Source organism: Streptomyces pratensis, from assembly GCF_037137275.1.
Lineage (GTDB): Bacteria > Actinomycetota > Actinomycetes > Streptomycetales > Streptomycetaceae > Streptomyces > Streptomyces pratensis_B.
This window is the reverse complement of sequence record NZ_JBBBEN010000097.1, coordinates 113,018-154,285: the sequence shown is the minus strand read 5'-3', so window position 1 is coordinate 154,285 and position 41,268 is coordinate 113,018. Positions and strand designations below refer to the sequence as shown.

The following is a 41,268-nucleotide window of genomic DNA, read 5'->3' as shown; positions in this document are numbered from 1 at the left end:
GCGCGGACGGCTGCGCGCCACGGCCCTCCCCAGCATGCGCGGCGACCGCCGCCCTTCCTCGTTCCGGCCTGCGCCGCCAGCATGTTTTCGGACGAGTACGGCCACCGATGGCGCATCCCCACCTGCCCTCGCTCCGCTCGCGCGGCGGCGGTGACGCGTGACACCCGGGCGCGTCGTCGGCAGAGGACCGGCTCCGGCCGACCCGCCGTGCAGGCGCCGGCCCTGACGACCGCCCGGCCACCCAGGCATTCGCCGCCCGCCCGCCACGGCTCCCCCTCCACGGGAGGCGGGAGCTGACCGGACAGCGGCCTCGCGCTCGCCACTCTCGCCCGCCCGGCCTGCCCCACCCCCCTCGCACGCTCCCGCCACCGAGGCCGGAGGGACACGTTCGCGCGCGCCCCACGAGCCCGGGACCGAAGGCCCCTCCCCCGCCCCCGGCCGCACAGAAGTGCCGCCTCACCGCCTGGCCCGGCCGACGGCACGGGCTCCGCCGACCGGGGCCCGGCACCCCGCCCCGTGGCCGGAACCCTGCGCTGACATTGGTGCAGGCCACAGTAGTCGGACAGAGTTCCCAGCTCCCGGCAGTACGTGAGCGTTCACTCACCTCCGAAAGCGGGGTCGATTTCCAGACACCCGACAGAATGTTGAACTTGCAAGTACTGGTGAGGCATCCCTAACCTGAGGCTTCAGTCGGCTCTCGCCCCCGCCTCGACCGAAGGAGCCCTCCCCTCATGCTCATCCGCCTGAACCAAGCCCAGCCCTATGTACTCAGCCTCTTCCGCTTCGTCGTCGGTCTGCTCTTCGCCTTCCACGGTGCCGCCGCGCTCTTCGGCGTGCTCGGCAGTGGTCAGACGGAGGCCGGCGCCTGGCCCGGCTGGTACGCCGCGCTGATCCAGCTCGTCTGCGGCACGCTGGTCGCCCTGGGCCTCGGGTCCCGCACCGCCGCGTTCCTCGCGTCGGGCTCGATGGCCTACGCGTACTTCTCCGTGCACCAGCCCGAGGCTCTCCTGCCGCTCCAGAACGGCGGCGATTCCCCGGTGATGTTCTGCTGGGCGTTCCTGCTGCTGGTCTTCACCGGTCCGGGCGCGCTGGCCCTGGACCGCCTCTTCGGAGCGAGGGGCACGAGCACTCCGGCCGAGGGCGCGGCCCCGCGCACAGAAGCCCCCGCCGTCCCGGTCTGACCTACGGCACGACCGCAGGCTCCCCCGCGCCCGGCTCACGCCCCCGCCGCCCCGCACACCGCCCCGCAGTGCGGGGCGGCCGGGAACGGCAGCGCGGTGGCGCTCCCCTCCCGCTGGGGAGGCGGACGCCACCGCGCGCGAACCATCCGGGCGGCCCCGGGCCGACCGGGGAGCTCTCGGCAGACCCGCGCGCCCGGGTCCGCCGGTCAGAGCCCGTTCGGCCCCTCACATCCGGTCGACCCGTCAGAGCCGCAGGTCTCGTGCACCCGGCACGACCCGGCACGCCCGTGCGCCCTGCTCTCTCCTACCCGTTCACCGGGCCACTCCGTCAGCCCCGCCTCCGGACGCGTCGTCCGTCGGGCCGAACGGCACCGTGAAGCAGGCCGCCCGCTCCCCCGCACCGCCCTGCCGGTCATGGATGACCACGGACCGCGCTCCGCCCTTCCGGAAGTTCCAGCCGTGCCGGGCCTCGGCCCGCCCGTCGCCGTCCGCGTCGGTCCGGAAGTCCAGCCACACCTCGTTGACCGGGTCCGCCGTCGCCGAAGCGCGGTGCTGGTAGTGCGGCCCGGCCGCCGCGGGATCGGCGCCGCAGGGGCGGGTGTGCACGTGCATCCCGTACGCGCGGTCCGGCGGCAGCCCCCGCAGCCGGGCCGCGATCCGGCTGCGGGTCCCGTCCGCGTACTGCGTGACCTCGATCCGGGCCCCCGCCGGCACCAACCCGGTGTCGTACGTCAGAGCCTTGGACGGGAGGAAGGCCCCGGGCGGGGAGAACACCCCGGCGGCCCGCGTCCAGACTCCGCCGACCGGACCGACGACGCCATCCTCGAAGCGCGAGGCCCGGGCCGTCCCCCCGCCCTCGCCCGGGAGCCCCGGGCCCTCCTCGCCGTGGACGCCGTCCGCCGGAAGCGCTGTCGTGTGCACGTCGTGCGCCTGGTCGTGCGGGCCATGGGCGACCCCGACCCCGCCGGCCAGCATCAGCAGCACCACCGCACCGGCCACCGCACCGGGGACGCCCGGCAGCACGCCGCCACGCCCGCACACCGCCGCGCCCCTCTTCTCCTTCTGGTGCGAGGGCCCGCACCCCGTCCGTACCATCCCTGCCGTCATACGCTGCTCCTCGTTCGCGCCGGTCGTTTCTCCCGTCTAACGGGCACGAGGCCGCCAGGTGTACGTGACCTGCACAACATCACCCGCCCTGCGGGCAGGCAGCGGAACCCTCCCGCGTACGCTGTACAGCTGGGCCCAGCCGCCCCTGCCGCTCCCTTGCGACGTCGCGGCGTCGACACGAGCGGGGAGTAGGAGACGGTGCTAGAGAGTCTGGGCGCGCTGACCAGCACTCCATGGATCTACGGGGTGGTCGCGCTCTCGGTGCTCCTGGACGTCTTCCTGCCACTGCTGCCCAGCGGCGTCCTCGTGATCACGGCCGCCACGGCAGCCGCCGCCGGCTCGACCACGGTCAGCGGAACGGGGGCGGGCCCCAGCGGGCAGGTGCCGTCACTGGTCGTGCTGATTCTGTGCGCGGCCAGCGCCTCCGTCCTCGGCGACCTCGTCGCGTACCGGCTCGCCTGGCGCGGAGGCGACCGCCTGGAACGGGCGATCGCCCGCTCGCGTCGCCTCACCGTCGCGCAGGAGCGTCTCGGCTCGGCGCTGAGCCGGGGCGGCGGCGCACTGGTCGTCATCGCCCGGTTCGCTCCGGCGGGCCGGTCCGTGGTCTCCCTCGGGGCGGGCGCCGCGCACCGCAGGGTGCGGGACTTCCTGCCGTGGTCCGCCCTGGCGGGGCTGGCGTGGGCGGGTTACAGCGTGGGGCTGGGCTACTTCGGCGGCCGGTGGCTTGGCTCGACCTGGTTCGGCACGGCCGTGTCGGTACTGGCCTTGTTCGTCGCCGGGGCGCTGGCCGCCTTCCTGGTGAAGCGCCCGGCCTCGGCGCGGTCGGCTGCGACGGCGGACGACGAGACGCAGACGGCACTGTCCGCGACCGCACCGCCGGGCCCCGCGACACGGAGTGCGGCAACACCGACGGCGCTGCCGCGCGCCACGGTCCCGCTGCCCGCGCCGGGCATCGCCCCCACGAGCGCATCGGGCTCCCTCGCCACGCCGACACCGGCCACTCCCTGATCGGGCCCGTGCCCGGGAGCGCCGAACCAGGCCCCGGGCCGTTCACGGGCGTCTCCAGCGGGGGACCCCAGCAACTCAGGCGCAACCCGCCCGGCGGGCAAGCCCCCGGGCTCCGGCCCCGGGCTCACCCCCGGGCCGCGCCGCGTATCTCCAGGCCGTCCAGCAGCTTCATCGTGGCTGCGGTGATCTCGTCGACGGCCCGGTCGAAGACTTCCCGGTTGTGCGCGGCGGGCACACGGAACCCGGAGACCTTGCGCACGTACTGGAGGGCGGCGGCCCGCATCTCCTCCTCGGTGGCCTCATCGGGGAGGGCGGGCGGTCGGAGCGTCTTGATGCTGCGGCACATGTCTCCAGTGTGGACCGCCCCACTGACAACGGACATCTGACGCCCGACCGGTCAGGGGCCGGACGGTTCAACCGTTCCGGAGCCGGTCGCGCGAGTCGGCCCGGTCGGTGCACAGGGCCCAGATGACGAAGACGTCGATGGCGATGGTGACGATGGCCCACACCGGTGTGTACGGGAGCCACATGAAGTTCGCGATGAGGTTCAGCGAGGCGAGGCCCACGCCCGCGCCCCGGGCCCACGCGGCTCCCTTGAGGATGCCCAGGCCCACGAGGATGAGGACCACCCCGAGAATGAGGTGGACCCAGCCCCACGAGGTCACGCTGAACTTGAAGACGTAGTCGTCGATCACCCTGTACACGTCGTTGGTAGCGATCCCCGCGATGCCCTTCAGCACCCCGAGGACACCGTCCACGAAGAGCAGAAGGCCGGCGAACATCGTTCCTCCGGCCGCCCACGGGCTGCCGGAGGAGCCCCCGGAACGGGGGGCGGCGGGGCGCGAGGCGCCGGGCGTAGGGGCGTCGGGCTGGCTCATGAGAACTCCTCGGCCGGTACGTACTCGGGCGTGCACTGCCCTGACCTGCTTCGATGGCACGAGTCAGGCTGACTTCGACGTTCCTTCGGTTCCCGGGGGAGAGCCACCTGAGCACGCCCGTACGAGTGACGGGTGGTGGAACACCGACTCCGCACGGTCCAGGCCCGATGCGGTCGGGGCCGGGTCGGCTCGATGCGGGCCGGACCGGATCACAGTGCCCTGGTGGGCCAGCTCGGACCGGACCGGGGTCCGCTCAGCTCCCCCCGGTGCCTGGCCGGGCAGAGCTTCCGCTCGGGCGGCCCCGGCCGGCACGGGCCGGGTCGGGGGGTCGGGTCGGGTCGGGTCAGGGCGGGGCGGGGCGGATCAGCCTGCCGCGCGTCCGCGAACCCACCCGGCACACTCGGCAGCCGCCGGCCGAGGCCCACGGAATCATTGCCATGTCAGGAGTCGTCTGCCGACGCGCACGGGGTCATTCCCATGTGTCGAGGTCGCCGCCGCGCCATTCGATCAGGTCCGGCCGGTCCAGCTCGACGATCTCGTCGGGCCCCGGGCCCAGCCCGGCGGCGCGCAGCAGCGCGGCCACCTCGCCCCGGCCGTGCGCCAGGCCCACGATCTGCCCGTGCACAGTGACCCGCCGCCCTCCGGTCGCGGACGGCGGGTAGACGATCACGGGCGGGTGCTCGGACATGTCTCCACGGTGCCCCGCGCACCGTCCGATCGCATCCTGGGAGGCGTGCGCGCTGGCGGCCCCGGAAGGCCGCCGTCCCCGGGCACGCGACAGGGGGGCGGTCGGCGCTACCGCGCCACGACAGAGCCCGGCGGGGCCGGTGGTACGGAACCGCGGCGCATGGGACGACGTCGGTCCTGACATTCACACGATCATGTAATCCGATGGAGGACGACGCGCCCATGACGGCAACGGCGGACCGCTACCTGTACCTGACGCGCCACGGTGAGGCCTCGTCGGACGAGAGCACGCTCACGGAGAACGGGCGGCGGCAGGCAGCCCTCCTCGCGGAGCGGCTGAGCGGAGCTCCGCTCACCGCGATCCATCACGGCCCGCTCGCCCGCGCGAAGGAGACGGCCCAGGTGATCGGCGAGCGGCTGGCCGGTGTCCCCGTGCTGCCGTCCGCGCCGGCCGGCGACTACATCCCCTACATGCCACGGCGCGAGGAGCTGCCGGAGGAATCCGCGGGCCGCCTGCTCGGTCGTCTGGCCGGATTCCCGGCGCCGGAACGCGAGAAGGGCCCGGGGCTGGCCCAGCAGGCTCTCGCGCTGTTCACCGGGCCGGTCGCGGGCGGCGAGCCGCGGCACGAACTGGTCGTCACCCACAACTTCCTCGTCGGCTGGCTGTTCCGGGACGCGCTCGACGCCCCGAAGTGGCGCTGGACGGGGATCAACCATGCCAACGCCGCGCTGACCGTCATCCGCTACGCGCCCGGCCGTCCCCCCGCCGTCCTCCTGTTCAACGACACCGGCCACCTTCCGGCCGGCCTCCGCTGGACCGGTTTCCCGCCCGAGCTCCACGTCTGAGAGCACCGGGTTCCCGGTCGGGGGCGTCGATCCACCGGTGCCGACGGCTTCGGCAGAAGTATCCCCGCGCGGCCGGGCCGTACGCACGGCCCGGCCGGGGCGGGGCGGGGCGGCGCTCAGCCTTCGGGCAGCAGCGGCGCCTCCGCCCCGGCCGGCGCCCGGCGGCTGGGAACGCCCGGCTGCCGCGGGCACGACCGGCTGCCTGCCGCGACCGGGCCGGCCCGCCCGAGACGCCGGACGGGGCGCGGCGGTGGCCAGACCCCGGTTCGGCCCAGGGACGCCCCCAGGAAGTGGAGAGCATCGCGGCGGCCGACGCATCGCCTTCCAGGGCGGCGTACCGCGCTACGCCGCCCGCGGACCGCTCACGACGCGCCCACCGCCTTCAGTGACCGCTCATTACCTCCGGAGTAATCGACCTCTCCACCCGCCCACCGGCAGGATCGAGCCCATCGCCGGAAGTCCGCCGGGTCGCCTGACAACGTACGGAGACACCATGTCTGTCACGTCCCCTGCCCCCAGGGCGGGTTCGACCACCACCGCACCGCCCTCCCCCGCCGAGACCACCCGGGCCGTCGTCCAGGAGTTCCTCGCCGCCCGGGCGGCCGGGGACATCGGGCGGCTCACCGCGGTCTTCGCCGACGAGGTCGACTGGCTGCTGGCCGAGAACCCCGCCGCCCCGTGGATTCGGCCGCGTTCCACCGCTGCCGAATGCGCCGCCCAGTTCGCCGAGTTGATGGAGCACACCGTGCCCGAGGACGCGCACGCCTCCGTCGACGCCTTCCTGGTGGACGGTGCCGACGCCGTCCTGACAGGGCGCCTTTCGGGGACCGTGCGAGCGACGGGAAGATCGTTCTCGGGCCCCTTCGCGCTCCGGCTCACCGTCGAGAACGGCCGCATCACCCGGCACCACCTCTACGAGAACAGTCTGTCGATCGCCGAGGCGGCGAGCGGGCACGTCATCGCCGCGCCGTCGGAGGGGTGATCCGCCGGCAGGCCCGCGGCCTCCGGCACGCGCACAGACAGCCTGGTCCGCCGGGCGGGGCACACGGTAGTGCCGCGTCCTAGCCACCGCCGTGCCGCTCCCCCTCCTGGATGGCCCGGCAGGACCGCGCGTCCGCGCGCCGCTGTCGGGCCACGAAGATCGCCGCCACGATCGCCACCAGGAGGAAGAGCAGGGCGGCCACGCCCGACATCACCGCCAGCACGGCCGCCCCACCGCCCCCGACGTCCTCTTCACGGGCGACGACCTGTGGATCGTCCGCCTGGTGTCGGACAGTCAGCCGGGCGCCGACGGAGTGCCTGCCTCCACCGCTGCCTACCGGCAGATCCGCCACCACGCTCCGCCCACCGGCCTCGAACGCGACCTCGCACTGGCCCGCCATGCAAGCGCCGCTCGTATGCAGCACCGCCTGAGCCCGCTCGCCGTCCTCGAGGGAGCGAAGGTGCTGGGCGGCCGGGAACATCACCAGCGTCGACAGCGCCCCCAGGAGCAGCCCGAGCACCAGCGACATCAGCAGCGCGGCGCGGGGCCCCGGACCGGCCGGGCCGGTGCTCTGCTGAGGCGCGGCCGAGCCCCCTGCTCGCCCCGCGCCTTCCCGGCCCTTCACCGTCCCGCTCCGTTCATGTCTTGGCGCCGTCGCGCGTCATGGCGTTGACCTGGAAACCGACCCGCTGGAGCCACGCCGCGGCGCCGGCCCTGCCCCCGCTGAACTCGTCCGACGTGAGGGCCCGCCCCTGACTCCACCTGTGCGCCACCCCGGCGATCGCCTTGGAGTCGTACTCCCGCCCCTCGTGGACCAGCACATAGGAGCGCGCCTTCCCGAAGCCGTACTTCGCCAGGAAGGCGTCACGCCCCACCTCTTCGTGCTCCGCCAAGGCCTTGAGCACGGACTGTCGTGTGATCGCTCCTCTGCGCATGGAGAGCATCGTAGAGCCGGGCTCTGACAACGCCTGCCGCTCCGAGCGGATCTGAGTACCCGTGCTCATGCGCGGGGCCTGACGCGCCAGGACGCTGGAGGGCATGCGATCAACAGACCGGCACGGGAACCAGGCACGGTGGTCGTCATGAGAACGAAGGACAGACCGTCGACCGGCGAGCAGATCGGGGTCAGCGTGGCCCTGCTCGTACTCGACCTGATGGCCATCGCCTGGTTGGTGCTCATCAACTACGGGATGGCCGGATGGGCCGACAGCTACAACGGCGGCAACCCGCCCACCGCGCCCCAGGAAGCGTTGCGGGGGATGTGGCTCCTGGCCGGCGGCGCAGTCATCACGGGCGGTGGGCTGCTTGCTCGGGGGTGGCGCCTCCCCGGCATCGTGCAACTGGTCGTCCTGGGAAGCGGAGCCCTCGTGCTCGCCTACTTCGCCACCCACGACCAGCACGCCTCCGCAGTGCGCCCGGCCTTCGCGTGATCCGTTCGCACGGGGCCGTCGCGGCTGTGCGGGCCGGGGCCCGGGTGAGCACGCCCGTCAGCGCCGGACGGAGATGTCGAAGGCCCCCAACCATGATCGGTCGGGGGCCTTCGCACTGGTGGGCGCGGACGGTTTCGAACCGCCGACATCTGCTTTGTAAGAGCAGCGCTCTACCCCTGAGCTACGCACCCGTGGATGAGGCCACAGCCTACATGGACCCGGGCTCCTGCTCATAAACCGCGTCAGCGGCGGTGCCGGGCGGCGGCGTGGGGGCCGCACGCCGGGCTGGAAGCTTCGCGCGGCGGTGTGGGACCGGGCCCGGAAGGCCGCACGGGCGGCGTGCGGGGGATAACCCCACCTCCGAGACGGTAGCCGCCCGCATACCGCCGGGGGCCGTGGCTGCATACGGTTTCCTTACACCGGCAGCGACGTCCGGTGACATCGTACGGCCGTAAACCCTGGGGGACCGATCACCGTGGACATCGTGACGAGCGCACCGACCCGAACATGGCGCCGGGCGTCCGGCCGGGCTCTCTCCGTTGCAGGCGGGGCCGCGCTGCTGGCCCTGTCTCTCACCGGGTGCGGAGGTACGGATGCGGAGGGGGCCCCGGTCGAGCGGAAGACGTTCGCGCTGGAGGGCACGACCCTGAACATCGACTCGGAGAACGCCACCGTGGACCTGGTGTCGGCCGACGTAGAGCAGATCGAGGTGGAGCGGCAGGTCGACGGTTGGGTGGTGCTGGGCAGCGGGCCCGACCCGGTCTGGAAGATCGAGGGCGACACCCTGACGCTCCGGGTGAAGTGCGAGGCTCTGATCAACAACTGCGAGGCGCGGCACCGGGTGAAGGTGCCTCGCGGGGTCGGCGTGACGGCGGCGTCGGACAACGGGCGCGTCAGTGCCGCCGGGTTCGACAGTCCGCTGGATCTGTCGTCCGACCACGGAGAGGTCCTCGTCCGGGATGTGAGCGGCGCCCTGAAGCTGTACAGCGACAACGGGGAGGTGCGGGCGGAGCGGGTGTCCTCCCCGTCCGTCGTCGCCCGGTCGGACAACGGGGAGGTCCGACTGGACTTCGCCACCGTTCCCGACCTCGTGGACACGGTGAGCGACAACGGCGGGATCACCATAGATCTGCCGCCGGGCGCGCAGAAGTACGCCGTGAACGCCTCCGCCGACAACGGTGACGTCTCGATAGGGGTGCCGCGCAGCGACACCAGCGCCCATGTGGTGAAAGCGCGGAGCGACAACGGTCAAGTCACCGTCCGAAGCGTGAACTAACCGGCCCGTGTGTTCGTCCTTACCTGGTGGGAGAATGTACCGGGCAGGGCGAATCGGCACGGGAGAGGGATGTGACGGCGACACACGCGCGGCCGGAGGCAGGAGCGGGTGGGCGTTCCGCCGTCCAGAGGGTCCAGGGGCTGGCTGGCCGGCTCGTCCCCGGGGGGCGGCGACCGCCGCGTGACCGCGGTGTCCGTCCCGGCTCCGAGGCCTGTGGAGGGCGTCACCACAGCGGGCCCGCCGTCCGGGATGCCCTGGGGCTGTTGCTGTTGCCGGTGCCGCTCGTGCTGGCCGTGCTGCCCACCGCCTTCTCCGGGGGCGGTACGCGCCGGTGGTTCGGCGGTCGCGGCGAGAATCAGCGGGCCGAGGCGCAGGCCGCGAAGGACGCCGCCGCCGAGGCGTTCTACGAACTGGACAGCGCTCAGCGGGATCTTCGGATCTCGGTCGAGACGATCAGCGCCGTCGACGGCTCCTCACGCGCACGCAAGGCTGTGGAGGACTTCGCCGCGCTGGGGCGGCGCATCGACGAGGTCAGCCACGCCTACATCACCGCCGTCGACACCCATGACCTGGACCGGGACGAGCTGGAGCCCTCTGTCGCCTCCCGCGCCCGCACCGAGCTGACCCGCGCCAAGGACGACCTCGTACGGGTCAAGGGCGAGCTCGACCGGTTCGCGCAGGGACTCGGGCCCCTGCTGGGCAGTGCCGAGACGCAGCTCGCCCGGCTCGCCCCCGCAGTGGAGCGGGCTCGGCAGGCCCTCCTCGGCGCGAGCGAAGCCCTCGACTCCGTCCGGGCCGCGGGGCTGCGGGCCGACGAGCTCGCCGCCCGGCTCGCCGCGCTCGCCCCGGAGCTGACCAAGCTGAACCAGGGAGCGGGCAAGCACGGTGTCCCGGAGACGCTGCACCGGGCGGACGTGGTGCTGCGTGACGCGGAGGCCGTACGCACCGAGGCGGAGCGGCTGCCCGAGCGGGCCGCCGAGATCGACCGGCGGCTGGTGTCGCTGCGGACCCGGGCCCAGGCGCTGACCACCCGCGCGGGTTCGGTGGAGCCGGTGCTCAGCGAGTTGCGGCGACGTTTCTCGGCCGCCTGCTGGCAGGACCTGCAGCCCGTCCCGGAGCAGGCCGCCGCCGGTGTACGACAGGCCGAGGAGAAGCTCGCGGAGGCGGCGAAGGCACGGGAGGAGCAGCTCTGGGCGGACGCCACATCCCGGCTGAGCACGGTCCGGGCCCTGCTGAACGCCGCGGACGAGGCGGTGTCCGCCGCCGGAGACCGGTTGCAGCAGCTGGACGCCGTGGCGAAGGACCCGCAGCAGGAGATCGAGCGGACCCGGTTCGCGGTGCGGGACGCCCAGCGCCTCGCCATGGCCGGCCGGCACACGCCCGACCCCCGGCACGCCCGGCCCCTGGACGACTCCGTGGCCCGGCTGGAGCGCGCCGTAGCCGGTCTGGAGGGGCGCCACCCCGACTACTGGCACTTCCTCACCGAGACCGAGGCCGTGCGGCAGACCGCGGCCCGAGTGGTCTCCGACATTCGTGAGGAGCGCGGTGCCGGAGCGTGAGCCCCCGCCCGCCCCGACCGCCGGGGGCGGGCGGCCGAGTGCGCCGCGGGACCGGTCCCCGACCGGGCCCGCGGACACGTCGGCACTCGGCCAGGCCCGCAGGGCGGGGTCGCAGGCCGGGCGGCCGTAGCCCTGCCCCCGTGATGGCTCTAGCCTGGGGCCATGCCTCGTTATGAATTCCGCTGCCGCACCTGCGGAGACACGTTCGAACTCAGCCGCCCCATGGCCCAGTCCTCGGACCCCGCCTCCTGCCCCGCCGGCCACGACGACACCGTGAAACTCCTGTCCACCGTGGCCGTGGGCGGTGCGGCCGGGTCCGCTCCCGCACCGTCCGGCGGCGGGGGCGGGGGCTGCTGCGGGGGCGGGTGCTGCGGCTGAGCCCGGCCCCGCCCGCCCGCGGCGCGGCGCGCTACTTCTTCCGGGAGAGCGTCAGCCCGTCCGACACCGTCAGCAGCACGCTGTCCATCCGGTCGTCGGCGCTCACGTGGTCGTTGAACTCCTTGATCGCCGCCGCCGGGCCGGTCGCCTCCGGGTCCGTGACCCCGCCGTGGAAGAGCACGTTGTCCGTGGCGATCACGCCGCCCCGCCGCATCCGGGGGACCAGCTCCTCCCAGTAGGCGATGTAGCCGCCCTTGTCCGCGTCCAGGTAGGCGAAGTCGATGTGGGGCTCGTCGGGCATCGCGCGCAGGGTGTCCAGGGCGGGGGCGATGCGCAGGTCGACGCGGTCCGCGACGCCCGCCTTCGCCCAGGCCTCCCGGCCGTACGCCGTCCACTCCTCCGAGATGTCGCAGGCGATGAGAGTGCCGTCGGCGGGCAGCGCCTGGGCCATCGCCAGGGCGCTGAACCCGGTGAACGTGCCGACCTCCACCACGTGCCGGGCGCCGACCAGCCGGACGAGGAAGGCGAGCAGCGGGGCCTGCTCCTCGGCCGACTGCATGCCCGCGTGGTCGGGGAACCGGGCGTATGTGGTGTCCACCAGCTCCCGCTGGACCGGGTCCAGCGGGGGGTTGTGGGCCAGCATGTACGCGTACAGCTCCGCGGTGATGGTGGTGTCGTTGCCCTTGGTCATCCGGGTGGGTGTCCCTCTGTGTCGTGGCACGGCGGCCGTCCGCCGCGCTCTCGGCCAAGCCTCGCTCAGCGTGCGCCGCAGCGCACGGATACCGGGTACGCCGGTCCGCCGCGTCTCAGTGGCGGGACGCCGCCGCCGTCAGGAAGCGGCGCAGGATCTCCTCGCCCGCCGCCGCGCCCCGCTCCGCCAGGGCCTCGACGTGCGGGGCGTGCCAGCCGTCGTCGGCCAGTTCGCCGTGGCCGGGGCGCCATCCCAGGTCGGCGGCGAGCAGCAGGTCGGCGTCGAGGAGGGAGTCCCCGGCGGCGAGCGTGCGGGTGGCGCCGGTGCGGCGGGCGACCTCGTGCATCGCGGCGCTCTTGGTGAGGGGCGCCGGGACGGCGTAGATCTTGCGGCCCTGGAGGGAGACCGTCCAGCCGCGGGGGCGGGCCCACACCGCGAGCTCCTTCACCCACTGTTCGGGCAGCAGGGAGCGTTCGACGACGAGATAGGCGAAGAGGTCCTCGGCGACGCGGTCCTTGAGGAGCCAGGCCGGGTCGGCGGTGGTCGCGAGGTGGGCCCTGATCTCGGCCAGGGGGGCGCACTCGTCGGCGATCCGGGCCTGGACGCGGTCCTGCCAGTCCCGGTCGGAGACGCCGTCGACCAGGATGTGCCCGCCGTTGGCGCAGATCGCGTAGCGCGGAGCGGGGCCGGGGAGGTGGATGCGGTGGTACTGCTCGCGGGTCCGGGTGGTCGTCGGCACGAACACGGTGGCTCCGGCCACCTCGGTGAGGAGGGCCGCGGCCGTCTCGGTCAGGTAGGAGAGGGGCTGGCGCCCGTACACCTCGACGCACAGGAGGCGGGGCGCCTCGGCGTCCGGCATGGGCAGTTGGAGCGCTGCCGCCGAGTAGATGAGGGTGCGGTCCAGGTCGCTCGCCACCAGGGTGACCGGTGTGCCGCCCGTGCCGGAGGCCACGGAGCCGACGGGGGCGTCCTGCGTCGCCGGCGGGGCGGGAGCGGCGGCGGGGGGCCGCGGGTCCGTGGTCACGCGCCCTTCACCGCCTTGCCGTCCGCGCCCGTCGCACCGCGGGTGTACCGCGGGTGGATCAGACCGACGCAGCTGTACGGGAGGGCGTCGACCTCCTCGACCGGTACGCCGCGCTGTTCGGCCAGCAGTCGGATGTGCTCCAGGTCCGCACCCGCTCCCCGCTTCGCGAGGATCTTCCAGGGGACCCGGCGGAGCAGGACCCGGGTGGTCTCGCCGACGCCCGGCTTGACGAGGTTGACGTCGTGGATGCCGTACTCCTCGCTGATCCGCTCGACGGCCGCCCAGCCCTCCCAGGTCGGGGCGCGGTCGGCGGCCAGCAGCTCCTGGGCCTTCGCGTCGACGTCGCCGGCCACCTCGTCGAAGCGCGCGGCGACCGTGTCGAGGAAGTGGACGGAGACGTCGGTGTCCGCCAGTTCGCGGTAGAACTTCGCGCCGTGGAAGTCGTCGGGGCCGACGAGGTCGGCGCGGAGCACCGTACGGGAGACGAGGCCGGACACCGTGGAGTTGAGGCAGGCGGAGGGGATGAGGAAGTCCTCGCGGGTGCCGTACGTCCGTACGCAGCCGCCCGGGTCGGCGAGCACCGCGATCTCCGGGTCGAAGCGGGCGCCCCCCTCGGTCCGGGCGAACGCCTCCAGGGCCGCGGCCAGTTCGCGGGTGATCGCGCCCTTGCCGGTCCAGCCGTCGACGAACACCACGTCGGCCGGGTCGTGGTGGGCGGCCAGCCAGCGCAGGGCGGTGGCGTCGATGCCGCGGCCCCGGACGATGGAGACGGCGTAGTGCGGCAGGTCCAGTCCGTGCCGGTGCCGGGCCCAACGGCGCATCAGCACGCCGACCGGGGTGCCGGCGCGGGCGAGCGAGACGAGGACCGGCCGGGGGCCGCGTTCGGCGAGGACCGTCTCGGTGACGGCGCCCACCGCACGGGCGATGCGGGCGGCGGAGGCGTCCAGGGCGGCCGCGAACAGTGCCTGGTAGGCGGGGCTGGGCTGGTATTCGACGGGCAGCGACTCCGCGTAGTGCGCGCCGCCGCTCTGGATCGCCTCCTCGCGCTCCTCTGTGGGTGCTTCCAGCTCGGTGTCCGAGAGGTCCTGGAGCAGCCAGCCGACGTCTTCCGCGGCGTAACTGGAGAAGTCGGGGCCTCTCAGGGGCTCGGGCGGCACGGCGGGCTCCTGGCGTCGGGGGGCGGTGGGGGTCGGGCCGGGGACGTACGAGGGGACGGTCACGAGGAGTACGTGGCCGGTGTGCTCGGCGAGCCGGGCCAGCAGTCCGTCGGGGGCGTGCAGCTCGGGGGTGTCGGCGGTGGAGTCGACGACGGCGAGGACCGCGTCGAAGCCGGCGCCCGCCACGTTGTAGGCGTACCGGTCGCCGGGGCCGTCGGCCGGGTCGTCGTGGGCGGGGAAGACCAGACGGGTGCGGATCGCGTAGCCGGGGTCGTCGACCGCGAGGACGGGCGAGCGGGTGGTGGTGGAGTAGCGGACCTCTGCGGCCGCGTCCAGCGTGGCCTCCAGCGCGGTGCCCAGGCGCAGCGGGGCGTACATCAGCTCCTCGCAGCCGAGTACGAGGACGCGGCCGCGGGCGTCGTCGCCGAGCGCGGCGGCGATCCGGTCGGCCATGGCCGGGAGCGCCGCTTCCAGTTCCTCCCGGTGGGCGGGGGTGAACCCGTGCCGCCCGCCGTCGGGGACGCCGGCCGGCCAGTCCAGGTCGACGCGGGTGAACCGGGCCGGGGGCCCGGCGGGACGGGGTACGGCAGCGCTGTCGCCATGCGTCGCCTCCCCGGCGCCGGCGCGCGCGTCCGGGTGTGCCGCCTCTGCGGCCCGCTTCTCGGCGCGCACGCCCGCCTGCTCGGCGCGCGGTGCCCGCCGCTCCTCGGCCCGCTCCGTCTCTTCGGCCCGTCCCGTCTCTTCGACCTGTGCCGTCGTCCGTTCCGCTTGGACGGCCTCCTGCTCCGCGACCAGGGCCTGGCCGCGTTCCAGCACGCCGTCCGGCAGAAGGACCGTCCCGGCGCTGCGGGTCACCAGGTCGACGCGCGCGCCGATCTCGGCCGCGAAGGCGGCCAGCCGGTCGCGGTCGCCGGCCGAGCGCATGTCGACCAGGGCGACGATGACGTACCGCTCGCGCGGGTGCAGGCGGTGGAGCGCGCTGATGGTGTTGAGGACCGTGTTGCCGGTGGAGAACTCGTCGTCGACCAGGACGAGCACGGGCCCGCCCCCGTGGTCCGAGCCGCCCCCGCCGACGGGGGCCGCGCCTCCGTCCCCCGCGAGCAGGCCCCGGTCCTCGGGCAGCAGCAGGTGCGAGGTGGCGTGCGAGTGGGACTCCTCGAAGCCGCCCGCCTGCTCGACGCCCGGCACCGGGCGCCGGGTGGAGTGGAGGTAGGGGGCGTCCCGCAGTCCGTCCGCGACGGCGTGGCCGAGGCCGGTGGCCGTCTCCGCGTACCCGAGGACGACCGCGCGGGAGGCCGCCTCGTCGCCGAGGAGGGCCCGCACCCGCTCACCCAGCTCGAAGCCGGCCCCGTAGACGACGGAGGGGCGCTGGGGCACGTGTTTGCCCAGCACGTTCGAGACGAGCAGGTGCGCCCGCCTGGGGTTGCGGCGCAGGGCGAGGCCCAGCAGGTCCCGCAGCTCTGCGTCGCCCTTCAGGGCGATTCCCAGCCGCTCGGCCACCCAGTCGCCCGACCACACCACGTCCACGGTCTCTTCTCTCGTCGCGCGCTCGCTCATCGCCGCGCGCTCAGTTCGCCAGGCCGGCGGCCAGCAGGTCCACGAAGCCGACGTCTTCCTTCGCCACCCCGAAGACCTCGGCCCGCTGGAGCGTGCGCTCCGCCCAGGCCCGGTGGGGCTTCACTTCGTTCATCTTGTTCGTGTAGACGGAGCGCAGCACTCCGCCGCCCTCGCGCTCGGGCCGCAGGATGTCCTGGGCGTCGGTGTACTCCTCGTGGCTGACCACGGACAGCGCGTGGACGGGCGCGACGTGCGAGGGGTGGATGCACGTCTTGCCGAGCAGCCCGTTGGCGCGGTCCAGCTCGATCTCGCGCAGCAGGCCGTCCAGGTCGTGCTCGATGAGGGCGGTGCGCAGCTCCTCCGCCCGGCCCTCCAGGAAGGGGCTGCGGCGCAGCTGGGGCTTGAACATGCGGACCTGCCGGCGGAAGTACTCCCAGACCGGTCCGGTGATCGTGAAGCCGGTGCCGTCCGCCCGGCCCAGCACGTTGACCACGTCGGCGATCACGGAGCCGACGATCTGGACGTCGTACGCCGTCATGTCGGGCGATCGGCGCAGCCCGTAGGCCGAGCAGAAGTCCGTGACACCGAGACGCAGGGCGAGCACCCGGTCCCGGTACTTGTCGACACTGCGGGCGATGCCCTGGAGGATCTCGCGGCGTGTCTCCAGGTGGAGCAGCTCCGGCGATTCGAGGACCGGCATGGCGAAGAGCCGCTGTCCGCAGGCGGCCTCGGCCTCGGTGAGGGCTTCCATGAAGAGTGAGCCACGCTCTTCGGTGAACTTGGGAAGTACGAAACCGGACAACATGCGGACCGAGTCGCCGAGACGGTCCACGAGGTCGGTGATCTGGGCCGGCTCACGGACCCGGATGAAGAGCAGCGGCACGTCGTCGTCCGTCGTGCCCGGCGCGCTCGCCGGGTCGGGGCCGGTGGGCCCCGGCGGCGTCCCGCGGGCGGCGAGGGCGGCGAACTGCCTGATCAGGTTGGCCTCCGCGCCGACCACCTCGGCGTCGTCGATCGAGTCCTCCAGGCACAGCACCATGGAGACGACGCCGCGCCCGGCCTGCTTCAGGACGTCCTCGGCCAGGTTCGGACGGGTGGCCGGGGAGTAGAGGGTGGCTCCGAGGGCCACCGAGAGCACCTGCGCCGAAGACCGTGCGCTGAAGGTGCAGGGCTCCCGCAGGAACAGGCTCTCCCGGGTGGCGGGCGAGATATGCCCGAAGTGACGCATGTTTTTCCCCCGAACTGCCTGACCGGTCGGACAACGTATGGCCGGTAATAGTACGTACGAACGGGTATCAACAGTTCCCGATACACATGAACTTCCGGTTACCCGCCCCTGGCCGGGTTACCTCACGCGGTATCGTCCCGCCTCGCGCGGGCACGGTCGTGACGCCCCCCGCGTTGTCCGCACGGGCCCCCAGCAGGCAGGATGACGGGCATGACGCACACGATGCTGAAGGGCTCGAACGTCCCTGTCGAGGCCGCGGCCGTCCGGGCCGTGCTGCGCTGGACCCCGGGCGCCGGGGTCCCCGACGTGGACGCGTCCGCCCTGCTCCTCGGTGCGTCGGGGCGTGTGCGGTCCGACGAGGACTTCGTCTTCTACAACCAGCCCCGGCATCCCTCGGGTCTGGTGCGGCGGCTGCCGAAGCGCGGCGTCCAGGAGTGGCTGACGGACACGGTCGAGGCGGATCTCGGCGCGCTCGACGCGTCGGTGGACCAGGTGGTCATCGCCGCCTCCTCGGACGGCGCGGCCTTCGAGCAGGTGCCGGACCTGCGGGTGCTGCTGTTCGACGCCGCGTTCGACGAGGGCGAGCCGCTGGCCGTGTTCGACGTGCGGCCGGAGACCGGCGAGGAGACCGCGATCATCTGCGGGGAGCTGTACCGCCGCGGTGAGCGGTGGAAGTTCCGTGCGGTGGGCCAGGGCTACCCCACCGGGCTGATCGGTCTGGCCACCGCCTTCGGGATCTCGGTCGAGGAGCCGGAGGCGGAGGACGAGGACGCCGCGGAGCCGGGCGCCTCGCCCGAGCACCGGGCCCCCACGCCCGCGCAGGACCCGCCCGCGTACGGCGCCCCGGCTCGGCCCTCGCCGATCCCTTCGCCTGCCCCTTCGGCGGCCGTGCCTCCGGTGCCGGAGGCGCCGCCGCAGTACGCGCCCCTCCACGCGGCGGGCCCCGACTCCCAGGCCACGGTCCAGCACCGGCAGCCCTCCTACGGCTATCCGCCGCCCGCCGGGCCACCGCCCGCGCCCGCGGCGGGCCACCAGGGGCCGTACGGCTATCCGCAGCCTGCCGCCGCGCCGCCCTCCTACGGCTATCCCCAGCCCGCGGCGGCTGCCGCCTACGCACCCGACCCGCATTTCGCGCTGCCTCCGCAAGGCCCGCAGTTCATCCGGTCCTGAGGCCCCGGCCGGGCCGTGGCGTCAGAGGCCCGGCCGGACAACGCCGGGGCGGAGGGCGTCGGCCGACTCAGGTCCGGGTCTTGTAGCCGCGGCCCCACTGCATGCCGTAGCCGTACAGCCGGTCCAGCTCCGACTGGAAGCCGTAGACGAACTTCACCTCACGGCGCACGATCAGCTCGCCCTTGATGTTCTCCATGGTGAACACCGCGCACGAGCGGGCCTGCGGGGCCCGCTCGTCCAGTTCGATCTCGACCCGCGGCCCGTTGCCCGGATACAGCGTGACCTTGGCGTGGGTGCGGTCGAAGGCGGGCGTCTGGTCGTAGATGTAGACGAAGAAGAGCATCCGCTTGATCTGGTCGCGCTGGTCGAGGTTGACGTAGACCGTCTCCCCCGAGGGCGCCCCGAACCGGTCGTCGCCGCTCAGCCGGACGTAGGGCGGGCCGTTGAGGTCGCCCAGCAGGCTGCCCAGCGGCTGCACGACTCCCCTGGTGCCGTCTGTCAGCTCGTACATGCAGCCGAGGTCCAGGTCGACGTTGACGACGCCCTGGGTGTGCGCCTGGACCACCTCGGGCTGGAAGAACGTGAGGGGGTGGCGCAGTCGGCCGCTCCGGGAGGGACGGCCCTCGAAGTCCGAGGTGCGCATCCGCCAGGACAGGTTGACCCGGAGGTTGCCCGACAGGGCTCCCTGTTTGCTGAGCGACACCGTGGCGTTGCGTTTGGTCAGCGTGATCGCGCTCGTCATCGCGTCGCCCGAGTCGAACTGCGCCGCGCGCCCCGGCCACAGGCCGTCGAAGAAACCCATTCCAACCCCCACCTGTCTCGCGACCCGCACATCACCGCGGGGCGGCCACCGGGCCGGGTCCGGGAGAGTCCCGGAGAGCCGTCGCCGTGTGGGCCGCCCCGCAGAGAGCGTTCCTCATTCCTTGCCGCGTCACACCCTTGAGGGGACCTCGGCCTTGCTGTCCGGTGCGCCGCCGTCGCCGTTCGCCGCGAGGGTCTTGTTGCGGCGGAGCGAGGACCAGAACGACCAGCCGATCAGGAACACGCCGACGAGACCGGTGATGATCTCGTTGATCTCGTACCGGATGGTGACCAGCAGGATCACGGAGAGGGCGCCGATCGCGTAGTGCGCGCCGTGCTCCAGGTAGACGTAGTCGTCCAGCGTGCCCTGGCGGACCAGGTAGACGGTGAGCGAACGGACGTACATGGCGCCGATGCCGAGACCCAGAGCCATCAGCACGATCTCGTTGGTGATGGCGAACGCGCCGATCACCCCGTCGAAGGAGAACGAGGCGTCGAGGACTTCCAGGTAGAGGAAGAGGAAGAACGCGGCCTTGCCCGCGAGGGCGACCCCGGTGACGGGCCTGCCCTCCTTCTTGGCCGCTTCCTCGGCCTCGTGCTCGCGCTCCTCCTCCTCTTCGAGCTTGCCCTCGAAGAATCCGGAGAGCCCGCCGACGACGAGATAGGTGATCAGACCGGCGATGCCGGAGAGCATGACGGTCGACGCCTTGTCCACGTGCCCGCCACCGTGCTGGTGGGCCTGGGTGGCGAAGGTCATGGCGGTGATCATCAGGATGATCAGCGCGACGCAGACCGACAGCATGTCGACCTTGCCGAGCTTGGCGAGCGGACGCTCGATCCACCGCAGCCACTGGATGTCCCGCTCCTCGAAAACGAAGTCGAGGAAGATCATCAACAGGAACATGCCACCGAAGGCGGCGATCGACGGATGGGCGTCCGTGACCAGTTCCTTGTAGCGGTCGGGGTCGTTGAAGGACAGGTCGATGGCCTCGATGGGCCCGAGCTGGGCGCTCACGGCCACGATCACGACGGGGAACACCAGCCGCATGCCGAAGACGGCGATGAGAATGCCGATGGTGAGGAAGATCTTCTGCCAGAAGGCATTCATCTTCTTCAGGATTCCGGCGTTGATCACCGCGTTGTCGAAGGACAGCGAGATCTCCAGGATCGACAGGATCGCGACGATGCCGAAGGCCTGCCACCCCCCGTAGAGAACCGCCGCGACCAGGCCGAGCGCGGTGACCGCGAACGACCAGCCGAAGGTTTTCAGAACCACTGGCTACCCCATTGTGTTATGTAAGGTCTCCCCCGGTGTGTACGGGGCCCCCGCGCCGTGCGCGGCGCTATGAAACGTTGACGCCGAAGTCTAGAGCGATGCCCCGCAGGCCCGACGCGTACCCCTGGCCCACTGCACGGAACTTCCACTCGCCCTTGTAGCGGTAGAGCTCGCCGAAGATCATCGCGGTCTCCGTGGAGGCGTCCTCGCTGAGGTCGTAGCGGGCCAGCTCCTGGCCGTCGGCCTGGTTGACCACGCGGATGAAGGCGTTGCTGACCTGGCCGAACGCCTGGCCGCGGTTCTCCGCCTCGTGGATCGAGACCGGGAAGATGATCTTGTCGCAGTGTGCGGGCACCTGGTCGAGGCGGACGATGACCGACTCGTCGTCCCCGTCGCCCTCGCCGGTGAGGTTGTCGCCGGTGTGCTCCACCGAGCCGTCGGGGCTCGTGAGGTTGTTGTAGAAGACGAACCACTCGTCACCGAGCACCCGGCCCGACTGGCACAGCAGGGCGCTGGCGTCGAGGTCGAAGGGGGCTCCGGTGGTGGAGCGCGCGTCCCAGCCGAGTCCGACCAGCACCTGGGTGAGGTCGGGTGCGGCCTTGGAGAGGGAGACGTTGCCTCCCTTGGCGAGCGTGACGCCCATGTGTGTCCTCCCCGAGTCGTGTAAAAGCCGCCGGGCGCTTGCGGCGCCCGCGCTCGGGCGTCGAAAGCGCCCGGTTGAGCGCGTCCGGCGCCGCGCGGGACGCGACGCCGGACGTGGTGGTGCGTGAGCGCGGTGCGCTCGGTCCTGCTGCGGGTCAGACGTTGACGCCGAAGTCCTGCGCGATGCCGCGCAGACCCGAGGCGTAACCCTGGCCGATGGCGCGGAACTTCCACTCGGCGCCGTTGCGGTAGAGCTCGCCGAAGACCATGGCGGTCTCCGTCGAGGCGTCCTCGCTCAGGTCGTAGCGGGCCAGCTCGGCGTTGTCGGCCTGGTTGACCACGCGGATGTACGCGTTGCGGACCTGGCCGAAGCTCTGCTGGCGGCTCTCGGCCTCGTAGATCGAGACGGGGAAGACGATCTTGTCGACGTCGGCGGGGACGCCGGCGAGGTTCACCTTGATGACCTCGTCGTCGCCCTCTCCCTCGCCGGTGAGGTTGTCCCCGGTGTGCTCGACGGAGCCGTCGGGGCTCTTCAGGTTGTTGAAGAAGACGAAATTGCCGTCGCTCCCGACCTTGCCCTCGGCGTTCGTCAGCAGCGCGCTGGCGTCGAGGTCGAAGTCACCGCCGGTGGTGGTACGGGCGTCCCATCCCAGACCGACGATGACCGCGGTCAGGTTGGGCGCGGCCTTGGTCAGCGAGACGTTGCCGCCCTTGCTGAGGCTGACTCCCACGAGTCCTCCCATAGTTTCTCAGGGGCCGGCAGACACCAGCGTCCCCGTCGTTCGTTGGCATCGGATCAACGATTCGATCCTAGTGACCGGTTCCCGGTCAAAACAGGCTTTTGGCCGGGCGTCGCCAGGAGGTGGCGGCAATCGGCCCGATCGGCGCCCGGGCGGGGCGCGATCCGGTCTCAGAGTGCTTCGAGCGCCCTGACGTAGTCCTTCAGGTCCCGGGCGTCGGGGAGCCCGTTCACGACGCTCCAGCGGACGACGCCCGCCTTGTCGATGACGAAGGTGCCGCGCACCGCACAGCCCTTGTCCTCGTCGAGGACGCCGTAGGCACGCGAGGCCTCGCCGTGCGGCCAGAAGTCGGAGAGCAGCGGGTACTCCAGCCCCTCCTGCTCGGCGAAGACGCGCAGGGTGTGGATGGAGTCGTTGGAGACGGCGAGCAGCTGGGTGTCGTCGTTCTCGAAGCGGGGCAGCTCGTCGCGGAGCGCGCACAGCTCGCCCGTGCAGACACCGGTGAAGGCGAACGGGTAGAACACGAGCACCACGTTCTTCTCACCGCGGAACCGCGAGAGCCGCACGGTCCGGCCGTGGTTGTCCTTGAGTGCGAAATCCGGGGCCTCTGTGCCGACCTCGACCGTCATGGAACACGCATCCCTTCGCCGCTTGTGCGCACCCCGGACTGGGGCCGCCCGGGTGACACCACCCTACGCAGGGCGCGCCGTCCCGCCGAAGAGGGCCCGTGCGCAGCCGCCCGCGGGCGTGCGGAGGCCCCCGGAGGCGCTGGTGCGTCGCCGGGGGCCCCGGGTGGTGCGAGAGTGGTTCAGCGCTTGGCCTTGGCCCCCTTGGGGGTGACCAGACGGCTGCCCGTCCAGTCCTTGCCCGCGCTGATGCTCTTGGTCTGGGCGAGACCGGCTGTCTGGGCAGCCTCGTTGATGTCGCTCGGTTCGACGTATCCGTCACGGCCGGTCTTCGGCGTCATCAGCCAGACCGTACCGCCGTCCTCGATCAGACCAATGGCATCCACCAGCGCGTCCGTAAGGTCGCCGTCCTCGTCCCGGAACCAGAGCAGGACGACGTCGGCGACGTCGTCGTAGTCCTCGTCGACGAGTTCCTGGCCGGTAGTGGCCTCAATGCCCTCACGGAGCTCCAGCTCGACGTCGTCGTCGTAGCCGATCTCCTGGACCACCTGTCCGGGTTCGAACCCCAGGCGTGATGCCGGGTTGGTCCGCTCCTCCGCGTGGTCCGCGGTCGCGCTCACGGGTTGCCTCCTGATCATGTCTTCGGAAAATGCTGCCCTCGCGCGTACGCGGGGCGTTGGCCGTAGTCCACACGGGCTCGGCGAATCGCGCAAGTACCCAGCGTGTGAGACCGCCTAAACAGTGACGTTCCCTGCCACGTCACCGCAAATCCCGGCATGTCTCTCCGAGGCCCCACCAGGGTCGCCCCTGGATCACCCCGTTCGTTTACGTCCTTCCTCAGCTTATGCCGTTTCGCTCCGGCAATCGGCGTCGAACAGCGTTTGGGAACGCTTGGACGCCTTGGGCGTAAGGTTGCGGTTTGCCCGTACCCAGCCATGCACTGCCCCTACACGTGCCCCGCGGAGGAGTTTCGGAACCCCAGGGGTTACTCCACGGTAGAGATGACGTCTCGGTCCCCGCGGTAGCACGATGGAGACGGCGCACACAGAGTTGTCCCGGGGGTACGTTCCCCATAACAGACCCCGTAGAGCACCACCGAACAGCGAAGGAACAGTGTGGCTTCCGCTTCCGATCGCAACCCGATCATCATTGGCGGCCTTCCGAGTCAGGTCCCGGATTTCGATCCCGAAGAGACCCGGGAATGGCTCGACTCCCTCGACGCCGCCGTCGACGAGCGCGGCCGCGATCGCGCCCGCTACCTGATGCTCCGGCTCATCGAGCGCGCGCGGGAGAAGCGCGTCGCCGTGCCGGAGATGCGCAGCACGGACTATGTGAACACCATCGCCACGAAGGACGAGCCGTTCTTCCCCGGCGACGAGGAGATCGAGCGCAAGGTCCTGAACGCCACCCGCTGGAACGCCGCCGTGATGGTGTCGCGCGCGCAGCGTCCGGGGATCGGCGTCGGCGGTCACATCGCCACCTTCGCGTCCTCCGCCTCGCTGTACGACGTGGGCTTCAACCACTTCTTCCGGGGCAAGGACCAGGGCGACGGCGGCGACCAGATCTTCTTCCAGGGGCACGCCTCCCCGGGGATCTACGCCCGCGCCTTCCTGCTGGACCGGCTGAGCGAGGCGCAGCTCGACGGTTTCCGCCAGGAGAAGTCGAAGGCGCCCGACGGCCTGTCCAGCTACCCGCACCCGCGGCTGATGCCGGACTTCTGGGAGTTCCCGACCGTCTCGATGGGCCTCGGCCCGCTCGGCGCGATCTACCAGGCCCGGATGAACCGCTACATGGAGGCGCGCGGCATCGCCGACACCTCCAAGTCCCACGTCTGGGCCTATCTGGGCGACGGCGAGATGGACGAGCCTGAGTCGCTGGGCCAGCTGTCCATCGCCGCCCGCGAGGGCCTGGACAACCTGACCTTCGTCGTCAACTGCAACCTCCAGCGGCTCGACGGCCCGGTACGCGGCAACGGCAAGATCATCCAGGAGCTGGAGTCGCAGTTCCGCGGGGCCGGCTGGAACGTCATCAAGCTGGTCTGGGACCGCTCCTGGGACCCGCTGCTGGCCCAGGACCGCACGGGCATCCTGGTCAACAAGCTGAACACCACGCCGGACGGCCAGTTCCAGACGTACGCCACCGAGACCGGCGGTTACATCCGCGAGCACTTCTTCGGCGACGACCCGCGACTGCGGGACATGGTCAAGGACATGACGGACCAGCAGATCCTGCACCTGGGTCGCGGCGGCCACGACCACCGCAAGGTCTACGCGGCCTACGCGGCGGCCAAGGCGCACAAGGGCCAGCCGACCGTGATCCTCGCGCAGACGGTCAAGGGCTGGACGCTGGGGCCGAACTTCGAGGGCCGCAACGCGACCCACCAGATGAAGAAGCTCACGGTCGAGGACCTCAAGCGCTTCCGGGACCGGCTGCACATCCCGATCACCGACAAGCAGCTGGACGAGGGCTACCCGCCCTACTACCACCCGGGCCGCGACTCGGAGGAGATCCAGTACATGCACGACCGCCGCCAGGGTCTGGGCGGTTACGTCCCGACCCGGGTGGTGCGGGCGAAGCCGCTGCCTCTGCCCGAGGAGAAGACGTACGCGGCGGCGAAGAAGGGCTCGGGACAGCAGTCGATCGCCACCACCATGGCCTTCGTCCGTATTCTGAAGGACCTCATGCGGGACAAGGAGATCGGCAAGCGGTTCGTGCTGATCGCGCCCGATGAGTACCGCACCTTCGGCATGGACGCCTTCTTCCCGAGTGCGAAGATCTACAATCCGCTCGGCCAGCAGTACGAGGCGGTCGACCGGGAGCTGCTCCTCGCGTACAAGGAGTCCCCGACCGGGCAGATGCTGCACGACGGCATCTCGGAGGCGGGGTGCACGGCCTCGCTGATCGCCGCCGGCTCCGCATACGCGACGCACGGCGAGCCGCTGATCCCGGTGTACGTCTTCTACTCGATGTTCGGGTTCCAGCGCACCGGCGACCAGTTCTGGCAGATGGCCGACCAGCTGGCGCGCGGCTTCGTGCTGGGCGCGACCGCCGGGCGCACGACGCTGACGGGTGAGGGCCTCCAGCACGCGGACGGCCACTCCCAGCTCCTCGCCTCGACGAACCCGGCCTGTGTCGCGTACGACCCGGCCTACGGTTTCGAGATCGCGCACATCGTCAAGGACGGCCTGCGCCGGATGTACGGCGGGGCTCCCGAGGAGAACGAGGACGTCTTCTACTACCTCACCGTCTACAACGAGCCGATCCAGCACCCGGCGGAGCCTGCGGACGTGGACGTCGAGGGCATCCTCAAGGGCGTCCACCGCTTCAGCGCCGGTGAGAAGGGCGAGATCCCGGCCCAGATCATGGCGTCGGGCGTGGCGGTCCCCTGGGCCCTGGAGGCGCAGAAGATCCTCGCGGAGGAGTGGAACGTCAAGGCGGACGTCTGGTCGGCGACCTCCTGGAACGAGCTGCGCCGCGAGGCGGTGGAGGTCGAGCGCCACAACCTCCTGCACCCGGAGGAGGAGCAGCGTGTCCCGTACGTGACGCGGAAGCTCGAAGCGGCCGAGGGCCCGTTCGTCGCGGTCTCGGACTGGATGCGTTCGGTGCCGGACCAGATCGCGCGCTGGGTGCCGGGCGCCTACCAGTCGCTGGGCGCGGACGGCTTCGGCTTCGCGGACACCCGCGGTGCGGCCCGCCGGTTCTTCCACATCGACGCGCAGTCGATCGTGCTGGCGGTCCTCACCGAGCTGGCCAAGGAGGGCAAGGTCGACCGGTCGGCGCTGAAGAAGGCGGTGGACCGCTACGAGCTCCTGGACGTGGCCGCGGCCGACCCGGGCCCGGCGGGCGGCGACGCCTGACAGTCAGCGCGCGGTACGCCGTACGCGGTAGGCAGGCACCACCGGTCGGTCCGGAGGGCGGCGGGGCCACAGAGCCTCGCCGCCCTCCGGCGTGTCCGGAACGCGGACGAGCGTCCGACGGTGCGCGGCCGACGTCCGGGGCCCAGGCGCTGCGACCGGCCGGCGTCCGGGGCCCGAGCCTTCCGGACCGGCCCGCTTCGGGGTCCCGAGCCCTCCGGACCTACCGGCTTCCGGGTCCGGTCGCTCCGGGCCGCCGCTCACTCCGCCCCTCCCCCGGCCCGCTCAGTTCTCCCAGATCTTGAAGGCCCGTACCTGGTACGGCGAGTGCGGCACCCAGGTCCCGCCACCCGGGTAGGTCTCGAACTCGCCGGTCTCCGCGCATTCGGCGGACTGGTAGGTGGTGACGGGGCGGCCCGTGCGGTTGGCGAGGGACTGGGCGGTGCCGCCGCGGGGCAGCGGGACGCAGCTCTCGATGTCGAGAGCGGCCAGTTCGTGGGTCTGCCGGGCGCCGGTGAAGTCGGGTTTCTTCCAGAGGCAGAGGCCGCCTGCCTCGCAGCTGCCCAGCCGGAGTTCCGAGGCGGTCTCGGGCGCGGCTGCCGCCCGGTCGTGGGTCAGGGCCTGGGGAACGAGTGCGGCGACGGCCAGAGCGGCCGCGAGAACGGTCGTACGCATGATGGATCAACCCCCGTGAGTGGTGCTTCTTCTCCCGTCCACCCTGATCCGCCCGGCGCCGCTTGCGGAAGGGGGCCGGGGGCCGCGCCACCCGGATAGGTCACAGCCCCGCCGAAAGGATTCGGCGGGGCTGTGACCTGCACGGCGTTGACGCCTGACGCGCGCCCGGGGGAGGAGCCCTCCCCCACTCGGGGGAGGCGGCGCCAGGTCAGATGTGACCGACCCCGGCGCCCGCCTCCGCGTTGGCTCCGCGCTTGGTGAGCGTGGCTACCAGGGCCGCGACGACGGCGACGCACCCCGCGACGGTGAACGCCAGGCCCATGCCGGACATGAACGTGTCGTGGATGACTCCGCCGATGCGGTCGACGACGTCGGGCGTCATGCCGGGGGCCTGGGAGAGCGCCTCCGTCGGGACCATGCCGAACTCGGCGGCCTCCTCCAGGGCCGGGTCGGGCTCGCCGGGCAGGCCGGCGCCCGCCCAGTTGCCGGCGAAGTCGGAGCTGACCTTGGAGGACATGACCGCGCCGAGCACGGCGGTGCCCAGCGCCCCGCCGACCTGCATCGCGGCCTGCTGGAGGCCGCCGGCCACGCCGGAGAGCTCCATCGGGGCGTTGCCGACGATGACCTCGGTCGCGCCGACCATGACCGGGGCCAGGCCGCAGCCGAGCAGCGCGAACCACAGGGACATCGTGAAGGCGCCGGTACTGTCGCTGAGCGTGGTCATGCCGAACATCGCGGTGGCCGTGCACACCATGCCGCCGACCAGCGGGACGCGAGGGCCGAACTTGGTGATCAGCGCACCGGCGACCGGTGAGGAGACGATCATCATGGCCGTCAGCGGCAGCAGGTGCAGACCGCTGTCGACCGGGCTCAGACCGTGGACGCCCTGGAGGAAGAACGTCACGAAGAAGAGGCCGCCCATGAAGGCGAAGGCCATCAGCACCATGAGGACGGCCCCGGCCGTCAGCGGGACGGAGCGGAACATCCCCAGCGGGACGAGCGGCTCCCTGACCCTGGTCTGCCAGAGACCGAAGCCGAGGAAGAGCAGGACCGCGGCGCCGAGCCAGGACCAGGTGCGGCCGTCGCCCCAGCCCCAGGACTCACCGGCCTTGATGATGCCCCAGATCAGGGAGAACATCGCGCCGGAGAGCATCGCGATGCCGAGGAGGTCGAAGGACCGCGGCGCGTTGGCGGCACGGTGGTCCTTGAGGATGACCAGGCCGAAGACGAGCGCGATGACGCCGACCGGCACGTTGATGAAGAAGACCGACTGCCAGCTGACGTGCTCGACCAGCAGTCCGCCGACGATCGGGCCGCCCGCGGTGGACGCCCCGATGACCATGCCCCAGATACCGATCGCCATGTTCAGCTTCTCGGCGGGGAAGGTGGCCCGCAGCAGGCCGAGGGCGGCCGGCATCAGCAGGGCTCCGAAGAGCCCCTGGAGCACGCGGAAGAGGACGACCAGGCCGATCTCGCTGGAGAGACCGATCGCGGCGGAGGAGAGCGCGAAGCCCGCGATGCCGATCAGGAAGGTCTGGCGGTGCCCGAAGCGGTCGCCGAGCTTGCCCGCGGTGATCAGGGCGACGGCGAGGGCGAGGAGGTAGCCGTTGGTGATCCACTGGACGTCGGCGAGTGTGGCGCCGAGGTCCCGCTGGATCGCCGGGTTCGCGATGGCGACGATCGTGCCGTCGAGCGCCACCATCATCACACCGAGGGCGACGGCGAAGAGGGTCAGCCAGGGGTGGCCGCGAAGCCCCTTGGCCGGAGCGGACACGGCGTTGTCTTCGGGCTCCCGCGGCGCCTTCTCGACGGTGATCTGACTAGTCATACGTGGAGACTAATGACAGCTGCTGACAGTTGACAAACCAATTCACAAGTCAGTAACTGTCACGTGGCTCACAGGTAAGCTGAGCTGGACAAATGAGCAGAAAGAGGGACCGGATACGTGACCGAAGGGCAGACAGTCGAGCCCCGCGCCGGACTGCGCGAGCGCAAGAAGCAGCGCACCCGCGACGCCCTGCTGCGCGCCGCCCTCGAACTGTTCACCACCCAGGGGTACGAACGGACCACGGTCGACGAGATCGTCGACGCCGTGGAGGTCTCCCAGCGCACCTTCTTCCGCTATTTCGCCAACAAGGAGGAGGCCGCCTTCGCCGTCCAGGCGACGGTCGAGTCCCGCTTCCTCTCCGAGCTGAGCCGGCGCCCGGCGGCGGAGGCGCCCTTCGACGCGATGCGCCGGGCGGTGCTGTGCGCCTGGAACAGCATCGGCGAGGCGATCGAGGAGGTCATCACCGTCGATCTCCATCTGCGCACCTACCGGATGATCGAGTCGACCCCCGCCCTGCTCGCCGCGCACATGCGGCGCGGGGTCGACATGGAGGAGCAGATCGCCCGGCTGATCGCCGAACGCGAAGGGCTCGACGTGGACGGCGACCCCCGCCCGCGCGTGGCCGTCGCCGCGTTCTCCGGGGTGATGCGGGTGGCCGGGCAGCTGTGGGGACGGGGGCAGGACCCGGGCCTCCAGGCCCTGCGCGACCTGACAGAGGCCCACCTGGACCAGCTCGAACCGGCGCTCGCCCACGCCTGGCGGCAGCACTGAGGGCTGCCTCCGGCGCAGCCAGGACGCGGCGGTGAGCTGCGTAGAACACCGCGGCCGAATCCCCCGCAGGCGGGTGATGTGGCTCACCCGGAACCCGGCGGTGCTCTCGGGTCTCCTAGGGTGTGGCGCAGTGAATTCCTTCGACTCCTCCCCCGCCTCGGCCGCTTGGCGTGCGCTGCTCGCCGTCGCGGTGGTGTTCGTGATGGTGGCGACCACCGGCTGGAGCGCCGTCCGCCCTGCCCGCTCCGACGAGCCACGCGAGCTCGCGCTCGCCGCCTGGGCGCGGGAGAGGACGGCGGGCCGGCTCCTGCCGGACGCCGACGCGCCCGCCCCCCTGCTGGCCCGCTTCTTCGCCACGCTCACCTCCGGGCAGCGGTTCGCCCTCGCGGGCGAGCACCCGTCGGTGGTGGGAAACCTGAACGGCGCTCCGGTCACCCTCCGCTACCACGCCAACCGGCTGGCTCTGCGGCAGGCGGCGGCCGCGGAGGAGCGACGGGCGCGCGACGGGAGACTCACGACGGCCGGCCGGGGCGAGGCGTCGCGCCGGCTGGGCCGCTTCCGGTCGATGCTGGGGCCCGAGCGCCAGATCCTGGCCTTCGACCCGACCGGCAGGGGCCGGGCCGCCGAGGTCTTCGGAGATCTCGACCGGGCCGCACGGGTGTCCGTGATCGTCCCGGGCGTGGACACCCATCTGCTGACCCTGGAGCGCACCCGGCGCGCCGGCTCGGCTCCCGTCGGCATGGCGAAGTCCCTGTACGGGGCGGAGCGCTCCGCCTCCCCCGGCACCCGTACCGCGGTCATCGCCTGGGCCGACTACACCGCTCCGGCCGGTCTCGGCATGGACGCGGCGCTGGGCGGGCTCGCGGAGGACGGCGCGGCACGGCTGAACGCGATGGTCGGCACGCTCCCCGGCGACTCGGCCGTCTCGCTGTTCTGCCACAGCTACGGTTCCGTGGTCTGCGGGGTCGCCGCGGACGACGCCCCCGGCCGGGTGGCCGACATCGCGGTCGCGGGCAGCCCCGGCATGCGGGCCGCGAGCGCACGGCAGCTGGACACCGGCGCCCGGATCTGGGCGATGCGGGGCGGGGACGACTGGATCGGGGACGTACCGCACCTGGAGTTCGGCGGCATCGGCCACGGGGCCGACCCGGTCGACCCGGACTTCGGTGCGCGGATCGTCTCCGCGGCGGGAGCCGCCGGGCACAGCGGCTACTTCGCACCGGGCACCGAGAGCCTGGCCAACCTCGCCGCGATCGGCGTCGGCGCGTACGCATCGGTCCGCTGCGCCGACGCCGAAGGCACGTGCCGCAGTGATATTTCCGGGGAGGCGGGCGACCGACGCGCGTAGAGCACCGGACCGGACGGTTTGACGAGTAATTACTCCGAGGGGGGACGTGCGGGCCTGTGCCGCATACGATGAGGCACATGGGTGATGTGCTGGCCGGAATTCATGCCACCTGGGAGTTCGACACCGACTCCGTGCTCATCCGCTTCGAACGGGGTATTCGCACACCGAAGCTCTTCCAGAGTCTGCGGGAACGTCGCATCCCGCATGCGGCGCTGTCGTCGGTGACGCTGACCCCGGGCAAGCGGGGCACGGTGGTGCTGCGTGCCGTTCCGAGACCGGGTGCCGATCCGCTGCTGGAGGCTGCCTCTGGGCAGCTCAAGGAAGGGTGCGACCCCTATCGCCTGGTGCTTCCCGCGGACCGCGGGGTGCTCGCCGAGTACTACGCGGACGAGCTGCGGGCCGTGCTGGGCCCCGCGTCCGACGAGCCCGCCGACCGCTTCCTGGTCGCGGCCCCCGAAGCGCCGATGCAGTTCAAGGCGTTCGACGGCCGGGCCGGCTTCGACGGCGAGCGGGTCTCCTTCCGGTGGTCGTGGACCGGGGCCTCCAGCGCCAAGTGGAAGGCCGGCGACCAGACCTACCGCGTGAGCGAACTGGCCGGAATCGAATGGCGTTCTCCCGAGGCCCTGGACGGTTACCTGCGTCTGGTGCCCCGGACGGCCTCCCCGGTGGACCACCGGGCCGGCGGCAGTCTCGGCGATCTGCACGGGCCCGGCGCCCCCGCGGACGGGACCGACGGGTGCGGGGTCGCGGCCGCGCCGACCGGGCACCAGGCCGCCCGCGCGGACCAGGACCCGGCGGCCGTCCTGTTCGGCCTGGGCTACGGGCCGGTGCACGAGTCGCTGCCCTTCGCCGCCGCCGTTCTGGAGTCCCTGCGCCGGAGCCAGCCGGCGCCCGCCGCCGCGGCCCCGGTGCTGGTGAGCGCCGGGCGGCGCGATCCGGCGGACATCGCCGAGCGGATACACCACCTCGGCGAGCTGCACCGGGCCGGACTGGTGACGGATGCCGAGTACAGCGCGAAGAAGGCGCAGCTGCTCGCGGAGCTGTGACCCCGCGCAAGCCCCCGGGAGCGCCGCACCGTCCACGACCCCGGCCTCCGAATGGGCGGGCCCCCACGCACCGGGCCCGCCCATGCGGACCCGCCCCACCGGGACCGCACGGCCCGCGCTCAGTACCCCGTACCCCGGTATGAGGTGAAGGGCGGAGAACAGGAACCGAGGTATGACGCGCGGGCGGCGGGCCGCTGCCTACGCTGGGCTGGTCATGTCCACTTCCCCCGTCGGGCCCCCGCCCGCCGACGGCCTGGTGAGCGCCGCCCGCCGCAATCTGCGCGAGCTCGCCCACGGGCTGTCCCACGCGTCCCATCCGCCGACCCCGCTGCTGGCCGGGGCCCCGAAGCGGTGGCAGCGGCTGCTCCCGTACGGGGTGGTCCTCGCTCTGACCGCGATCTTCCTCCCTGTGACCATCACCGTCCTGACCACGCAGTACGGGATGCCCGGCGCACTGGCCGGGGCGCTCGGGGCGGCGCAGGCCGCCCCTTTGCTGATGCTGGCGCACCGCCCGTTGCAGGCCTGGTGGATCATCTTCCCAGCTGATGTCGTGGGCGCGCTGGCCCTGCTGGCACAGCCCGCCGGACCGCACGACGCCTGGCCGTGGACCCCGCCGGCGCTCATCGCCTGTCTCTTCCTGCTGCTGGCGCTCGGCCTGCGGGAGACGCGGCGGACCGTGATCGGCGTGTGGGCGGTGACCTCCGCGGGCGGCGTGGCGCTGCACCTGATCGCGCCGGGCCGCGGCGACGGCAGCGTCCTGCTGCTGGCGATCCTCGGCGCGGTGGTGCTGGTGATCGGCGCGGCGGTGCGGGAGCGGGGCGAGGCGACGCGACGGCTGGCCGAGCAGGAGACGATCAGCGAGGCGGAGCGGGCGCGGCGCACACTGCTGGAGGAGCGGACCCGGATCGCTCGTGAGCTGCACGACGTGGTCGCCCACCACATGTCGGTGATCACGGTGCAGGCCGACTCCGCCCCGTACCGGATCAGCGGTCTGCCCCCGGCCGCGCAGGAGGAGTTCACCGCCATCGCGACGGCCGCACGGGAGTCGCTGAGCGAGATGCGGCGGTTGCTGTCGGTCCTGCGCAGCGACGGCGGCGAGGGCGACCGGGCCCCGCAGCCCGGGCTGGACCGGCTCCAGCAGCTGGTGGAGGCCACGGTACGGGCAGGCCTTCCGGCGGAGCTGTCGCTGGCCGCGGAGCTGGGTGAGGTGCCGTCGGCGGTGGACCTGTCGGCCTACCGGATCGTGCAGGAGGCCTTGGCCAACGTGGTGCGGCACGCCCCCGGGGCGCGCACCCGGGTCTCGGTCAGGGCGTCGCGGGGCCATCTGAACGTGCTGGTGGTCAACGGCCCGGCGGCGAGGCCCGGTTCGCCGCTGGAGACGTCGGGGACCGGGCACGGGCTGGTCGGGATGCGCGAGCGCGTACGGTTGACCGGCGGCACGCTGGACACCGGCCCGCTGCCCGACGGCGGGTTCCGCGTCGCCGCCCGGTTGCCGCTGTCGCCGGCCCAGGGCGCCCCCTGAGCCCCGCCCCCACCTACCCGCCCCCCGGAGGCCCCGTGACCATCCGCGTGATCATCGTCGACGACCAGGCCATGGTGCGGGCCGGGTTCGCGGCGCTGCTCTCGGCGCAGAGCGATATCGACGTGGTGGGCGAGGCGGCGGACGGCCGCCGGGGCGTGGACGTCAGCCGCCGCCACCGCCCCGACGTCGTCCTGATGGACGTCCGGATGCCGGAGATGGACGGGCTGGCCGCCGCCCGCGAGCTGATGAATCCGCCGGTGGGGGTGGAGCACCGGCCGAGGGTGCTGATGCTCACCACGTTCGACGTCGACGACTACGTGTACGAGGCGCTGCGCGCGGGGGCGTCCGGCTTCCTGCTGAAGGACGCCCCGCCGGCCGACCTGATCGCGGCGGTGCGGGTGGTCGCGGCCGGGGACGCCCTGCTCGCGCCCTCCGTGACCCGGCGGCTGATCGCCGACTTCGCGGCGCAGCGGCCGTCGGGGGCGACGCGCGGCGGCCAGGCGCTCCGGCTGAACGGGCTCACTCCCCGGGAGAGCGAGGTGCTGGAGCTGATCGCCCGCGGGCTGTCGAACCAGGAGATCGCGGGCCGGCTGGTCCTGGCGGAGCAGACCGTGAAGACGCACATCGGCCGGGTGCTGGCCAAGCTGGACCTGCGGGACCGGGCGCAGGCCGTGATCTTCGCGTACGAGTCGGGGCTGGTGACGCCGGGGGACGCGGGGGCGTGACCGCTCCGCGGGCGGCCACCGCCGCGCTCCGCTGCCCCGGCGCCCCGCCGGGACAGCGGCGGGACGCAGGCGGCTGAAGGCGCGCGGGGCACGCGCTCCGCGGGCGGCTCTCGGCCACCCCCTACCCCGGTATCACCCCGCACTCACCACCCAGGGGTGACGCCGTGTCACCCGTCCTCTTCCTACCTTCCTCCCGGTCGCACCGGTCGGTGCGGTTTCGGAGAGGGAGGGCACGATGCGCCGATACGCGAGGTCCCTGGTCGCGTTCGCACTGGCTACGAGCGTGGTGACGGGCACCGCGGGCTGGGTCTCTGGTGACGCCCAGCAGGCGCTGACCGGGCCGCCTCCCGGCACCGCCTCCTGGCGCGCGGACCGGACGCTGGGGCAGGAGCTGCCGGACCCGGTGCGGTCCTCCGCCGCCGACGTGGCCGGCTTCTTCGCCCGGTTGGGGGAGCGGGACCGCCGACTCCTCGCCGTACGGCACCCGTCCGTCGTCGGAAACCTCGACGGCGCGCCCGTCGAGCTGCGTTACCGCGCGAACGCCCTGGCGCTCTCCACCGCCGGCACTTCCCCCTCCTCCTCGCCGGCCGCGACGGGCCGCCAGATCCTCGCGTTCGACCCGCGCGGGCGCGGCCAGGTCGCCGAGGTGTTCGGGGATCTGCGGTCGGCGCGGCGGGTCGCCGTCGTGGTCCCCGGGTCGGACATCGACGCCGGGACCTTCGACCGGGACGGCGACGCGTACGACACCCCGGCCGGCATGGCGAGGGCGCTGCACGCGGCGGCGGGGCCGGGGACCGCCGTCGTCGCCTGGGCGGGGTACACCACGCCCGTGGGCGTCGGGATCGACGCGGCGACCGGCAGACTCGCGGAGGCGGGGGCAGAGCGGCTGACCCGGTTCGCCGAGGGCCTGACGGCCGACGGACTGCCCGAGCCCGCCGTGTTCTGTCACAGCTACGGCTCCGTGGTCTGCGGCCTCGCCGCGCCCCGGATGCCCGCCACCGACCTGGTGGTCCTCGGCTCCCCCGGGATGCGGGCGGCCGATGTGGGCGCCCTGCGGACGGAGGCCCGGGTGTGGGCGGCGAAGGCCGCCACGGACTGGATCGACCACGTGCCGAGCGTCCGGTTCGCGGGGCTCGGGCACGGCCCCGACCCGAGCGATCCGGTGTTCGGGGCGCGGCCGGTTCCGGCCGACGACGCGCGGGGGCACACCGGCTACTTCGTCCCGGGCACGGACTCGCTGCGGGCCCTCGCCGCGATCGCCCGCGGCAGCGCCCCGGCGGCGGCCGCCGGGAGCGCCGGCGTCACGGCGGGAGCGAGCGCCGGGGGCGCACGCGTCGCGACGGGAGCGGCCCGATGAGCACCGGGACGCCTACGCGGCGGCTCGCGGCCCGCATCGACGCCGCCACCCCCGACCACCGCGACCGCGCGATCGACGGCCTGCGGGCGCTGGCGCTGCTCGCCGTGCCGGCCGGGCACTGGATGCTCGGCGGGTTCCGGCTGGACGCCGACGGTCTGCACAACGCGAGCCCTCTCTCCACGTTCGGCGGATTCGCCCCGGTCAGCTGGGTGCTCCAGATGCTGGGCGTCTTCTTCCTGGTCGGCGGGTTCGCCTCGGTCCTCTCCTACCGGCGGCGGCCCGCGACGACGGCCGCCTGGCTGGGCGGCCGGCTGGCCCGCCTCGGCCGGCCGGTGCTCGCGGTGACCGCCGTGTGGGCGGTGCTGCTCATGGCGCTGTCCGCTCTCGGCGTGCCCGAAGGCACCCTGCGTACGGGGGCGACGCTGGTCGTCCAGCCGCTCTGGTTCGTCGGGGTGTACACCGTGGTCACCGCCCTGACCCCGCTCTGCGTACGGCTGGCGCGGACGCTGGGCGGGTGGGCGGCGCTGCCGCTGCTGGGCGCGGTGGCGGTGGTGGACTTCCTGCGCTACGGGCCGTACGCGGAGTCGGCGCCGGGGTGGCTGGGTGTGCTGAACCTGCTGCCCGGCTGGCTCTTCGCCTATCAGCTCGGGGTGTCGTGGGGCGAGGGGCGGATCGGCAGGCGCGGGGCGCGGCTGCTGCTCGCCGGGGGCACGGCGCTCTTCGCCGTGCTGCTGCTCGTCTTCCACTACCCGGCGTCGATGGTCGGCGTCCCGGGCGAGGCGCGGACGAACTCGCATCCGCCGTCGCTGCTGGTGGTGGCGCTGGCCGCGGCCCAGAGCGGGGCGGCGATCCTGCTGCGCGACCGGATCGCGCGTCTGCTGAGCAGGCCGCTGCTGTGGGCGCCGGTCGTGGTGGTCAACCTGTCCGCGATGACGATCCTGTGCTGGCACCAGAGCGCGATGCTCGCCGCCGCCGTCCCGGCGGCGTCGGCGGGGGCGAGCGTGACGGGGCTGACGACCGCGCCGGACACGGTGGGCTGGATTCTCGCCCGGGTCGCCTGGCTGCCGGTGTTCGCCGGACTGCTGGCGCTGATCGCCCGGTACACGCGCCGCTTCGAGGCTCCGTGGCGGACGGGCGCCCGCGCCGCGAGGGCCTGCCGCGCGCTGGCGGCGCTGCTCGCGGCGGGGTTCGCGGTGTTCGCGCTGGGGCTGGCGTGAGGGCGTGCCCATGGGACGGCGTAGAGCGTGGAGCCGCCCCGCGCCCTCCCATGGGCACGCACACCATGGCCCCGGCCGCCCTGGCCGACCGCGTCGAGGCCGGCCGAGCCGCAGGCCTGGTCTCCGTCGTCGCCACTGCCGGCACCGCCGCCGTCCGGGCCGCCGACCCGGTGCGGCAGATCGGCTCCGTCTGCCGGCGAACGTTGCACGTCGATGCCGCCTACGCCGGCAGCGCGGCGCTCTGCCCCGAGTTGCGCGCTCGTCCGGACGAGGGCGGTGCTTCTCGAACCGGACGGTGCCTGGGGAGAAAAGAAGACGGTTCTGCTCCGTCGTGGTCACAGACTCGTGAGGATCTGGGGAGAGAGGTTCTTGACCATGGTGTTGGTCCAGCGCATCTGCCGCAGTGTCTGAGGATGGCAGGAGGCGGCCAGTTCCAGAAGGCGGGTGTCTTTCGCTGCTTGTCCGGCTTGGGCGAGCATTTCCCAGTACAGGGAGTTTCCGGCTGCGCCGAGGTGCAGTTCCCGCAGGTCCCTCAGCAGGAGAAGACCTGGTTCCGGGCGGTGGCCGATGGCTTCGGCGGTCTTCTCCCGGATCGTCGGCAACAACCCCGATGTGGACGTCTGCGAGGGTCCGTCGAGGTCCAGGCCGTAGTGGCCGGCCGTCTCCGCCAAGCGCAGGCAGTGCTCGTTCGACCATGCGACGAGATCCTTGGCGACATGGTGGACCTCGTGCTCGGTGCTGTGGCGTTCAGCGATGACGATGAGTTCCTTCGCCAGCTGCCGCTCTCCGTGGTGCAGCGCCCGCAGTGTGAGAGTGATGCCGTTCACCGGGTACCTCCGACGGTGTCGTCCTGGCCCGTGTCCGTCGACTCCAGGACTCCGGCCGTGGCACCACCCTCGGTGGGCCGGGCGCCGCTCGGGCGGGAGGGGGCGGACGCGGTGGTCGTGGGGGCCGGTGCGGGCTGCCCCGCGCTCTTCTCCACGAGGGTGACCGCGGCGGCCGCCGTTTTGAACAGGGGCTGTTTTGACACCGGGTCCCAGTCGGTGATGGTCGTCTCGTTCGCCGCCCGTGCCGGTGTCGTGTCGTCGGGGCCGGAGCCGGAGGCTGTGTCCCAGTATCCGTAGTGAAAGGGGACGAACAGGAGTCCGGGCCGGATGTCGGTGATCCGTACCCGTCCCCGCAGGGCTCCACGCGGGCTGGCGACTTCCACGAGGTCGCCCTCGTCGAGTCCTTGGGTTTCCGCGTCGGAGGGGGAGAGCTCCACCCACACGTCGGGGGCCGCGGCGTTCAGCTGGGGAGCACGGCCGGTCTTGGTTCGGGTGTGAAAGTGGTAGAGAGTGCGTCCGGTCGTCAGCTGGAAGGGATAGCCGTCACTTTGCGCCTCATGCGGCGGGAGGAACTCGGCGGCTTTGAGCATGGCTTTGCCGTCCGGGTTGAGGGAGCGGTACTCGACCACCGAGACGGACGCGCCGGTGACCAGGTCCTTGCCGTAGGTCTCGCACATGTCCGGCTGAGCCCAGGCGATGCCGTCGGTGTACAGGCGGTCGGTCCCCTGCGGCGCCTGCTCGTTGCAGGGCCACTGAATGCCGCTGCCGCCGCGGAGTTTGTCGTAGGTGAGGCCGGTGTAGTCACAGGGGCGGCCGACGCTGCAGCGCTTCCATGCCTCGAACGTGGACTCCGGGTCGTGCCAGGAGATCAGCGGTCCGCCGTCCTTGTCCCTGAAGTCCATGCGCTGGGCGTAGTCGAGGAAGATGTCGAGGTCGGGCTTGGCTTCTCCCGGTGGTTCGACGGCCTTGTCGGACAGGTGCACGGTGCGGTCGGCGTTCGTGAAGGTTCCGGTCTTCTCACCCCACGTCGCCGCCGGCAGAACGACGTCCGCCAGCTGTGCGGTCTCCGTGAGGAACAGGTCCTGCACCACGACGAACAGCCGGTCCTGCGACAGAATCGAGCGGATGCGGGACAGCTCGGGCAGGGAGACGGCGGGGTTGGTGCCGCTGATCCACAGCATGCGAATGGAGCCCTGCTCCGCGTAGCGGAACATCTGCATGGCGTGGGTGGGCGGGGCGTAGTGCGGGATCGTCATGGGCTCGACGTTCCACACCTTGGCAAGGTCGGCCACGTGCTGGTCGTTCTGCCAGTTCCTGAACCCGGGCAGGTCCCCGTTCGCACCGCATTCCCGGGTGTTCTGCGCGGTGGGCTGCCCGTTCATTTGCAGCACGCCGGCGCCCGGCCGTCCCAGCATGCCGCGGAGCAGATGCAGATTGTTGATCTGCACCGCGGCGGCCGTGGCCTGGTGGGACTGGTAGATGCCCTGCAGAGCCGTGGACAGGAGCCTGTCGGCCGTGCCGAGTACTTCCGCGGCCTCCATGATCCGGGCGGCCGGGACGTCGCAGATGCGCTCCGCCCACTCTGGCGTGCAGTGCTCGACCATCTTCGCCAGCTCGTCGAAGCCGACGGTATGGGCCTTGATGTAGTCGTGGTCGATGCGGTCGGTGCGGATGATCTCGTGCAGGAGCGCGTTGAGCAGCGCCACGTTGGTTCCGACCCGCGGAGCCAGGTGCACGGTGGCCGCACGGGCGACCCGGGTGGGCCGCGGGTCCACACACACCAAACGCGGCGGGTCGCTTCCCTCCAGCCGGTCGAGAACCCGCATCCACTGCACGGGCTGGGTCTCGGCGATGTTGTGGCCGAAGAGCGCGATGACGTCCGCGTGGTCGATGTCGTCGTAGGAGCCGGGCTGGCCGTCGCAGCCGAAGGACTCCTTGAGCGCCTCGGCCGCCGTCGCCGTGCACAGCCGTGTGTTGCCGTCCAGGTGGTTCGTTCCGATACCGGCCCGCGCCGCGACCGTCAGCGTGTAGTACTCCTCCAGGAACAGCTGGCCCGAGGTGTAGAAACCGATCGAGCCAGGGCCGCGCTCCTGGAGCAGGTCGCGCGAGCGAGCAGCCACCGTCTCCATCGCGGTGTCCCAGTCCGTTTCGACCAACCGTCCGTCACGGCGGATCAACGGCTTGGTCAACCGGTCCTGCGAGGCGTTGGCCTGCCAGCCGAACGCGTCCTTCGGCCCCAGCCGGCCGCGGTTGACCCGGTCCGTCACCCGGCCGCGCACTCCTACCATCCGGCCGTCCTTGACGGCGATGTCCATGGCGTCACCGTCGGAATGCAGAATCGAGGCGGCCTGTACCCATCGTTCCACGCTTTCGGGCCCCACCCCCTCGGCCAGGTGGCTGTCCGCCCGCGCCGGCCACGCCTCGCCTCGGGCGTAGGGAGTACGGCTGCCCCACGGTCGCGCGATCCGGTCAACCGAAGTCTTCACACTTGCCTCCCGGTCTGCACCCGTGGCGCTCCTTGCACCGACCGGTCATCGGTACCCGTAGCGCCCCTCTCCTAACATCACCCGCGCGTTCGCCGTAACCCGGAAGGCCACCCGTCGGCGAGCTGAGCGGCCAGCTCCCCGACGTCTTGCGCCACGAGCGTCGACGGGTTCGGCGTGTGAGGGGTACGTGGCTGCTCCGCGGCGCAGCCACGCCGCGGCGAGTCCGGCCCGTACAGCGCCCTCCACGCCCCACGGGTGAACCGCGACCAGAAGGGCGGCCCTGCGCTTTCAGACAGGCCTGGGCCACGGCATGGTCGTAGACAGCCTGGCCCGGGTTCCAGCATCGCGGCCCCTGCACATCGGGCAACGCTCGGCCCTGGGGGAATCTTCGCGCTTCCGGAGTCTCCTGAAAGACGAGGCCCTTCTGGGTGCGGCGCTTGGTCATCAGAGCTGTCGACGTACGCCGGCCTCCGCCGACACCGATGCGATCTGCGTCGGCCAGTCGCCCTTGAACGCCTTTGCGCCCGTGCCCTTGCGCCATGTCGGCAGGACCGCGCGACCTCGCTGGTCCTCAAGGGCGAGAGCAAGTGCGGCATAAACCGCCGCCGCAGCGAGAACCAGGCCGATGATGCCCGCCGCCGTCTTCCACGTGGACGACCCGGACACCTCGTAAACGCCTGTGGTCAGGAAGCGGACCGACGCCAAGGCGATGACGAAGGACGCCACCGGTTTGCCCCGCCCTGCTGCTGCCACGGGCACAAGCAGGACGACACCCGTCAGCAACAGCAGAAGGCCGGCCGCTTTGCTCGTGCTTCCCGGCGCGCTGGTTTCCGTGACCAGCCCCAAGGACAGCCACGCGCCGGACAGAACCCCCATTGCAGTCGCCGTCGCCCCGTCCCGGCAGAGGAAGCCGATGACGGCTGCCGTGAACTGCAGGGGGAAGACGAACCCCAGCAGAACGAGCCCCACGGCCGGTCCCTCGACGGCAGGCGCCCACTCCAGCTGCAGACCGGCCAGCATGAAAGTGCCGCACGCCAGGCCCGCGAAGCCCAGAGGCAACGGGCTCGCCAGCGGACGCACGTGCACGACAGTAGGCGGCACGCTCTTCGGGCTCTCTGCGCTGTTCAACGGTCACACTTTCCCTGGGGTGGAACCACACTGTTCCACCCCAGGCCGATGGCTTGGTCACCGCCACGCCCGGCGCCGTGGGCTTACGGGCCGGCACGTGATGGAGCGCGGTGTTCCCGCTGGCGAACCACTGGCCGAGCATCTGCGTCCCAGCCCCCGGGCCGCGGACGCACCGCAATGGGTGACGTGCCGGCCCGGTGCTGTGGTGGCCCGTCACGTGCGTGTACGGCACGGCCGGGA

The 41,268-nt window shown here is 72.3% G+C and carries 38 protein-coding genes, 1 tRNA gene and 1 pseudogene; 18 read left to right on the top strand and 22 right to left on the bottom strand.

Annotated elements, in window-relative coordinates:
* Positions 1–731: 731 nt before the first annotated feature.
* A complete protein-coding gene (locus V9U70_RS23005) occupies positions 732–1,181 on the top strand; it encodes a DoxX family protein (RefSeq protein WP_336678107.1) in 450 nt (149 codons plus the stop codon).
* 312 nt (positions 1,182–1,493) lie between these two features.
* On the opposite strand, the gene V9U70_RS23000 is transcribed toward V9U70_RS23005, so the two are convergent.
* Positions 1,494–2,288 (bottom strand): superoxide dismutase family protein, encoded by a 795-nt coding sequence (locus tag V9U70_RS23000; RefSeq protein WP_336678106.1) that lies wholly within the window; start codon positions 2,286–2,288, stop codon positions 1,494–1,496.
* Between the two features lie 198 nt (positions 2,289–2,486).
* On the opposite strand from V9U70_RS23000, the gene V9U70_RS22995 reads away from it, so the two are divergent.
* Complete coding sequence (locus tag V9U70_RS22995) at positions 2,487–3,296, top strand: DedA family protein (RefSeq protein ID WP_336678104.1); 810 nt, start codon at positions 2,487–2,489, stop codon at positions 3,294–3,296.
* A gap of 124 nt (positions 3,297–3,420) precedes the next feature.
* Here the strand turns inward: V9U70_RS22995 and V9U70_RS22990 are convergent, their stop codons facing one another.
* The 3 genes from V9U70_RS22990 to V9U70_RS22980 form a co-directional block, all read right to left on the bottom strand.
* Positions 3,421–3,642: a DUF2277 domain-containing protein gene (locus V9U70_RS22990; RefSeq protein ID WP_336678102.1), complete on the bottom strand. Its 222-nt coding sequence runs from the start codon at positions 3,640–3,642 to the stop codon at positions 3,421–3,423.
* A 67-nt stretch (positions 3,643–3,709) separates the two neighbouring features.
* Positions 3,710–4,174 (bottom strand): DUF7144 family membrane protein, encoded by a 465-nt coding sequence (locus V9U70_RS22985; RefSeq protein ID WP_336678100.1) that lies wholly within the window; start codon positions 4,172–4,174, stop codon positions 3,710–3,712.
* 469 nt (positions 4,175–4,643) lie between these two features.
* Complete coding sequence (locus tag V9U70_RS22980) at positions 4,644–4,862, bottom strand: hypothetical protein (RefSeq protein WP_336678098.1); 219 nt, start codon at positions 4,860–4,862, stop codon at positions 4,644–4,646.
* Positions 4,863–5,083: 221 nt separating this feature from the next.
* Between V9U70_RS22980 and V9U70_RS22975 the strand changes: the two genes are divergently transcribed.
* Together V9U70_RS22975 and V9U70_RS22970 are read left to right on the top strand one after the other, a co-directional pair.
* The gene (locus tag V9U70_RS22975) at positions 5,084–5,707 is read left to right on the top strand and encodes a histidine phosphatase family protein (protein WP_336678096.1); all 624 of its coding nucleotides are present in this window, start codon (positions 5,084–5,086) and stop codon (positions 5,705–5,707) included.
* 493 nt (positions 5,708–6,200) lie between these two features.
* On the top strand, positions 6,201–6,689 hold the full coding sequence (locus V9U70_RS22970; protein WP_336678094.1) for a nuclear transport factor 2 family protein: 489 nt from the start codon (positions 6,201–6,203) through the stop codon (positions 6,687–6,689).
* A gap of 79 nt (positions 6,690–6,768) precedes the next feature.
* On the opposite strand, the gene V9U70_RS22965 is transcribed toward V9U70_RS22970, so the two are convergent.
* A complete protein-coding gene (locus V9U70_RS22965; RefSeq protein WP_419724013.1) occupies positions 6,769–7,314 on the bottom strand; it encodes a hypothetical protein in 546 nt (181 codons plus the stop codon).
* A 13-nt stretch (positions 7,315–7,327) separates the two neighbouring features.
* Positions 7,328–7,624, bottom strand: coding sequence for a ScoMcrA-related endonuclease (locus V9U70_RS22960; RefSeq protein WP_336678092.1), 297 nt, complete (start codon positions 7,622–7,624; stop codon positions 7,328–7,330).
* Positions 7,625–7,771: 147 nt separating this feature from the next.
* On the opposite strand from V9U70_RS22960, the gene V9U70_RS22955 reads away from it, so the two are divergent.
* Complete coding sequence (locus V9U70_RS22955) at positions 7,772–8,119, top strand: DUF6234 family protein (protein ID WP_336678090.1); 348 nt, start codon at positions 7,772–7,774, stop codon at positions 8,117–8,119.
* Between the two features lie 116 nt (positions 8,120–8,235).
* Here the strand turns inward: V9U70_RS22955 and V9U70_RS22950 are convergent.
* A tRNA-Val gene (locus tag V9U70_RS22950) sits at positions 8,236–8,310 on the bottom strand.
* A 284-nt stretch (positions 8,311–8,594) separates the two neighbouring features.
* On the opposite strand from V9U70_RS22950, the gene V9U70_RS22945 reads away from it, so the two are divergent.
* The 3 genes from V9U70_RS22945 to V9U70_RS22935 all read left to right on the top strand — a co-directional run bounded on the left by V9U70_RS22945 (position 8,595) and on the right by V9U70_RS22935 (position 11,332).
* The gene (locus V9U70_RS22945) at positions 8,595–9,395 is read left to right on the top strand and encodes a DUF4097 family beta strand repeat-containing protein (RefSeq protein WP_336678088.1); all 801 of its coding nucleotides are present in this window, start codon (positions 8,595–8,597) and stop codon (positions 9,393–9,395) included.
* A gap of 71 nt (positions 9,396–9,466) precedes the next feature.
* On the top strand, positions 9,467–10,954 hold the full coding sequence (locus V9U70_RS22940; protein WP_336678087.1) for a coiled-coil domain-containing protein: 1,488 nt from the start codon (positions 9,467–9,469) through the stop codon (positions 10,952–10,954).
* 162 nt (positions 10,955–11,116) lie between these two features.
* Positions 11,117–11,332: an FmdB family zinc ribbon protein gene (locus V9U70_RS22935; protein WP_336678085.1), complete on the top strand. Its 216-nt coding sequence runs from the start codon at positions 11,117–11,119 to the stop codon at positions 11,330–11,332.
* Between the two features lie 31 nt (positions 11,333–11,363).
* On the opposite strand, the gene V9U70_RS22930 is transcribed toward V9U70_RS22935, so the two are convergent.
* The 4 genes from V9U70_RS22930 to V9U70_RS22915 all read right to left on the bottom strand — a co-directional run bounded on the left by V9U70_RS22930 (position 11,364) and on the right by V9U70_RS22915 (position 16,989).
* On the bottom strand, positions 11,364–12,023 hold the full coding sequence (locus tag V9U70_RS22930; protein ID WP_336678083.1) for an O-methyltransferase: 660 nt from the start codon (positions 12,021–12,023) through the stop codon (positions 11,364–11,366).
* A 115-nt stretch (positions 12,024–12,138) separates the two neighbouring features.
* Positions 12,139–12,939 carry an HAD family hydrolase gene (locus V9U70_RS22925; protein ID WP_336678385.1) on the bottom strand — a complete coding sequence of 267 codons (801 nt, stop codon included), beginning with the start codon at positions 12,937–12,939 and terminating at the stop codon, positions 12,139–12,141.
* Positions 12,940–13,043: 104 nt separating this feature from the next.
* Complete coding sequence (locus tag V9U70_RS22920) at positions 13,044–15,761, bottom strand: phosphoribosyltransferase (RefSeq protein ID WP_336678081.1); 2,718 nt, start codon at positions 15,759–15,761, stop codon at positions 13,044–13,046.
* Between the two features lie 10 nt (positions 15,762–15,771).
* On the bottom strand, positions 15,772–16,989 hold the full coding sequence (locus V9U70_RS22915) for an HpcH/HpaI aldolase/citrate lyase family protein (protein ID WP_336678079.1): 1,218 nt from the start codon (positions 16,987–16,989) through the stop codon (positions 15,772–15,774).
* Between the two features lie 210 nt (positions 16,990–17,199).
* Here V9U70_RS22915 and V9U70_RS22910 point away from each other — a divergent pair, with 210 nt between their 5' ends.
* Complete coding sequence (locus V9U70_RS22910; RefSeq protein ID WP_336678077.1) at positions 17,200–18,159, top strand: TerD family protein; 960 nt, start codon at positions 17,200–17,202, stop codon at positions 18,157–18,159.
* Positions 18,160–18,226: 67 nt separating this feature from the next.
* Here V9U70_RS22910 and V9U70_RS22905 read toward each other — a convergent pair whose 3' ends face one another.
* The 6 genes from V9U70_RS22905 to V9U70_RS22880 all read right to left on the bottom strand — a co-directional run bounded on the left by V9U70_RS22905 (position 18,227) and on the right by V9U70_RS22880 (position 22,864).
* Positions 18,227–18,961 (bottom strand): TerD family protein, encoded by a 735-nt coding sequence (locus V9U70_RS22905; protein WP_336678075.1) that lies wholly within the window; start codon positions 18,959–18,961, stop codon positions 18,227–18,229.
* A 129-nt stretch (positions 18,962–19,090) separates the two neighbouring features.
* A complete protein-coding gene (locus V9U70_RS22900) occupies positions 19,091–20,236 on the bottom strand; it encodes a DUF475 domain-containing protein (protein WP_336678073.1) in 1,146 nt (381 codons plus the stop codon).
* Positions 20,237–20,303: 67 nt separating this feature from the next.
* Complete coding sequence (locus tag V9U70_RS22895) at positions 20,304–20,879, bottom strand: TerD family protein (RefSeq protein WP_336678071.1); 576 nt, start codon at positions 20,877–20,879, stop codon at positions 20,304–20,306.
* Between the two features lie 154 nt (positions 20,880–21,033).
* Positions 21,034–21,609, bottom strand: a complete 576-nt coding sequence (locus V9U70_RS22890) for a TerD family protein (protein WP_336678070.1) — start codon at positions 21,607–21,609, stop codon at positions 21,034–21,036.
* 179 nt (positions 21,610–21,788) lie between these two features.
* Positions 21,789–22,247, bottom strand: coding sequence for a peroxiredoxin (locus tag V9U70_RS22885; protein WP_336678068.1), 459 nt, complete (start codon positions 22,245–22,247; stop codon positions 21,789–21,791).
* 179 nt (positions 22,248–22,426) lie between these two features.
* Positions 22,427–22,864, bottom strand: coding sequence for a DUF3052 domain-containing protein (locus V9U70_RS22880; protein ID WP_336678067.1), 438 nt, complete (start codon positions 22,862–22,864; stop codon positions 22,427–22,429).
* A gap of 495 nt (positions 22,865–23,359) precedes the next feature.
* Between V9U70_RS22880 and aceE the strand changes: the two genes are divergently transcribed.
* Positions 23,360–26,101: a pyruvate dehydrogenase (acetyl-transferring), homodimeric type gene (gene aceE, locus V9U70_RS22875; protein ID WP_336678065.1), complete on the top strand. Its 2,742-nt coding sequence runs from the start codon at positions 23,360–23,362 to the stop codon at positions 26,099–26,101.
* A gap of 282 nt (positions 26,102–26,383) precedes the next feature.
* Here aceE and V9U70_RS22870 read toward each other — a convergent pair whose 3' ends face one another.
* A complete protein-coding gene (locus V9U70_RS22870) occupies positions 26,384–26,773 on the bottom strand; it encodes a peptidase inhibitor family I36 protein (protein WP_336678063.1) in 390 nt (129 codons plus the stop codon).
* A 208-nt stretch (positions 26,774–26,981) separates the two neighbouring features.
* Complete coding sequence (locus tag V9U70_RS22865) at positions 26,982–28,478, bottom strand: MFS transporter (protein ID WP_419724015.1); 1,497 nt, start codon at positions 28,476–28,478, stop codon at positions 26,982–26,984.
* A 240-nt stretch (positions 28,479–28,718) separates the two neighbouring features.
* On the opposite strand from V9U70_RS22865, the gene V9U70_RS22860 reads away from it, so the two are divergent.
* The 8 genes and pseudogenes from V9U70_RS22860 to V9U70_RS22825 form a co-directional block, all read left to right on the top strand.
* A complete protein-coding gene (locus V9U70_RS22860) occupies positions 28,719–29,372 on the top strand; it encodes a TetR family transcriptional regulator (protein ID WP_336678059.1) in 654 nt (217 codons plus the stop codon).
* A 130-nt stretch (positions 29,373–29,502) separates the two neighbouring features.
* Positions 29,503–30,720, top strand: coding sequence for an alpha/beta hydrolase (locus tag V9U70_RS22855; RefSeq protein ID WP_336678057.1), 1,218 nt, complete (start codon positions 29,503–29,505; stop codon positions 30,718–30,720).
* A gap of 77 nt (positions 30,721–30,797) precedes the next feature.
* Complete coding sequence (locus V9U70_RS22850) at positions 30,798–31,766, top strand: DUF4429 domain-containing protein (protein ID WP_336678056.1); 969 nt, start codon at positions 30,798–30,800, stop codon at positions 31,764–31,766.
* A 214-nt stretch (positions 31,767–31,980) separates the two neighbouring features.
* Positions 31,981–33,288, top strand: a complete 1,308-nt coding sequence (locus V9U70_RS22845; protein WP_336678053.1) for a sensor histidine kinase — start codon at positions 31,981–31,983, stop codon at positions 33,286–33,288.
* Between the two features lie 35 nt (positions 33,289–33,323).
* Positions 33,324–34,013 carry a response regulator transcription factor gene (locus V9U70_RS22840; protein WP_336678051.1) on the top strand — a complete coding sequence of 230 codons (690 nt, stop codon included), beginning with the start codon at positions 33,324–33,326 and terminating at the stop codon, positions 34,011–34,013.
* Positions 34,014–34,248: 235 nt separating this feature from the next.
* Entirely contained in the window at positions 34,249–35,370 is a 1,122-nt protein-coding gene (locus V9U70_RS22835; RefSeq protein WP_336678049.1) for an alpha/beta hydrolase, read from the top strand.
* Positions 35,367–36,587: an acyltransferase family protein gene (locus V9U70_RS22830; protein WP_336678047.1), complete on the top strand. Its 1,221-nt coding sequence runs from the start codon at positions 35,367–35,369 to the stop codon at positions 36,585–36,587. Before V9U70_RS22835 ends, V9U70_RS22830 begins: the two co-directional genes overlap by 4 nt.
* A gap of 50 nt (positions 36,588–36,637) precedes the next feature.
* Positions 36,638–36,835 (top strand): annotated as a pseudogene (locus V9U70_RS22825) (pyridoxal-dependent decarboxylase); the annotation flags it as partial.
* Between the two features lie 87 nt (positions 36,836–36,922).
* Here the strand turns inward: V9U70_RS22825 and V9U70_RS22820 are convergent.
* The 3 genes from V9U70_RS22820 to V9U70_RS22810 all read right to left on the bottom strand — a co-directional run bounded on the left by V9U70_RS22820 (position 36,923) and on the right by V9U70_RS22810 (position 41,028).
* Positions 36,923–37,414 (bottom strand): hypothetical protein, encoded by a 492-nt coding sequence (locus V9U70_RS22820; protein ID WP_336678045.1) that lies wholly within the window; start codon positions 37,412–37,414, stop codon positions 36,923–36,925.
* Positions 37,411–39,900, bottom strand: coding sequence for a molybdopterin oxidoreductase family protein (locus V9U70_RS22815; RefSeq protein ID WP_336678044.1), 2,490 nt, complete (start codon positions 39,898–39,900; stop codon positions 37,411–37,413). Before V9U70_RS22815 ends, V9U70_RS22820 begins: the two co-directional genes overlap by 4 nt.
* 444 nt (positions 39,901–40,344) lie before the next feature.
* Complete coding sequence (locus tag V9U70_RS22810) at positions 40,345–41,028, bottom strand: GPR1/FUN34/YaaH family transporter (protein ID WP_336678043.1); 684 nt, start codon at positions 41,026–41,028, stop codon at positions 40,345–40,347.
* Between the last annotated feature and the right edge of the window lie 240 nt (positions 41,029–41,268).

Bases quoted from the DNA above. Each gene is read 5' to 3' on its own strand.
- V9U70_RS23005 (WP_336678107.1), top strand. From the start codon at position 732: ATGCTCATCCGCCTGAACCAAGCCCAGCCCTATGTACTCAGCCTCTTC.
- V9U70_RS23000 (WP_336678106.1), bottom strand. From the start codon at position 2,288: ATGACGGCAGGGATGGTACGGACGGGGTGCGGGCCCTCGCACCAGAAG.
- V9U70_RS22990 (WP_336678102.1), bottom strand. From the start codon at position 3,642: ATGTGCCGCAGCATCAAGACGCTCCGACCGCCCGCCCTCCCCGATGAG.
- V9U70_RS22985 (WP_336678100.1), bottom strand. From the start codon at position 4,174: ATGAGCCAGCCCGACGCCCCTACGCCCGGCGCCTCGCGCCCCGCCGCC.
- V9U70_RS22980 (WP_336678098.1), bottom strand. From the start codon at position 4,862: ATGTCCGAGCACCCGCCCGTGATCGTCTACCCGCCGTCCGCGACCGGA.
- V9U70_RS22975 (WP_336678096.1), top strand. From the start codon at position 5,084: ATGACGGCAACGGCGGACCGCTACCTGTACCTGACGCGCCACGGTGAG.
- V9U70_RS22970 (WP_336678094.1), top strand. From the start codon at position 6,201: ATGTCTGTCACGTCCCCTGCCCCCAGGGCGGGTTCGACCACCACCGCA.
- V9U70_RS22960 (WP_336678092.1), bottom strand. From the start codon at position 7,624: ATGCGCAGAGGAGCGATCACACGACAGTCCGTGCTCAAGGCCTTGGCG.
- V9U70_RS22955 (WP_336678090.1), top strand. From the start codon at position 7,772: ATGAGAACGAAGGACAGACCGTCGACCGGCGAGCAGATCGGGGTCAGC.
- V9U70_RS22935 (WP_336678085.1), top strand. From the start codon at position 11,117: ATGCCTCGTTATGAATTCCGCTGCCGCACCTGCGGAGACACGTTCGAA.
- V9U70_RS22930 (WP_336678083.1), bottom strand. From the start codon at position 12,023: ATGACCAAGGGCAACGACACCACCATCACCGCGGAGCTGTACGCGTAC.
- V9U70_RS22920 (WP_336678081.1), bottom strand. From the start codon at position 15,761: ATGAGCGAGCGCGCGACGAGAGAAGAGACCGTGGACGTGGTGTGGTCG.
- V9U70_RS22915 (WP_336678079.1), bottom strand. From the start codon at position 16,989: ATGCGTCACTTCGGGCATATCTCGCCCGCCACCCGGGAGAGCCTGTTC.
- V9U70_RS22910 (WP_336678077.1), top strand. From the start codon at position 17,200: ATGACGCACACGATGCTGAAGGGCTCGAACGTCCCTGTCGAGGCCGCG.
- V9U70_RS22905 (WP_336678075.1), bottom strand. From the start codon at position 18,961: ATGGGTTTCTTCGACGGCCTGTGGCCGGGGCGCGCGGCGCAGTTCGAC.
- V9U70_RS22895 (WP_336678071.1), bottom strand. From the start codon at position 20,879: ATGGGCGTCACGCTCGCCAAGGGAGGCAACGTCTCCCTCTCCAAGGCC.
- V9U70_RS22885 (WP_336678068.1), bottom strand. From the start codon at position 22,247: ATGACGGTCGAGGTCGGCACAGAGGCCCCGGATTTCGCACTCAAGGAC.
- V9U70_RS22870 (WP_336678063.1), bottom strand. From the start codon at position 26,773: ATGCGTACGACCGTTCTCGCGGCCGCTCTGGCCGTCGCCGCACTCGTT.
- V9U70_RS22865 (WP_419724015.1), bottom strand. From the start codon at position 28,478: ATGATGGTGGCGCTCGACGGCACGATCGTCGCCATCGCGAACCCGGCG.
- V9U70_RS22850 (WP_336678056.1), top strand. From the start codon at position 30,798: ATGGGTGATGTGCTGGCCGGAATTCATGCCACCTGGGAGTTCGACACC.
- V9U70_RS22845 (WP_336678053.1), top strand. From the start codon at position 31,981: ATGTCCACTTCCCCCGTCGGGCCCCCGCCCGCCGACGGCCTGGTGAGC.
- V9U70_RS22835 (WP_336678049.1), top strand. From the start codon at position 34,249: ATGCGCCGATACGCGAGGTCCCTGGTCGCGTTCGCACTGGCTACGAGC.
- V9U70_RS22830 (WP_336678047.1), top strand. From the start codon at position 35,367: ATGAGCACCGGGACGCCTACGCGGCGGCTCGCGGCCCGCATCGACGCC.